This window comes from Streptococcus sanguinis SK355, assembly GCF_000212855.1.
Taxonomy (GTDB): domain Bacteria; phylum Bacillota; class Bacilli; order Lactobacillales; family Streptococcaceae; genus Streptococcus; species Streptococcus sanguinis_A.
On sequence record NZ_GL890993.1, the window covers coordinates 2,317,931 to 2,360,643 of the forward strand.

A 42,713-nucleotide genomic window follows, 5' to 3' on the forward strand; every position below is an offset into this window, starting at 1 on the left:
GTATTAGCTAGAAGAATTTTTTTAATCTCGAGTAAGAATCGGCGTAATCGATACAAAAAACTCAGCAAACAAAGCAATAACTGATGAACGAGGTGACTCTATCACAGTAAAACGGTAAAGCCAATCAAGCCCTTCTTATACGAAACCCAAATCCTGCCCTTGAAAATCCGCACCAGACTTTCTGCCATGGATAGGCCAATTCCATAGCCAGGCTGCTTCTGATTGTGCGATTCGTCTTCGCGATAGAAACGGTCAAAGAAGCGACTGTAATCAACATTTTTGCCGTCCGCGTAACTATTGGCCACCGTCAGACGAGCTCGTTTCCCGCGCTTAGCCTTGGTCAGAGTGACAAAAATTTGCCCATCTTCGTCACAATACTTGCAGGCATTGTCAATCAGGATACTAACCAATTCATAAAGTTCATCTTCAGTTGCCTTGACATGGATATCTTCCTGCAGCTTGATCTCGTACTTCTTGCCCGCCTTCTCGATGACAGACTTGAAGTTCCCAGCCACTTTTTTGACAACTTCTGAGAAATTCACATCTACCAAGGTAACATCTGGCTGCTCTTCCAGACGGGCCAAAACGACCATTTGATTGATTAGATTACTGAGGCGCTTGACCTGATCCTTGGTGCTTTCTGTCCATTCATTTTCGCCAGTCATCAGCTCTTGCAGCTCCGTATTGGCTGAGATGATTGCCAATGGCGTCTTCAATTCATGTCCCGCATTGGTAATGAAACGTTTTTGGTTTTCATAGTTTTTGATATAGGGACGGATGGCAAAGTTGGAAAATCCGGACACGACTAAAACAAAGAAAATAAAGCTATAGAAGCATAACTGGATAGACAGCCAGAAAAAGTCATTGCGGCTTTCGAGATAATTAGTCGAATCTAAGACCACCAGTAAATAGCGCTTGGTCTTGGAATCCTGCGTTATCTGGTAGGAATAAAATTGACTGCCTACCTTAAAAACCCCACTGCTGCGGCTGTCCTTAATCACTTTGTTAGCATAGCTGAGCGCCTGCTCCTTAGATAGATTGGAAAGATGGTCCAAGTTAGAGGAGTAAAGTGTCTTGTCTTCCTTATAGACCACGCTAAAATAGCGGTATTGGTAGATCGTGTCAATGGTGATACGGTCGTTTTGCAAGCTCTCTGCCGTTTCTTCTACGCTGGGAAAATCTCCATTATTGGCAGATAGAATATTGAGAACGGCTTGGATTTCTCCGTTAGTCTGCAGAAAGCGAACGGAGTTTAAGACAGCAATCATGGTCAGCAAAATACAGACAATAGCCGCCGAAGCCAGCAGAATAAACCGAATTTTAAGCTTCCGAAACATGGCCATCTCCTTCCAGCGGCACCAGAGTGAAACTGCCGCCTTCCTCACCCAAGATAGCAAGGTCAGCATGAATAGCCTTCAGCTTCTGACGCAAATAGGAAATATAAATCCAGACGAAGCCTTCGTCCAAATCCTCATCCTCGTCTTTGGACCAAACATGGCGGAAGATTTCCTGAGTGGAAAGACTCTTCTGAGCATTGAGCATGAGAAATTCCATCATTCTAGATTCCTTACCGGCTAGGCGGATGGAGTTGGAGCTAATAAGCTCATGTTCTCCGACATTGAGGCTGGTTTGGCCAATCTGCAGCAAATTGGGGGTGAACGTCGCTACCCGTCTTGACATAGACCGCAGGCGAGCTAGAAGCTCTTTCAGAGAGAAGGGCTTGGTCAGATAATCATCTGCACCGGCATCCAGCCCTGTGACCTTGTCATCCACCTCTGACATAGCTGTCAGCATGATGACATAGGTCGTATTGCCGGTTTGGCGGATTTCTTTCAGCGCTTCAATGCCTGTCTTTACCGGCATCATGATATCCAGAATCATCAAATCATAAGCATTTTCCTTGGCCAAGTCCACAGCTTCTTGCCCATCAAAAGCGGTATCAACCTGATAGCCCTCATGGGTCATCGCCGTTTCCAGGACACGGGACAGCTGCTGCTCATCTTCAGCTAATAAAATCTTCATCATCTCACTCACTTTCTCGAATCAAATTGCGGATGGTCTGCATGGTCACATCACAGGAAGCTAACTCATCTGCACAGCGTTTCAGCTCGCGGACAATCCGCTTGCTGTCTTTTATCTCGTGCTTGTACTTCATCTGATGCTCTAAGCTGGCCCAAGAATCCATAGCAATGGTCCGAAGCTGGATTTCTACAAAATAGCGGCCGGGGTTTTGACCATGACAGTCCTCATAAGGAGTCTCCACCTCTAATATCAAGTGGTAGGAGCGATACCCATTAGGCTTGGCAGCTCGGATATAGTCCTTTTCCAGAACAATCTCACAGCCCTCCAGCTGACGAAGCACCTCAATAGTCTGATAGATGTCCTCAATAAAACCGCAAACAATCCGAATCCCAATCGCATCACGAATTTCTTTCAGGGCAGACTCTGGCACCCTAGGCAGATTCTTGCGTTGACATTTCTCTTCCATACTGGCTGCCTGCTTGATCCGTGCATTAAAATGCTCAAAAAGCTTCTGCCCTGTTTCCTGCTTGACTCGATCATTAGCCTCTTGAATACGCTGACTAAGATCCTCTAAAATCTTGGGCAGGTAGACGCCGTATTTCCCATAAATATCTTGCTCTTGCATACAGTTCTCCTACTTTTCTAGCTTATTCTCATTATAGCATAACCATCTGTCTTTTCTCTATTTTTCCCCTGCTCTTCTTATCTATCCTATACTCTCTGTCTTAAAAGAAACGAAAAAAGAACCAGTCTTCTAGCCAGTTCCTTTTGGTATCGATTAAACGGTTTTTTCAACCTTGAGAATTTTAACGTCGTAGCTGCCAACCGGTGTTTCGACTGTTGCAGTATCACCTGTCTTTTTGCCAATCAAAGCTTGACCAATCGGGCTTTCATTGGATACCTTGCCTGCAAAAGCATCTGCACCAGCAGAACCAACGATAATGTAGACTTCCTCTTCGCTTTCGCCTATTTCTTGAATGGTAACTGTTTTGCCGATAGCTACTTCATCCTTGGCTACAGCGTCACTGTTTACAATCTCAGCGTAGCGGATCTTGGTTTCCAGACTAGAAATCTGACCTTCCACAAAAGCCTGTTCGTCCTTTGCAGCTTCGTATTCACTGTTTTCTGACAAATCGCCGTATGAGCGGGCAATCTTAATACGTTCTACCACTTCTGGACGACGCACCAATTTCAATTCTTCTAATTCTTTTTCTAGTTTTTCCTTTTCCTCTAGGGTCATAGGATAAGTTTTTTCAGCCATTTTTTCTCTTTTCTTTTATTTTCTTTTATTTTAAAACTAAAACAAGAGGCTGAGACAAGTCTGTATCAGTCCCTTTTTTATATAGCAGGACTGAGAAAGCTAGAACTAGCTGCCTAGCTTTCTCTAATCTGCAATAACAGCAATTTAATCAGTGCTGCTGGATTGAGTGAGCTTGCTGTTGACATGCTCCTCAACATTTTTAGCGTGTTCCTCATAAGTATTGGCGAAGTAAACAGCGCCTGTTTCAACATTTGCCACAAAGTAGAGGTAGTCCGTCTTACTTGGATTAATGGTAGCTTCCAGAGCTGACAGGCTCGGACTATCAACTGGCCCAGGCATAAGCCCTTCTTTTTTATAGACATTGAAAGGCGAGTCGATATTGGTATCAATCTCAGCGTCCTCTTTCAGAGTCGTTTTCTTTCCTAGCTTGCCTTGAGCATAAAGGATAGCGATATTACTCTGAAGCGGCATCGCTTGATTGAGACGATTATAAAATACGCTGGCAATATCTTTGCGGTCCTGGTCTGTCGAACCTTCTTTTTCTACCAGAGAAGCAAGTGTCAGAACTTCATTAACCGTTAGGTTCTTCGCTTCGATAGTAGAGTAGTAAGAAGACAGATTGGTATTCATAGCGCCCAACATCTGGTCAATCAAGCTTTCCAGATCCGCATCCTCACCATAGTTATAAGTGGCAGGGAAGAGGTAACCTTCTAAGCGATACTTGACTCCGCTGTCCTTACTTGGCAATGTACCCAGCAACTGTGGATATTTAGCCGCCATCTTGGAAATGAAAGCTTCATCCTGCACCTTAGCTAGGAAATCGTCTTTACTAAAAGGTGTCTTACTAGTCTTCTTAGAAGTTGCAGCTGCATTAACCGTCACGGCCTCTGCAATCTGCTCCAGTGTATATCCTTCAGGAATAGTAACCTTACCAACAACTGGTGGTTGCGGTGTATCTGTTCCACCTTCCTGAAGCTGCCGAGCAATGGTATCTAGGTCCATACTCTTCTGGAGATTGTAATAGCCAGACTGGTAATTGTTAAAGCTTTTAATTTTGGAATAGAGACTAAAAACTTGGGCATTTTTAATCAGCCCCTTTTTCTCGAGGATTTCCCCAATCTGTTTAGAGCTAGAGCCCTCTGGTACTTCAACCGTCACATACTCTGTTGCGTTTGCATCAACAGGTTTAAGAGCTGAAGATACATAAGTATAGCCGACAACTCCTGTGACCACAAGTCCCAGCAGGACAATCAGCAGAACCGTTGTCATAATCCTGCGGGCTAAGGTGTTTTGACGTTTTTTCTTGACCGTGTTGTTGGCCCGATTAGCCCGAGATAGGACCTCATTGGGCTTCTTATCTTCCTCATCCACTCGGCCATAGACCTGAGGGTGAGCCTTTTCATTCTCTGCAACCTTGTAGGAAACATCTACTGAAGCCGGTCTAGCTTCAAAGTCTTTCGCAGCTGCTGTTTCTTTTGCAGAAGCAGAGTCCGCTTCTGATTGGCTAGTTGAAGAGGGAGTTTGTTCTTCCTTTTCTCCAGCTAAGTCTTTCAAAATCTGCTCTTTAAAGCTCAGATTCTTCTCTTTGTCTTGTGATTTTTCAGTCAAAAATTTGACCTCCTTCATCATAATCCCTAACATTATATCTTAAAAGTCAGATAAATGCAATAAGAGTAGGATTTTCTAGCTTATTATTGGTTTTTTTGCAGTTTGAAACTAGGATTTTCCCAGACCATGTCAAACCAAGTAGCACCTGCGTAAGTTGATTGTGACAAACCTTCATTTACAAAGGCATGCTTCTCGTAGTAAGCGGTGAGATAGTCGTGGCAGGTCAGATTGATGCCGTGGCGCTGATCTGCTATAGCAATTTCTTTCATAGCTTCCAATAGCTTGCGACCGACTCCCATCCCCTGAGCATCCTTCGAGATAGAAAGGCTGGTCAGTGAGATAAAGCCACCGTCCAGATGACCATAATCTTCAATCTCCTCTGTAAAGGAAATATCCTTTAAATAACGTTCTGGACGGACAGGTCCCTCCAGATAGCCCAGAATCTTACTATCCTTTTCTGCTACCAAAAAAGTCGAAGATAGGGTTTGGATATGTGCTGCAAGACTTTCGTGGCTAACAGCCTCTTCTGGACTGAAATTTTCCAATTCGATAGCATAAATGGCATCTAAGTCAGCCATTTGAGCTTGACGGATAATCATCACTTCTCCTTAAAATTGGGATTTTCCCACACCATATCAGACCAGACAGCTCCACCATGAGTCGAGTCAGAAATCCCTTCGTGGACGAAACCATTCATCTCATAATATGGTATCAGCTCATCATGACAGGTTAGGCTAATGCCCTTTCGATTTTGCTGAACAGCTATCTCCTTGAGAGCTGCAAGCAACAAGATTCCGACCCCCTGCCTCTGAAAATCAGGATGGACGGACAGACTTTGGACGGCAATGAAGCCACCTTCTGGAGAATTAGCACCCACCTTGCTAAAGAGGTCATCTGTCAAATATCGCGCCTGAACAGCTGGTCCAACAATATAGCCCGCCAGCTGACCATGCAGCTCTGCTAGCAAAAAAGTATCTGGAATCTGCTCAATCCGCTCTTTGAGAACTTCTGAACTGGCTGCTTCTGCTGCTGGAAAATTCAGCTGCTCGATTGCAAGAATTTCTTCCCAGTCGCTCAAGTCAGCCTGTCTGATTCGAATCGGTGCTTCCATCAAGTCTCCTCCTACTGAACATTGCTGGTCAGATTGGACAGGAGGCGTTCAAAGGAATACTCATAGGTCTGGATGTCCCCAGCTCCCATAAAGACATAAACTGCATTAGTGTGGTCAAGAAGCGGAGAAACATTATCTACGTCAATGACCTTGGCCCGCTTCACAATCTTTTCAGCCAGATCTTCGACCTTGACATCGCCATTGTCCACCTCACGCGCTGATCCGTAAATCTGAGCTAAATAGACTGAGTCAGCCTGATTGAGGGCTTCCGCAAATTCGTCCAAGAGAGCAATGGTCCGAGTGAAGGTATGCGGTTGGAAGATTGCCACGATTTCCTTGCTTGGATACTTCTGACGAGCTGCATCCAGAGTCGCGATAATTTCCGTTGGATGGTGAGCAAAGTCATCAATGATGACTGTGTCATTGACAATCTTTTCAGTGAAACGGCGCTTAACTCCACCAAAGGTCTTGAGGTGTTCCCGAACTAGATTCAGATCAAGACCTGCAGTATACAAGAGGCCGATGACTGCTGTCGCATTCATAATGTTGTGGCGGCCAAAGCTTGGAATCTGGAATTCGCCCAGCTCTTGCCCGCGGAAAGAAACTTTGAAGCCTGAACCGCTGGTAGAACGCAAGAGGTCGTGAGCGACAAAGTCATTGCCCTCTTCCTTGAAGCCATAGTAGTAAATCGGAGCCTTGGACGTAATCCGGCGCAGCTGCTCATCTTCTCCATAGATGAAGAGGCCTTTAGTAATCTGCTTGGCATAGTCATTGAAAGCGTTAAAGACATCTTCCAGGCTCGTGAAATAATCCGGATGATCAAAATCGATATTGGTAATGATCGAGTATTCCGGATGATAAGGCATGAAATGACGCTCGTACTCGTCTGACTCAAATACAAAGTACTTGGCATTGGCAGAACCGCGGCCAGTACCATCCCCAATCAGATAGCTAGTATCCGTGATATTGGAGAGAACATGGGAGAGAATTCCCGTTGTAGAGGTCTTCCCGTGGGCACCAGCCACTCCCAAGCTGACAAAGTCACGCATAAAGCCACCTAAAAACTCATGGTAGCGTTTATAGCCAATACCGTTTGCGTCTGCATAGGCAATTTCTACATTGTTATCTGGACGAAAGGCATTGCCGGCAATGATTTCGAAGTCTGGCTGGATATTCTTTTCATCAAAAGGCAGGATGGAAATGCCAGCCTGCTCCAAACCGCGCTGAGTGAAATAATATTTATCAACGTCACTGCCCTGAACCTTATGGCCCATCTGGTGCAGCATCAAAGCCAAAGCGCTCATACCAGAGCCCTTAATCCCGATAAAATGATAGGTTTTCGTCATGATTACTCCTTAAGATACAAGGCCATAAAAGCAAGTCAAAAGAGGAAAATCTCCGCAGACCCTAATCAGCCCGCAGGGATTTTCTTTATGTACAAGCTTTTAGGCACCACCAAAACACCAAAGAAGCCGGACCAATCAGTAGGTCCCAGCTTCTAGCATCAGTCTTCTTCAACCGATGATGGATGTTATATGCAGATAGATTTTACATTTACATAAGCAAACAGCAATTTCCTTTATACATTAGAAAATTGCAGGCAGAAAATACTCGAGCAAGCCAGCTTTATTCACTGTCCAAGCCTGTCAAGTTCAGCTCTTGAGCCTTGGAATGCTTCAACTGCTCCTCCTTAGCTCTATCCTGATTATAGATCTGACTGGTTTTTAAAAAATCATAATTGTTCTTCTTAGGCTTTTCTTCCGGCTCCTGCGGCTGAGGGCTATACTCAGGCTGAATATCCGCCAAAATATAGTTTTCCTGCTGAAGCCTATCGCCAAACTTCGTAAATTCCCCTGATGTATTCTTCTGAAAAGGAGCTGTTGGCTTAGGTCTTTCTGCATTAGAAGCTGTTGGAAGCTTTCTGCTGCGGACCTTAGTCGGAAGGTCGCTAGTCAGATAAGAAGCTGAACGCTTCTTTTTCAAATCTGCCCGAGCTTCCTCGCGTGCCTGCTCAGCATAACGAATGGCCGGATCTTTCTTATCAATCGGCTTTTTAAAATCCTTGAAAGCAGATTGCTTTTGCAGCGGTCTTCTGATAGCCTGACTGGCAGCGATGGGAGCATGCCTGCTGGAGTCCACAATCGGCATCCATTCCAAATAATTACGGTCTGTATAGTCTCCGGTAATGTTGCTAATGAGATCCAGTTCATCATAAAGATTCATATGCGGCATTTCCGTCAGCATGATTTCATCATCTGACACCAGAGGAAATTGTTTATCAGTCATATCTTTTTCCTTTCAACCCTTCATTATTATAAACTATTCAGGCTATTTTTCAAGCTATTCTGCTGAAATTCCCAGAATTTCTCGAATTTCCTCCACAGAGAGACTGGATTTGGCTTCTGCTCCGTCCAGAATAGTCGAAACCAGATTGCGCTTGCTCTCCTGCAACTCCTGTATCTTCTCCTCAATCGTACCCCGTGTAATCATCCGATAGACTTCGACATTGCGCTCCTGACCGATACGGTGGGCACGGCCGATGGCCTGGGCCTCAACTGCTGGATTCCACCAGAGGTCGACCAAGATGACTGTGTCTGCACCAGTCAGATTGAGACCGACACCTCCAGCCTTGAGGGAGATTAGAAAGGCTGAACGCTGGCCCTCATTGAAGGCTGTTGTCATGTCCTGACGCTCCTTGGCCGGAGTAGAGCCAGTAATCTTAAAGGACTCCATGCCCATCTTGTCCAGTTCACTCTTGATAATATCCAGCATACCACGAAATTGTGAAAATATGAGGACACGGCGATTACCATCTTGTATCTGTTCAAGTAATTCCCGCAAACTTTCCAGCTTACCGCTCTCGCCCTCGTAATCTTCCATAAACAGCTTCGGAGTGTCACAGATCTGGCGGAGGCGCATAAGACCTGACAGAATCTCTATCTTGCTGCGGTTGATTTCATCTTCTGTCGCATGGATAATTCTGTCCTGCATCTGCTTGAGCAGAGCCAGATAGATAGTCTTCTGACTATCTGCCAATTCATTGCGATAGGCAACTTCAATCAAATCAGGCAATTCCTGCAGCACATCTTCTTTCTTGCGCCGCATGACAAATGGTTTGATATAACGGGCGACTTTCTCAGCCGGCAGTTTTAAAAATTCCTTTTTACTTGGCAAAAGTCCTGGCATGACAATCTGGAAAATAGACCAAAGTTCTCCCAGATTATTCTCAATCGGCGTCCCAGAAAGGGCATAGGTATGCTCCACTTCAAAATCTCGCAAATACTGGGCAATCTTGGTCTGGTCATTTTTCATCACCTGAGCCTCATCCAAAATCAAATACTGGAAGTGATTGTCCTGGTATTCTTCTACATCCTGTCTAAAGGAAGCATAGCTAGTAATGGTAATCTGATGCTTCTCCGCTATCAGCTCATCACGAACATTTTTCAGACCATACACCACCGCCACATCCAGATGCGGAGCAAATTTAGCAAACTCATCGCTCCAGTTGTAAATCAGGCTGGATGGCGCCAAGATTAAGACTTTCTTAGAGTCATCTATACGCGAACTCAGAAAAGAAATCGTCTGCAGAGTCTTCCCTAGTCCCATATCGTCAGCCAGAATTCCACCAAATCCATACTTATCCAACATAGATAACCACTTGACACCCGTCTCTTGGTAATCCCGAAGGTCAGCCTTGACTTGCAGCTTGGGAAGCGGAAATTCCTCAGGGTGAGTCAGGTCAAAGGCCAGTTGATGCACATCTTTTGAAAACTGTACCCTATCCTTGCCCTTAAAGAACTCTGCCAGTTGATAAGCCGCCAGACTGCTGGTCTGAATAAAGCCATTTTTAGTCCGCTTACTCCGCAGCTGCTGCAAAGTCCGACTCATCTCCTTGGTCTCTTCATCGAAAATCAAGACTTGCCCAGACTTACTGATAAAGAAGTCCTGCTCCTTAAAGAGCGAATCAAGCACTGCGTCTATCTCTGACTGCTCAATGCCAGCAAAATCAAAACCAACATCCAAGAGGCCGCCCTTCATCTTGACAGAGATCCTTGGACTTTCTGTCTGTGCCAGTGCCTCTAACTCTTCTGTCATGCTGACATGGCCCAAAGCCTCAAAGTTGGGAATGACTTCTGAGAAGAAATGATAAATTTCTTCTGGCTTCAGAGGCGGTCGCTGACTGTAAAAGTCTGCCACAAAACCTGCCTGCAGCATTTGCTTAAAGACTTGCTGCTCATGCTCAAAATTACCCGCAAAAGGCAGACGTTCCAAATCTTTGCGAGTCGTCACCTTCCTGTCTTCATAGTCAAAGACAGTGTCCAAAATCAGACGCTTGTCAGGACCGATGTCAAAGTCAAACTTGGCTGTAAAGTCATGAATCATCATACTTTCAGGTGCTTCTACCCGGCCAACCTTTTTAAACTCAGACAAACTGGAAGCCAGCTTCGTCCTCTCCGACAAGTCGAATTGCAGGCGCTTCAACCGATCATGCTCTATAGGCAGCTCCCGTAAAGCCTTCATCAGTCTAATCTGCTGAGGATTTAGCTGGTAGAAAGTATCTCCATAAAAGATAAACTGGCCATCATAAAGCAGCTTATAATTCTTCTCAGCAATGACTAGCTCAAAATGCTCTTCATGCTCTTCCACTTGGAAAGTATAAACTTCTGCCTCTTCATGTAAATCTTGGAAAAAGACTTCACTGTAGTCGTAAAGGCTGTACTCTAAGCGGAAAGAAGACAGATTCATCAGGAAGATAACTCCCTCTTCAAAGATGCTGGCTGGGAAGAAAAGATTGCGCCCAGCATTTGGGAAAACCAAAGAAGAATCTTGCCCCTGATAGTCGAGAACTAGCCCCTGCAGGAAAACGAGCAAATCTTGACTGGCTTCATCAAAATCCTCCAAATGAATAGCCTCATAATAACTCTTACCAATCTGATAATGCCCGCCCTTTTCCAAGGTCCGAAGGAATGAAAGAACGTCTCGGACAACATAAGAGCGCTCGTCCGGCAAGCGACTGATCCGAAGACTCCAGAGAAACTGCCCTGTATAAGAGTCCTCCTGACCAGTAGCCGAGAGCTCATAACGAACCTGTTGATCGGATTTTTCCGGCAAGACCTTATCCAAGAACAAGCTTCCGAAAGAAACCAGCTCTTGGGTCTCCTGACTGGTCAACTCCTCTTCTTCCATACTCTTTAGCACATCTTTTCCCGATGGGGCATTTTTCAGATAATACTCCAAGGCTGCCAGATGGGCACAGTATTTTTTCTTCTGGAAAAAGTCGCAATAACAAAAGATGACATCATCATCCAAGCTATAGCGCAGATTGCACTCATCCACACGAGCATATAAAAGTGAATCACTGACCTCAAGGATTACTACCTTATTGTTTTCAACCAGAGCAATTCCTTCTGTCCGAATCTTACCAGGAATTAATTTTGCCATAATTACCACCTTACATTTATCTCACCATTATACCATACTTTCGACATAAAAAAAGAAAAGCAAGCTCTTATGCTTACTTTCATTTTTACATGTAAACGTATGTTTGTCAAATTGCTGTTTTACAACTCTACTTCCGCTTCCTTGCAATCAAGTGAATCGGGGTTCCTTCAAAGACAAAAGCTTTGCGAATTTGATTTTCCAAGAAACGCAGGTAAGAGAAGTGCATGAGTTCTTCTTCGTTGACAAAAATGACAAAGGTCGGTGGCTTGGTCGCTACCTGAGTCGCATAAAAAATCTTGAGGCGTTTGCCCTTGTCAGTCGGTGTCGGATTAATGGCAATGGCATCCATGATAACATCATTGAGCACCGCTGATGGAATACGGGTATTCTGACTCTGACTGATTTGCTTAATCATATCCGGCAGCTTATGGAGACGCTGCTTGGTTAAGGCAGAAACAAAGATAATCGGGGCATAAGAAAGGTATTGGAACTGGTCTCGGATATCCTCTTCCCAGTCTTTCATGGTATGGTTATCTTTTTCCAACGTATCCCACTTATTGACAACGATGACAATACCTTTTCCTGCTTCATGGGCAAAGCCAGCGATTCGCTTGTCGTACTCACGAATTCCCTCTTCGGCATTAAGAACCATGAGAACGACATCTGAGCGATCGATCGCCCGCATAGCCCGCATGACAGAGTATTTTTCCGTGTTTTCATAGACCTTGCCTGACTTGCGCATACCAGCCGTGTCAATCATGGTAAATTCCTGACCTTCACTATCTGTAAAGACCGTATCAATAGCGTCACGCGTTGTACCAGCCACTGGGCTAGCAATGACTCGGTCTTCCCCCAAGATGGCATTGATCAAGCTAGACTTGCCGACATTAGGACGCCCAATCAAGCTAAACTTAATCATATCAGGATTTTCGACGACTTCTTCATTAGGCAGATTTTCAACGATCGCATCAAGAACATCCCCTGTACCAATCCCGTGAACTGAGGAAACTGGGAATGGATCACCCAAGCCAAGCGCATAGAAATCAAAAATTTCATTGCGCATTTCAGGATTGTCGACCTTATTGACCGCTAAAATAATCGGCTTATGAGTCTTATAGAGCATGCGAGCCACATACTCGTCCGCATCCGTAATACCTTCCTTGCCAGACACGACAAAAACGATAACATCTGCTTCATCCATGGCGATCTCAGCCTGGTGCTTGATTTGCTCCATAAAAGGCGCGTCAACATCATCAATTCCGCCCGTATCAATAATACTAAACTTACGGTTGAGCCAGTTTGCGGTCGCATAGATTCGGTCGCGGGTCACCCCTTCGACATCTTCTACAATGGAAATCCGCTCACCAGCAATCCGATTGAAGAGCGTTGACTTGCCGACATTGGGACGGCCGACAATGGCAATAGTTGGTAAGGCCATGTTTTTCCTCTTTCATTCTTTAGGACAGAGCCAAACTCCGCCCTATTTTTCTAATTTCTTTTCTTTGAACAATTGGTCAATAGCCTGATTAGGCTCCTGACCAAATTGAGCAGCTAGGCGCTGACTCCAGGTTTCCTTAGCTCGCTCACCGGCATATTCAGTCTGTACGCGGTCATAGGCTTGGATAGTGGAACAATCCTGTTCACGATATTCTTCCTCAAAGACCACCGCTTCATAAGGCAGACGTGGCTTGACTGCATGGTTCTGGTTGGGAGTTCCCAGAGCAATCCCAAAGACAGGATAAGTGTAGTCCGGCAACTTGAAAAGCTCCGCTATTTGACTGGCAGCATAACGAACCAATCCAATGATTACCCCACCATAACCCAGACTTTCAGCTGCTAAGAGAATATTTTGACCCGCCAGAGCGGCATCTACTGAGCTAATCAGGAGATTCTCCGGCCCCTCAGGATAAAAGTCTTCCGTATGCATATGAACGCCCTTTTGAGCACGATTGAGATCGCCAACAAAAAGCAGGAAGGCCGAAGACTGCCGAATGGCTTCTTGGGGCACCAGGTCAAAGAGGGCTTCTTTTTTCTCTTTGCTTCGCACCACAATGATAGAATAAGACTGAAAATTCTTCCAGCTGGACGCAGCCCGCCCAGCATCAATGATGGCACGTAATTCCTTATCCGAAATCTGCTCCTCAGTAAAGCGGCGAACAGATGTATGAGCTTTCATCAAGTAAATCGTTTCATTCATCGGCGGTTCTCTCCTTCTAGTCGCACCTCCTGTGCTAGAAACTTAATTCGCTCCATAACTCGCTTGGCCTGCCAAGTTTCATCGCCATTCTTAGAGCTGGCAAAGTGTCGTTCCAAATCCGTAAAACTAAAGTTAGAAGTAAAGAAAGTTGGCAGATTTTCCTGCATGCGGTGCTGTAGAATGACCTGCAAAATCTCATCGCGCATCCAGGGGCTAGACTGCTCTGCACCGATATCGTCCAAAATCAGCACTTGAGCTGTCTTGACCTGGTCAATCTTCTCCTTTACCAAGCCGGAACTGATTGCATTCTTCACATCCAAAACAAAGCTTGGGTAATGAACTAGAGTAGTTGAAGCCCCTCGCGCTACTGATAATTCATGAGCTAAAGCAGCCATCAAATAACTTTTCCCAATACCAAAATCTCCATAGAGATAAACAGCCTTTTGATAATTAGGATAAGCAGCGACAAAATTAGCCAATCGTTCAAAAATTTCATCACGATTCTTTTTTAAGTCAATTTGACCGAAACTCGCATCTTTAAGGCTAGAAGGTAGGTTAATTAGATTGATCCGATCTTTAATATTTTTCAACTTTTCCAGCTCAATCAACTCAGGCGTCTCCTCATAGGCAACATCCGCATAGCCTTCATTTTTCACCAAGATTGGCTTATAGCCCTTGGCAATATAGGTCTCATCCCCCAGCAAGAAACGATTGCGCTCCGTAATATACTGGTTAAACTTGGAGACACTCCGCTGAATCTCAGCTTGGGTCAGCTTTTCCCGCTGGATAAAGGCTGCCACATCTGGGTCCGCCATGATTTGCTTGACCAGCTCCTGATAGTCAAACTGCCGCACCCTATTCATATGAGGCATATTCTGTCCTATTTTCTCCATTTAATCGCCACCCGAACCCTTTCTAATTTTTTCTAAAAGCTTGCGTCTTTTCTCTTCTAATTTTGCTTGTTGTTCAGGAGTAGTATCATCTTTATAGTCAGGATTACTCCAGTCAGGTACGTTGCTCTTGGTAGAGCCTTGTCCAGATTTAGCTGGACGATTATTCGTCTGCTGGCTGCGCTCACGAATTTTCAAGACAGCTTCCTCAGCTGTCGTCACCTTTTGATAAGAAAAATCATTGGCTACCTTGAGAGCATACTTTTCATTGAGATTGGCTGAATCCACCTTATTAAAGGTCAAGAGCAAGATTACGTTAATAACCTCATCCAAAAGGCCCAATTCAGCTAAATCCAGCAAAAGCTTTCTCTCCGTCCGTGTAATAGCAGCCTGACGGGTTTTTTTGATTTCTGCCAGAAAGACCATTGGAGATGTTCGTTTTGCCTCTTGAATGATAGACTGCTCCTGCTTAGAAAATTGGCCTTCTACTGGGTTCTGAGCTAGCTTTTGCTTCATCCGCTTGGTAGAAATGACCTGAGAAACAGCAGTTTCTCTCGCCAAGACATAGGTCTCATACCAAGTCCACTTCTTCTGCTCAGCAATTGCAAACAATTCTAATAAATCTTCTTTTTCATTGGCAAAGCGAAGATTGTCCTGAGCCATCCGTTGCTTGAAATACTCCAAATCAAAATCATTGGCCTTTCGCACTGCCCTTGGCTGCTCAGCTTCCATACCAAACACCTGCATAAAAGGCTTGACCAATTTCTCTCCACTAGGATTTTCTGGCCGCAGGGCATCTGCAGCAGCTTCGCCGATTTTCTTTTCCAAGAGCCGGCTGTACACATTATGGCTGAAAAATTCCTCCGCCTTTAAGGTCGGGTGGAGTTGAACCAGATAATGGTCATCTGTTTGATAAAGGTCCACTAGCTTAATCGCCGCCAAACGCTCAAAACTTTCTTCTAAAATATTAAGTCCAAAATTTAAATGATTGAGAATCTGACTGAAGAGGTGCTGTTTTTGCCCATTATCCACAAAAGACAGCAGATAAAGATAAAGTGTTACCGCTTCTCTCCCCAAAATCGGCAGATAGAGCTTGGTCAAGATAGCAATATCAGGGCTGACTGCATTATTGCGCAAGAAAGAAAACTGATGGTTTGGTTTCATTTATTTGTCCTTTTTCTTCTTGGACCCCTTAGTAATCTGCTTGAGCAGGCTTTCTAGCTCTCCCACATCCTTGAAACTCCGGTAAACACTGGCGAAACGAACGTAGGTGATTTCATCCAGCTCTGCCAGTTCATCCATGACTAAGGATCCAATATATTCACTATTGATTTCATTATCGCTCTGACTGCGGACCTTTTGCTCGATTCGGTTGACAATCTCTTCTATTTCGTCACTAGATACTGGCCGCTTTTGAGCGGAGCGAATAATACCGTTAAAAATCTTATCCCGAGAAAATTGCTCGCGTGTCCCGTCCTTCTTGACAACAACTAGGGTTCTCTCTTCAACACGCTCGTAGGTCGTAAAGCGGTGTTGACATTCCTCACACTCACGACGGCGACGGATCGTATTTCCATCTTCTGCCTGTCTGCTATCAACTACACTTGATTTATTCCCACCACATTTCGGACAACGCATACCATTTCCTCCTAGAATCCTAATACTTCATTATAACACGTTTTCAAGAATAACAAAAGACAGCCGTTTGGAGGGTAATATTTCACCATTTTGCCCTAAAAATATGTTTATCAAAAAGAAAAAGAGAGGCAATCTGTTGTATTCACAGTCTTGCCTCATCTTTTTACCATTATAAAGTCACTTGCACTTCTAAACCAAAGTGGTCACTGACAACAGGGGTTTCTTTCCCGTCAAAGACGACAGCGGAACGCTCAACGTCCATCCCTTGGCTAGTGAAAACATAATCTATCTTCAGAGCGTGCTTATTGTCATCCCAGCCTGCAATAGTCCCTTCTACTGTCGCCTCACCGCTAGCTTCTTTTGCAGCAGTATGACTATCCTGCAGCTTCAGGGGACTGGCTAAGATGGTCTGGTAGCCTTGCTGACCGACCGGATTGTTGAAGTCCCCCATCAGGACCAGAGGACTTTCTGCTTTTAGCAGCTCTGCTTCAAGCTTAGCCCATTCCCCCTGAAAGCCTTTGTCCCACCAAGACAGATGGCAGGAGGCAATTGTCAGCAATTGACCTTCTACCTCAGTCTCGGCTAGCAAGACCTTGCGGGTATGGTAATCCGTAGGATCATTAGCCTCTGATACCAGAACTTCTCCAGGAGCCATAGGATTTCTAGATAGGATTGCCACTCCTTCGTTGTAAATATCAAACCCAATATGATTATAGGCCCAGGACCAATGATAGTCCAGCCCTGCTTCAGCCAACTTTTCTACCAGACATAGAGCAAAATTATCTTGATGAATCGCAACCGCTCCTTCAACCGCCTGATAGAAAGGAGCCTGAACAACCTGTTCAGACTCCGTTAATTGATTGACTTCCTGCAGGCAAATGACATCATATTTTTCTTGAAGAATGCGTTCTACAAGCTGATTAAGCTTGGTTTCTTGCTTTTCTTCCATCCAACTATGAGTATTTAATGTCAGGAATTTTGCCATGATTTCTCTTTTCTATATTACAATTCAACCTTAGCAACAACTGTCTTAGCAGATGCTTGACCAAGTTTTTCTACTGTTACAGACTTGATAGATGCTGCATTGGTGAAGACTACGATTGTTGAAGTTTCACGTCCTGCTTCTTTGATTGCTTCCAAGTCAGCTGTGACTAGAAGATCTCCAGCTGCAACTTTTTGACCTTCAGAAACATGAACTTCGAATGGTTTACCTTCAAGGCTAACAGTTTCCAAACCAATATGTACCAAGACTTCCAGACCGTTATCTGTCACAAGACCGATAGCGTGCTTGCTAGGGAAGACGCTAGTTACTGTACCAGCAACTGGTGAATAAATCTTACCGTTTTCAGGCTCAACTGCAAATCCATCACCCATCATTTTTTGTGAGAAAACTGGATCTTTAACATCTGCTAAGTCAATGACTTGACCGTCCGCAACAGTTTCAACTTCCTCAGTCACACCTTTGTAAGAAACTTCGGCAGCCGCTGATTCTGCTTTTTGGCTAGGAAGTGTCTCAGGAATCACTTCACCAGAATCTAGCAAGTCTTGGATATCAGATTTGAGAACGTCGGCTTTTGGTCCGTAGATAGCTTGAACACCTTGGCCTTTCATAACCAAGCCCATAGCGCCTTCAGCTTTCCACTGTTCTTCTGTTCCAACTTTTTCTGCATCCTTGACAGTCACACGCAGACGAGTCATACATGCATCTACATCAACGATATTAGCACGGCCACCAAGAAGATTGATAACATTTACCGCTTGAGAAGCTGCAGCAACTTTACCGCCAGTTGACCCTGATGCTGAAGCTTCATCTGAACCTTCAGCAGTTTCATAGTTGCCGTTACGCCCTGGAGTTGCATAGTTGAACTTCTTAATCATGAAGTTAGAAATGAAGTACATCACAACACCAAAGAGAATCGTTACCCAAATGAAGTTGATGATATCCATACCCAAGCCAGCATTGATTGCCATAGGAGTACGAGTCAAGAATTCGATAGAACCGAATGAGTGTACACGAAGGTTGACGATATCAGCCATTGCAAAAGCAGCACCCTGAACAACTGAGTAAATCAGGTAAAGAGGAGTTGCTACAAACATGAACATGTACTCGATTGGCTCAGTAACCCCTGTCAAGAAGGTCGCCAAAGCAGTCGCAATCATCATACCTTTGTATTTGTGTTTCTTGTCAGCATCCACATTGTGATAGATAGCTGCTGCTACCCCCATAAGGATACCAAATGAACCAATCATCTGACCAACTTTGAAGCGAGCTGGGTGAACAGTCTCAAGTAAGTGTTGATAAGTAGAAGGATCAGCTGTTTTCGTACCAACCAAGTCAGTTACCCAAGCCAACCAAAGTGGATCTTGACCAGCTACAGTTGTTCCCGCACCAGAACCAGTAATAACGTGGTAAACACCACCTAGTTCTGTGTAGTTCATTGGAATAGTCAACATGTGGTGCAGACCAAATGGAAGCAAGAGACGTTCCAAAGTACCAAAGATGAATGGTGCCAAAACTGGCGCAGTATCTTGTGAGTTAGCAATCCAAACACCAAAGCTGTTGATACCTGATTGAACAACTGGCCATACGAATGACAAAATAATTGCTACGATAGCTGAACGCAAGATAACAACGAAAGGTACAAAACGCTTACCATTGAAGAATGACAAGGCATCTGGCAATTTACGGAAGTTATAGTATTTGTTGTAAGCTGTTGCTCCGACAAAACCTGCGATAATTCCGACAAAGACACCCATATTCAGAGCTGGTGACTCCAGAACACTGATGAAATAATCAGAAACCTTAATAGATGCGCCAAACATTGTTTTAACTACAGCTCCCTTATCCGCAAGCATATCGCTGGTAACACCAAACATGACACCAGTAATACGGTTAATCAGGATAAAGGACAGACCAGCTGCAAAGGCACCGCCAGCGCGTTCTTTTGCCCAGCTTCCACCGATAGCCAAAGCAAAGAGAATATGCAGGTTACCAATAACCCCCCAACCAATCTGCTCTAAAACACCGCCGGTAGTGACTAAAACACCTAGATTTGGATTAATCATCGGGATAGACTTACCGATACTAATCATCAGTCCTGCTGCCGGCATAACAGCAACGACCACCATCAAAGCTTTACCGAATTTTTGCCAAAATTCAAAGCTAAAAATGTTCTTGAATGAATCTTTCATCATTCAGACCTCCTTATATTTTTTGCAAACAAGTTCGTTTTTGTGAAATCGTTTGCATTTCGATACATCTATTATAGCACGATTTTTTATTTTGTAAAGGCTTTTATAAAAATATTTTCTCTTTTTTTGCATCCCAAAGGCTAAAATTTCTCTTTACCAGCCATATTCTTGCTATGTTTTAACGAAAACGATTGCATAGAATTATCAGAAGTCCGCACTATTTCTCCTATCAATACTGTAATAAGCGCAAAAAACTCCGCCTCTCAAGGAGAACAGAGTTTTGAATTTTTTATTCTTGCATGGCATAACCAACACCGCGAACGGTTTTGATATAGCTTGGTTGCCCTTCCACATCAATTTTACTGCGCAGATAACGAATATAAACATCTACAACGTTGGTCTCGGTTGCACTCTCGTACTTCCAGACACGCTCCAGCAGTTGCTCACGGCTCATGACCTTATTGCTGCCCATCAGGGTCACCAGCAGATCATACTCCCGCCGCGTCAGTGCAATGACTTCCTCACCACGGTAGACCGTGTGATTTTTAATATCCACTCGCAGATTGCGATAAGAGGTCGGAATTTTCAAGAGGCTGCAGTGCTGGTCGATAAAGTCGCGCCCGCGGAAAATGATGGAGACACGCTCCACTAAATCACTGATAATGAAGGGCTTGACCACGTAGGAAACGGCAAAATGCTGAATAACTTCCTGCTGCTCCGCAATCTCTTCGCGACTAGCCAGAACGATAATGACGGACGCTGGCTTAATCAAGCTCAGCTGCTTAGCAAAATCGCTGGCAGTCATATCTTGAAGATCGTAGTTGAGCAAGAGCAAGTCATAATCCACATCTTTAGCCAGAGCCAGTCCCTCTTGACCTGTCTCAGCTAAATCTACAAGAAAGCTTTCCTTTTGCAGTTCCAAACTCACAAATCGAGCAAGATTTTTTTCATTTTCTACTAGTAAAATTCGCTTTGCCATAGGCCTATCCTATTTTTCGTCGTACCAAGAATAGTGGTAGGTACCTTCTTTGTCTTTACGGTTGTATGTATGAGCACCAAAATAATCACGCTGAGCCTGAATCAGATTAGCTGGCAGATTTTCCGCACGGTAGCTATCAAAGTAAGCAATGGCACTAGAGAAGGTTGGCACCGGTACTCCTGCTTGCACAGCCAAGCTGACAACATCACGGACTGCCTGCTGATACTTAGCCGTAATATCCATGAAGTATTCATCTAAGAGTAGGTTTGCAAGGTCAGCATCACGGCCATAAGCATCTGTAATTTTCTGAAGGAAGCGGGCACGGATGATACAGCCAGCACGCCAGATAGACGCAATCTCTCCAAACGGCAGATTCCAATTATTTTCCTTAGAAGCTACACGCAATTGAGCAAATCCTTGAGCATAAGACATGATTTTTGAGAAGTAAAGAGCCTGGCGGATCTTTTCAATCAGCTCTGCCTTATCTCCTTCAAAGGTGAAAGCAGCTGGTTTTGGCAATACCTTGCTGGCAGCCACACGCTCATCTTTGTAGGTAGAAATGTAACGCGCAAAGACTGACTCAGTAATCAATGGCAGCGGCACACCTAAATCTAGTGAAGATTGACTGGTCCACTTACCGGTTCCCTTATTGCCAGCCGCATCCAGAATGTAATCAACGATTGGACCAGCTTGACCTTCATCGTCCTTGCGTGTCAAGATATCCGCTGTAATCTCAATCAGATAGCTGTCTAGCTCGCCTTTGTTCCACTCTGTGAAGATGTCAGCCATTTCACTAGCTGAAAGGCCCAGCAAGTGCTGCATCAGGTCATAACTTTCAGCGATCAGCTGCATATCTCCGTACTCAATCCCATTGTGGACCATTTTTACGTAGTGACCAGCGCCATCAGGACCGATATAGGTCACACATGGTGCACCGTCTTCAGGAGCTTTAGCAGAGATTTCTTCCAAGACATCCGCTACCAACTCATAAGCTTCTTTTTGACCACCCGGCATGATAGACGGACCTTCCAATGCGCCTTTTTCACCACCGGAAACACCTGTACCGATGAAGTTGATACCAGAGTTAGCCAACTCTTCATTGCGGCGAATAGTATCTTTGTAGAAAGTATTCCCACCGTCAATCAGGATATCACCCTTATCCAAGTGAGGAAGCAGCGCCTGAATAGTCGCATCTGTACCAGGGCCAGCTTGAACCATGAGCATAATCCGACGTGGTTTTTCGATAGAGTTCACAAAAGACTCCACATCATAGCTTGGCACAAAGTTTTTCTCAGGATGAGAAGCAACCACGTCCTCTGTCTTGTTTGCTGAGCGGTTATAGATGGCAACTGTATAGCCACGAGATTCGATATTTAGAGCAAGGTTACGGCCCATAACAGCCATACCAACAACACCAAAATTTGCTTTAGTCATTATGTTCTCCTATAGTTTGTTTGTCTTATTTTATCATTTTTAAGGCTTAAAAGAAAGTATTAAGTCGGAGAGGGATGAAAGGGGGGATGGATAGAAAAACCAAGTACAGATTAACTGAACTTGGTTGTGGAGGGGGTTACAGTAAAATAGAGACTTTCATAATAATCTATAATCTCCAAATACCCAACTGGAATATCCTCTGGCTGAACAGTGTGAATGTTACGACCATCAAAATAGATATCGGGATGATTTAATTAATATATCTGACGGGCAAACTAATTAACTTACACCAGTCGGAACTCGTTGGTTTATTCGAATCCCAACTCAATTCCCCAAACACCTGAGAAGAATGCTGCAATCTTGTACTTCTCAGAGCGGTTCGAACTTGCAGGATTTGTTATGAAGTTACTTGCTTTCTAAAAAATTGGTAATAATATACCTAACAAAAGTATTTTATGTGGATACAACTAGTTATTGTAAAAATAATAATTTTAAATCTTACTTCTGTTTCCAGAGTTTCTCTAATTCTTCAAAATTAATATCTTTCCACTTCTCTTTCCATAATTGGAAGTATGGAACATCTTTAGATGAAGGTTTATCTTTACAGACATCAATTTTCACAATCGATGGTAAAATAGTTGCTTCTCCGATGAGCAATGCCTCTCCTGTTGCTAAACTAGGTAACTTATCAACAATTCCACCCATAGAATCCGGTAATAACTGTCTTACATATGATTGATCTATAGGATTTGTTAACCGCATTGTTATAAAATTACTACACTGTGAGAATATTGTTTCAGAAATTTCAGAAGGTCTTTGACTAGCTAAAAGCAATGTAACCCCGTATTTTCTGCCTTCTTTTGCAATTCGTTCTATCGACTGCCGAGAAGCTCTGTACTTAGTTAGAGAACTTGTAGGTACATACTTATGAGCCTCTTCATATACTAATAAAATAGGTACGTCAGAAACTAGATTCTTACTATTATTAAATTGCTTGTAGTAGTATCCATACTCAAACATAATTCTTGAAATCAAAGAAACAGTTATACTCAATACATCAAACGGTACTCCACTCAAATCAAGAATAGTAACATTAGTCAGAGAATCTTCACTATATCCAATAAGCTGTTTTAAAACTGATTGTAATGTTTCTTCCTCTATTCTACCACCTAATAAGAACTCCAACCTTTTATCATATATTTTTGATTCTAACCGACTAATATAATTTGATAATTTACCATTCAATGGACCAGCCTTTTTCTGCCCTTCCCTTGCTCCTGCAATTTGTTCTTCATTCTTTTCATGAGCATATTGTAGGACTTCACGAATATCAAAATAAATCGGAGAATCAAAATGTAATTTTTCTTTTTCTTCCTCTGATCCACTAAATTTACTTTTTTTACTTTTAATAACAGATTTTTTAAAAATATTTCTCTGATTATGATCACTTCCCTCAGTATCTAAGAACAATTCTTGTAATTCATCACTATTTAATAGCCAGTATGGTAATATAAGATTATCAACATTGATAAGCCTAGCATTTGGGAAAGCACTTTGATATTCATTATGAATATCAAAGATAAGTATATGTGAATTATTTAGTCCTTCATATCCACCATTCTTAGAATGTATAGCATTTTGAACAACTTTTGCAACCGTGTGAGACTTACCCGAACCAGTTGAACCAACAATAGCAATATGTTTATTAAAAAATTTATTTCCTTCAACAGGAATCTCAATGTCATTATTAGATGATAACGAAGAAAATTTAAATTTGAGTTCATCTTTTATAGAATTTTCAAAAATTAACTTTATTTCTTCAAATTTAGCTGGTTCAACCGATTTTGGAGGAATAGTTATTGTGTCACTTCCCCTCACAAATTTATTTTCTTCATCAATCATCCCTAAAGGTACCGCTTCAATAATATATTTAATATCAACTTTCTCATCAATTTCAATGGGCTCAATACAAAAATTTTCTATTGTAGCTATTAATGCCAAATCATTTTCATCGGCAATTCTAAGATATGAACCAATTTTCAACTTTTCTTCTGCGATCTGAAAATCTGTGATTGACTTCACTTCAATTTTAATCTTATTAGGTTTCACTGAAATAACTTGAGCATTTAAATTATCCATTTCTATCTCCTAAATAATATCCGATATATCTAAAATTTGTCGAATGTTAATTTTTGAATATTCTCTATTACCAAGATTATCATTCTCTAAGTTTAATTGATTATTTTTATTAAATACATATAAATTAATTGGTAATTGGTCAGCCCGTTCTACTTCCGCCAACTTTTGTAAAACACTTGATAAATCTTCAGGATATTCTAATATACGTAATGAAATTTTATTATATCTATCGGGTTTAATTAGCATTTCTTGAAATCTAAATTTTGAATTTTTAAACGGAAATCCATCTTTAAAAAAACACCCATCCTCATATAACTTCCCTTTTAATTCACTTACAAAATCAACATTTAAAGTGTTATATAAATAAACATAAGGACTAAATTGATGTTTCAAACGAGAATATTTACTTGAAATTTCTGAAATTACCTCTTTAACATTATTTACACTCTCCCCTTGACAGTCAAGTAAGAAAAATCTATGTGCCTTTGATAAATTTGGTACTCTTGGAAAATATTTTTTATGTATGATTTTTTTATAATTTTCCCACTCTAGCAATTCACTCATCCATCTTTCAAAATAGTAATTTTTAGTTTTTATTCTATCCCAAAATTCTTTTTTTGAAATTTGACGCTTTTCAATATTATGTTCACATGCTAAGTCTTTAATTATTTTAAGAGCATTAAAATAAATCAATTCAATATCTTCTTCACTATAATCACTTAAATCATTTTGAATTTTAGATTTTATTTTTTCTATTTGATTTTCATAACTATCGGCTTTGATATTTACAAAAAGACGTTTATTAAAATCTTCAATATCATCTTCTTGTAAGGATTCCTCAAATTTAATTTCTCCCTTTTTATTTTTTATTTGATAATTTAAATTTCCTAATTCATCTGTAACTCTATATTTGCTAAAATCTAAAAAATATGTTCTTAGATTTTCCGTTGTTAATTCCCTTAGCTTCTCATGTCCTTTGTTATAAAAGCCATATAATTTATAAGTAAAATTCTTAGATTGAGCCTCCGTCCTGTTTTTTAAATAGTGTCTAAACATTAACTGTATTGGCTCTTTTATAATACTGTTATTAAACTCAGTTTCTTCATAATATTTACATTGAACAAATTGTATTTCATCACTATTTCAATATCAATATCTTCAACTCCCTCAATGGTAACTATATTTGTTTCATTCGATTGTTCCAGGATCTCTAAAATTGATTTGTCAAACTGATAAAAATAACCCTTTATAGTATTCGTTGCAGATCTTGGTCTACTCATTATTTACCTCACTATATGATGACTTTCTTTCTATTGTATCAAAAAAACACAGTTTTTGCACTGTGTTTTTATCATATTCATATAATGAATTTGAAATTTTAAACCAACTTCTTCATCTCATCAATCCGTGCTACTGTCGCATCGTACTTGGCTTGATAGTCGGCTTGTTTGTCACGTTCTTTTTGGACGACTTCTGGTTTAGCATTGGCTACGAAGCGTTCGTTAGAGAGTTTCTTGCCTACCATATCAAGTTCTTTCTGCCATTTCACTAGCTCTTTTTCGAGACGAGCCAGTTCTTCCTCGATATTGAGGAGGTCTGCCAGCGGCAGATAGATTTCTGCTCCTGTAATGATGCTGGACATGACCAGCTCTGGCACGGCAAGGTCTGCTGCGATTTCCAGATGCTCAGGATTGGTGAAGCGCTTGATGTAGTTGACATTATCCTTGAAGAAGGTTTCCAGCGCACTGTCTGTCGTCTTAATCAAGATGGTAATCGGCTTGCTTGGCGCCACATTGACCTCAGCTCTGCTATTACGCACCGAACGGATTAGATCTTTGAGGGCTTCCACACCAGCTGCTGCCTCGGCATTTTCAAATTCTGGACGAACCACTGGATAAGCCGCTGTCACAATGGTGCCTTCTGAGATTTGTCCAAAGATTTCCTCAGTCACGAAAGGCATGATTGGGTGAAGCAGGCGCAGGATTTGGTCCAGCGTGTAAAGGAGGACAGAGCGAGTGATGACTTTCTCGTCGTCATTATCGCTGTAAAGCACTTCCTTGGTCAGCTCCACATACCAGTCGGCAAATTCATCCCAAATGAAGTTGTAGAGGATATGACCAGCCACACCGAACTCAAACTTGTCGAAGTTCTCAGTCACCTTGCCAATGGTTTCATTGAGATTGTGGAGAATCCAGCGGTCAGTAACATTACCAGCTTGACCAGACGCCACCTGAGCGACATTCTCACGCGCCGCATCCAGCGTCAAACCTTCATTGTTCATGAGGATGTAGCGGGAAATGTTCCAGATCTTGTTGATGAAGTTCCATGAAGCATCCATTTTCTCATAAGAGAAACGGACGTCTTGTCCTGGCGCAGAGCCGTTTGAAAGGAACCAACGCAGGGCGTCAGCACCGTATTTATCAATGACATCCATCGGATCAATCCCGTTCCCAAGAGACTTGGACATCTTGCGACCTTCCTCATCCCGAATCAAACCGTGAATCAGAACGTTTTGGAACGGCTGACGGTCAGTGAACTCCAAGGATTGGAAGATCATACGAGATACCCAGAAGAAGATGATGTCGTAACCTGTTACCAAGGTTGAAGTTGGGAAGTAACGCTTAAAGTCTTCTGAGTCGACATCAGGCCAGCCCATGGTTGAGAAGGGCCAAAGGGCAGAACTGAACCAAGTATCGAGTACATCTTCGTCCTGAGTCCAACCATCGCCTTCCGGCGCTTCTTCGCCCACATAGATTTCACCTTCAGCATTGTACCAAGCTGGGATTTGGTGACCCCACCAGAGCTGACGAGAGATAACCCAGTCGTGGACGTTTTCCATCCATTGAAGGAAGGTATCGTTGAAGCGTGGCGGGTAAAATTCTACCTTGTCATCTGTTGCTTGGTTGGCAATGGCATTCTTAGCCAATTGGTCCATCTTGACGAACCACTGAGTAGACAGACGCGGCTCAACCATAACACCAGTCCGTTCTGAGTGGCCAACGCTGTGGACGCGTTTTTCAATTTTAACAAGGGCGCTGATTTCTTCCAGTTTCTTGACAACAGCTTTGCGAGCTTCAAAACGGTCCATACCCGCAAAGTCGAAGGCCAAGTCATTCATGGTTCCGTCATCGTTCATCACGTTGACTTGTGGCAAGTTATGGCGTTGACCAACCAAGAAGTCGTTTGGATCGTGGGCCGGCGTGATTTTCACGACACCAGTCCCAAACTCAGGATCTGCGTGTTCGTCCGCCACGATTGGGATTAGTTTATTAGCGATTGGCAGGATAACGTTTTGGCCAATCAAGTCCTTGTAGCGTGGGTCTTCTGGATTGACCGCAACGGCCACATCTCCAAACATAGTCTCAGGACGAGTGGTCGCCACTTCAAGGGCGCGTGAACCGTCTTCCAGCATGTAGTTCATGTGGTAGAAGGCACCTTCGACATCCTTGTGAATGACCTCGATATCAGAAAGAGCTGTGCGAGCTGCTGGGTCCCAGTTGATGATAAACTCACCACGATAGATCCAGCCTTTCTTGTAAAGCTCGACAAAAACCTTGCGAACGGCTTTTGACAGACCTTCATCAAGAGTGAAACGCTCACGAGAATAGTCCACAGAGAGGCCCATCTTGCCCCATTGTTCCTTGATAGTTGTCGCGTATTCGTCTTTCCATTCCCAGACTTTATCGAGGAATTTCTCACGACCGAGGTCATATCGGGAAATGCCTTGCTCCCGCAAGCGCTCCTCGACCTTAGCCTGCGTGGCAATCCCCGCGTGGTCCATCCCTGGCAGCCAAAGCGTATCAAAGCCTTGCATGCGCTTCTGACGGATGATAATATCCTGCAAGGTCGTATCCCAAGCGTGACCAAGGTGAAGTTTACCAGTCACGTTTGGTGGTGGAATCACAATCGAATAAGGCTTAGCCTTTTGATCTCCTGAAGGCTTGAAAACATCAGCCTCAAGCCATTTTTGGTAACGACCAGCCTCAACCTCGGCTGGATTGTATTTAGGTGAAAGTTGTTTAGACATGTGTATTCTCCTTTAATTTAGCATTCTTAAAACTAGTTTTGAAATCCGTTTTTTATTCTTCAAAAAGCAATAAAATTGTATTGGGTGTTGGAATTTATTGGGTTGATTTTTATTAACTAATTTCTTTTTTAACTTTCTACGTTTCTTTTCTAGTGATTCTAAATTTATTTTTCTGTTATCAAAACTATAAGCTTTGGATTCTAAGCGTATTATATCATTATTAAGCCTAATAGCTTTCCTATTATTTACCGAAGGTTTTTTTAGATATCGTTCTATTGCTCTTATATAATCATCTTCTATTCGATTTGATATCAATAAAAGGTAAAAAAATTCATAAATACAAATTGGTAGAAAAGATATAGAAGCAATTGAAGTATTTTTTAGCAAATCCATATAGATAATACCTATTGACAAATTAACTAAGTATGGAGTGACAAAAAAGATAATAAAGAACCACATCTTTTCTTTATCATTTCTAGATGGATTTATTCTTAGAGCATCAATAACAAAACCTTGTAATATAATAGCTAATATTGACAAAGTTAATAGACCCAGTGCCACCTGAGACCACAAATTATGTGTCAAATCCTTAGCTACTAAATAGGACAAATAGAGAGTAAAGACACCTAAAAATATTTGGACTATTCTCAACAAAACTGTGGAATATTGAAACTTAGGCTCTTGTTTTCTTCTTTCCCAATCATATTTTAATAGTAATTCTAAAAAATAAATAGTGTCCTCATATTTACCATCTGCGATACTATCCCAAATATGACCATCTTTCATAAAATATGGTTTTGTGTTTTTTATTTCTAGATTGTAACCATAGGGATTGATCTGACTCTTTAATCTTGCCAGAACACCCTCATGGCTTGAGGATCCTTGAAGCTCTTCAATAATATTTTCAATCTTATTCCTCCACTCAGATCGTTCTCCAGTAATATAATCGAGCTGATTTCTTTTACTATTATTAAGAAACACTAAAATCGCACTTAATATCGCCCCTAAGCCTGCACCGCTAAGTAGAGTAATAATCTGGCTTGCTTCCAATTTTTCTCACCTCACTTTTGAAAATCAATAAACCAAACTGTTCGAAATTTTCGAATGGTTCAACTACCATTTTTTTCCTCCCACTCACTCCTCAGCAATCCATATATCAAACCGTCACAGCGATTGCCTTGGGCATCTTTGCGGTCTCGGATGCGAGCTTCAAGGGTGAAGCCAAGTTTCTCTGCGACTCTTTGACTTTGAACATTGTAGCCAAAGCAAGTCAGCTCAATCTTATGAAGACCTAGTTCTTTAAAAGCTAGGTCAATCAAGGCACGCGCTGCTTCGGGCACATAACCACGTCCCCAATAGTCTGGGTGTAAGGTATAGCCAATCTCCAGCACATCGTCTTCGTGCCGATGGTTGAAATCGACAGAGCCGATGACCTTATCAGTTCCTTTAGCGACAATCCCATAACCTGCTGGGAGATTTTCCTTTTGATTGCGTTCAGGAAGGATATGCTCCAGATAATAAATCTCATCCTCCAAGGTCTTGACGGGCGGAAAGCCTGCTGGGTAGGAAACTTCTGGCCTACTGGCATAGTCAAAAATATCCACAACATCAGCCACGGTGCGGACTCGTAACACGAGCCGTTCTGTTTCGATTCGTTCTGGCAACTCTGCTCTTGTCATTCCTCCCTCGCTTTCTACAAAAAATCGCCCCTGCCATATCCATGACAGGGACGAATCAATATCCGCGGTACCACCCAATTTCGGGCAGTTGCCCGCAACTTTTCTCTTCTTCTTTCTCTTTTATGACGTCGTTAAGTCGCTTTGGCATACGCTAGTATAGCCTGCAGCTCCTTTCCTAGTCCTAAAAGGAAACAAAAAGACACTTTTATTTCAATTTTTCATCTCATCAGCAACCAGCTTTGAAACATTTGTGGACTTCTCAGCGCCGCCACTTTCTGTAAAATGCTTGACTCAAAACACCTCTGATGAACTTATTCTAACACCTTTCCAGTGAAAAATCAATAATTTCTCTCCCCCAAAAGTCCGTCAGGTAGGTCGTGGAATCCTTTGCCCGCCTGATAGTTAGCGAATTTCCCCAAAAGAAACTGATAGGCATCGATACGGCTTTCATAGCGAATGGCTGCTTCCTTAGCTCGCTCGTCCTGGTCTGCCTCGTAGACTGCCTGACTCTCCTTGAGGGCCATCTCGTTAATCATGACCTGGGTCTTGACCCAAGCTTCAAAGTCCTGTAAAAATTCTTGTTCGTAACTCATTTTTCTCACTTTCTAACTGCAAATACCTAGTCCAAATCTCGGTAAAAATCACTGTCAATATCACGGAAGGGCTGAATGTCCTGTACATACTCCAGCACCCCCTGAAATTCACCGGCCTCATCCCGCACCGCCGCATAAGTCACATGGACAAACTTGCCCCGCGATTCCGACTTGAACCACATCTCAAACTTGTCCCGCTCTCCCTCACGCAAAGCCTTGAAAATCCGCCGCACCTTGTCTAAAAACTTGGGCGGGTGACAGAGCTCGACATTGCGCCCTATCTGGGACGGTGTCCTCTTGAAAATCATCTCGTCTGCCGGCACGCTGTCATTATAATACTGGAAAATATCGTCCTTATTGACAAAGGTAATCTCCATGGGCAGATGGTCCAAAATCAGATTGGCCTCCGCCACTGACAGATAGCCATGACCAAAAGGCTGTTGTGAGTCCCGATTAAAGGTTTGCTCCTTCTTTTCCTTGGGCTTAAAGGAAATGGTGACCTGACCATCCGGCGTATCAATGACCTGCTGAAACCTGCCATCACTAGTCTGTTCTATACTGGCTGGCGCTTCGCTTCCTTCATCAGCAGCATCCCCAGCTTCCTCCTCCGAGAATGAGTGACGCGCAGGAATCCATTTCTCTGTCGGCTTGATGATGGCATAGCCATAAGAATCGCTCTCATCAGCAATCTTGAGCCAGTCATCCTGAGTAAAGGACTCGAGGAGAATCATGAGAAGAATGGACTCTTCCTTGAAAATCATAGCTTCAAACTCAGCAGCAAAAGTCTCAAACTTGTCCTTGACTTCTTGAATCGAAGTATCAGGCAGCTGCTCTGCAGCAATCTTAGCCTCTTGGAAAAGGTCCCGAATCTGATCATCTACCCCCCACATGACCTTGGGCGGCGAATCGTGACCGTAGCTCTCCATGATAGGAAACATAAGCTCTTCCTTGCGCTGATAGTGGATATCAAACTGCCCCACCAAACCCAGCTGGCGCTGGAGTCCCTTGCGGATTTCAGGGAGAAGCTCCTCATCTTCTGTGCTTTCATAGGTGGATAGGAGCCTACGAACTCGCATAAGGGCAGCCCGCAGCGCTAGATTTTCCTGCTTGAAGACCTGAACAGGATGGCCTGGATGGTCGGTATCAGCCACCTCCACATCCTGAATGGCACCTTTAAAGAGATTGGCATGGACATTGCAGAGAGACATGACATCTTCAAAGGTCACTCCCGTATCCGAGTTCATCAGCTCATGCTCCATCAGGCTGATTTCGATAGCGGACACACCCGCAAAATGCTCATTGAAGAGCTCCTGAACAGATTCTGCAGAAGCTCCATTATGTAGGTCCAGCAAGATTGACTTGAGGACTTCAATGCGTTCAGTAGCCATGCCTAAATCCCCACCACTTCATAGCCATTTAATTCTAGGGTTTGCTTGATTTTATTCAGGTCAATTCCATTCATGGCAGCTCCTTTTTTGATAGAAACCACGCGCCCGACTGTATTACGCATGACAGGATTGGCCAGAGGCGTAAAGCCCAACTCGACCAAAACTTCTAAAACTTCAGGCTGCTTCTCAATCACTTCTGCCACTGGGATAGACAAATCAATCACATTATCCATAGCTGCTCCCTCGTCGTCATTTTTCTACAATTATACCATAAAAAAGCTATCAGACCCAAAGCAAAAAAGTGAGAGAGATTACTCCTCTTATGCTTGTTCAAAAGAAATGGAATGGCGAATGAAGATAGACATGATGATAGACTTCTGCCTTCCATTATTGCCTCAGGCAACGATAAGAAAATATGAAGCACATTGCTTCGACTTTTTTCCCTTTTGTGATAAGCTAAGATTAGTGAATTGAGAGGGTTTTCGTATGTATCTTGCAGACTTAATGGAAAAGAGTGAAGCGGGGCAGTTTATTGTCCTGTCTTATTTACAGCAGCATTCTACATCCAGTTTGAAGGCCGTCATGTCAGAAACAGGCTTCTCGAAAGCAACCTTGACCAAGTACATTAGCCTGATTAACGACAAGGCTGTAGGCCATCATGCAACCTTATCCATCCAGCTTCAGGACGAAACGCTCAGTCTGTCCATCGGACCTGATACCAAGGGACGGGACATTCGCAGACTCTTTTTGGACAATGCCGTCAAATACCAGATTTTAAACTACTTGCTCTATCATCAGCAGTTTTTAGCCCATCAATTAGCTCAGGAACTGATGATCAGTGAAGCAACCCTCGGCCGCCATATATCTGGTCTAAATCAGATTTTATCAGAGTTTGATATTTCTATCCAAAATGGTCGCTTGAAAGGGCCTGAGCATCAAATTCGCTATTTTTATTTCTGCCTCTTTCGCAAGGTCTGGTCCAGCCAAGATTGGGAAAAGGAACTTCAAAAATCAGAAAGAAGGAAGGAAGTTGCCGTCTTAGAAGAACTCTGTGGAGCTCAACTCTCTCAAGGTCAGCGATTGGACTTGGCCCTTTGGGCACATATCACCCAACAGCGCCTAAGAGTCAATGCCTGTCAATTCCAAAACATTGAGCAGAAAATGCAGGGCTATTTTGAAAACATCTTCTATCAACGCTTGCATCGCCGAACAAATGATTTCTTTGCTGGACAGCACATCACACTAAGTCAGGAAGACGGAGAAATGATGATTTTCTTTTCATTTCTGCTTTCCCATCGGATTCTGCCTTTGCACACCATGGAGTATATACTGGGCTTTGGCGGTGAAATTGCCAGTCTGATTACGCAACTGATTCAAGAGATGAAGTCTCAAGACTTGCTAGGTGACTACATTGAAGACCAAGTGACCTACGAACTCAGTCAGCTCTGTGCCCGTGTCTTTCTTTTTCGAGGCTATCTCTTGCAAGACAAATACAAGCACAATCTGGAATTGCGCCATCCTTACTTATGGAGCGAATACGATTATCGACCAGTGGCAGACACTATTTTTAGCAAACTGCCTATTTTCCAACAGGGAACATCTCTGGATAAAAAGGTTTTATGGGAATGGCTCCAGCTGATGGAGTACATTGCTGAAAACGACGGTCAAATCATCAAGATAGGAATGGACTTGACAGATAGCTTTATCGTTGTTTCCAGGATGACGGCCATTTTAAGGCGGTATTTAGAGTACAATCGCTTTATTACGATTGAATCCTACGACCTTACCAGAAATTATGACCTCATCATCACAAACAATCCTATTCGTCAGGCCCAGCAGGTTCCTATCTATTATTTAAAAAATGACTTGGATTTGGAAGATTTGGCACAAATCCGTCACATGATATTTCATTAAGAAACTTGGAGAAATCCAGGTTTCTTTGTGATTTTCGCACAATCTCCTCAGATTTTTTTAAAATTTAAAAAAAGTTGATAAAAAAGAAAGCGTTTTATTTTATATACTAGTTACTGTAGAGGAAATCTCCTCAAGATTTTTACTAGGAGGACAGTTCATGTCACAAGAAAAATACATCATGGCCATCGACCAAGGAACTACTAGTTCCCGCGCCATCATCTTTAACAAAAAAGGAGAAAAAGTTAGCTCCAGTCAAAAAGAATTTACTCAGATTTTCCCTCAAGCTGGATGGGTTGAGCACAATGCCAATGAAATTTGGAACTCCGTGCAGTCCGTTATCGCCGGTGCCTTCATCGAAAGTGGAGTCAAACCTAATCAAATCGAAGCTATCGGAATAACCAACCAGCGTGAAACAACTGTCGTCTGGGATAAGAATACTGGTCTTCCTATCTATAATGCTATCGTTTGGCAATCTCGTCAGACTGCTCCTCTGGCTGAACAGCTGAAAAGCCAAGGCTATGTGGAAAAATTCCATGAAAAGACTGGTTTGATTATTGACGCTTACTTCTCTGCTACCAAGGTTCGCTGGATTTTGGACCATGTAGAGGGAGCGCAAGAAAGAGCTGAAAAGGGCGAATTGCTCTTTGGTACTATCGATACCTGGCTGGTTTGGAAATTGACTGACGGCGCGGCTCACGTGACTGACTACTCAAATGCAGCCCGTACCATGCTCTATAACATCAAGGATCTTAAATGGGATGATGAGATTTTGGAAATCCTTAACATTCCAAAGGCTATGCTTCCAGAAGTTCGTTCTAACTCAGAAATCTATGGCAAGACTGCTCCATTCCATTTCTACGGCGGAGAAGTTCCAATTTCTGGTATGGCTGGTGACCAGCAGGCGGCTCTCTTTGGACAGTTAGCTTTTGAGCCTGGTATGGTTAAGAATACTTATGGAACAGGTTCTTTCATCATCATGAATACTGGGGAAGAGATGCAGCTGTCTGAAAATAACCTCTTAACAACTATTGGCTACGGTATCAATGGAAAAGTTTACTATGCTTTAGAAGGTTCTATCTTCATTGCCGGAAGTGCTATTCAGTGGCTACGCGATGGTCTTCGGATGGTTGAAAATTCACCAGAATCTGAAAAATATGCTCTAGATTCTCACAACAATGACGAAGTCTATGTCGTACCTGCCTTTACAGGACTGGGCGCTCCCTACTGGGATCAAAATGCACGTGGATCTGTCTTTGGCTTGACCCGCGGAACCAGCAAGGAAGACTTTATCAAGGCTACTCTGCAATCCATCGCTTACCAAGTACGCGACATCATTGATACCATGCAGGTGGATGCCAAGACTGCTATTCAAGTGCTCAAAGTCGACGGCGGTGCTGCTATGAACAACTTCCTCATGCAGTTCCAGGCTGATATTCTGGGAATCGATATTGCCCGTGCTAAAAACTTAGAAACAACTGCTCTCGGGGCAGCCTTCCTAGCAGGACTGTCAGTAGGCTACTGGAAAGACTTAGACGAACTCCGCACTCTCAATGAAACTGGAGAACTCTTTGAACCATCTATGAATGAATCCCGCAAGGAACAACTCTACAAAGGATGGAAAAAAGCCGTTAAGGCAACTCAAGCCTTTGCAGAAATCGACGACTAATACTGATTCATATTTTGATAATCCAGTCAGTAGAAGCATGAAATGACTAAGTTAGAAAGTGTGTATTATGGAATTTTCAAAGAAAACACGTGAATTATCGATAAAAAAAATGCAGGAACGCACCCTGGACCTCCTGATTATTGGCGGAGGGATTACTGGTGCTGGGGTAGCCTTGCAAGCGGCAGCTAGTGGCCTGGAGACCGGTCTGATTGAAATGCAGGACTTTGCAGAAGGGACTTCTAGCCGTTCTACCAAATTGGTCCATGGTGGCCTTCGTTACCTCAAGCAATTCGACGTAGAGGTGGTCTCAGATACAGTTTCTGAGCGTGCTGTGGTTCAGCAAATTGCCCCTCATATTCCAAAACCAGATCCTATGCTGCTTCCTGTCTACGAAGAAGAGGGTGCTACTTTCAGCCTCTTCCGTCTCAAAGTGGCTATGGACCTCTACGACCTCTTGGCTGGTGTTAACAACACTCCTGCTGCCAACAAGGTCTTGAGCAAGGAAGAAGTCCTAGAACGAGAACCTGAACTCAAGAAGGAAGGCCTGGTCGGCGGCGGTGTCTATCTTGACTTCCGCAACAACGACGCGCGCCTCGTGATTGAAAATATCAAACGCGCCAATCAAGACGGTGCCCTGATTGCCAACCATGTCAAGGCAGAAGGCTTCCTCTTTGATGAATCTGGAAAGATTACAGGCGTTGTTGCGCGTGACCTCTTGACGGATGAAGTCTTTGAAATCAAGGCACGCCTAGTTATCAACACAACTGGACCTTGGAGCGATAAGGTACGCAATCTGTCAAATGATGGTAAGCAATACTCACAAATGCGTCCAACCAAGGGTGTTCACTTGGTGGTTGACTCTAGCAAGATCAAGGTGTCTCAGCCAGTCTACTTTGACACAGGCTTGGGAGACGGCCGGATGGTCTTTGTTCTTCCACGTGAAAATAAAACCTACTTTGGTACTACTGACACCGACTACACTGGCGACCTTGAGCATCCAAAAGTAACACAAGAAGATGTGGATTACCTCTTGGGCATTGTCAATAATCGCTTCCCAGAAGCAAACATCACGATTGACGATATCGAAAGCAGCTGGGCAGGTTTGCGTCCTCTGATCGCAGGAAACAGTGCTTCTGACTACAATGGCGGAAATAACGGTACCATCAGCGACGAAAGCTTTAACGCACTGATTGCGACTGTTGAGAGCTATTTAGCTAAAGAAAAATCTCGTGAGGATGTCGAGGCGGCTGTTACGCAACTCGAAAGCAGCACGTCTGAAAAACACTTGGATCCTTCTGCCGTGTCTCGTGGTTCCAGCTTAGAACGTGATAACAATGGCCTCTTGACCCTTGCTGGCGGTAAGATTACGGACTATCGTAAGATGGCGGAAGGCGCTATGGAGCGCGTGGTTGAAATCTTAAAAGCAGAATTCGACCGCAGCTTCAAGCTCATCAACTCGAAGACCTACCCTGTTTCAGGCGGAGAGCTCAATCCAGCAAATGTAGATTCCGAAATCGAAGCTTTTGCTCAACTCGGTGTCTCACGCGGCTTAGACAGCAAAGAAGCCTTCTATCTTGCAAACCTTTATGGTTCAAATGCTCCTAAAGTCTTTGCCCTCGCACACAGCATCGAACAAGCACCAGGTCTCAGCCTGGCGGATACCTTGTCACTGCATTATGCTATGCGTAATGAATTAGCACTCAGCCCAGTTGACTTCTTGCTTCGCCGGACAAATCACATGCTCTTTATGCGGGATAGTTTAGATGCGATTGTAGAGCCTGTTCTGGACGAAATGGGACGATTCTACGACTGGACAGAAGCAGAAAAAACAGCTTATCGAAACGATGTTCAAGCTGCCCTTGCAAATAACGATTTAGAAGAATTAAAAAAATAGAAAGTACGAGAAGAGGCGGTAGGCAAAACAACTGTCTGCCTCCCCTTCTTTTAAATGGAGTAACATAAATGATGAAAGAAATATTTGGCGAATTTTTAGGAACACTGCTCTTGCTCCTTTTGGGAAATGGCGTAGTTGCAGGTGTAGTTCTTCCCAAAACTAAGAGCCACAATTCAGGCTGGATTGTGATTACCATGGGATGGGGGATTGCCGTTGCCATCGCTGCTTTTGTATCTGGCAACCTTGGCCCAGCCCATCTGAATCCTGCCCTCACTATCGGAATAGCTCTAAAAGGTGATTTACCTTGGGCATCTGTTCTTCCTTACATCCTTGCTCAATTTGCAGGTGCTATGGTCGGACAGTTCCTCGTCTTCCTACAGTTCAAACCTCACTATCTAGCTGAAGAAAATCCGGCTAACGTTCTGGGTACATTCAGCACAGGACCAGCTATCAAAGATACCTTCTCTAACCTGATTAGTGAAATCCTTGGAACTTTTGTTCTTGTACTCACTATCTTCGCTCTTGGACTTTATAAGCTGCAAGCAGGCATTGGTACTTTTGCAGTCGGAACGCTGATTGTCGGTATTGGTCTCTCACTTGGTGGAACAACAGGCTATGCCCTCAACCCTGCTCGTGACTTAGGACCTCGCATCATGCACAGTCTTCTTCCTATTCCCAAAAAAGGAGATGGCGATTGGAGCTATGCTTGGATTCCGGTTGTCGGACCAATCATTGGTGCCGTCCTTGCAGTCCTAGTCTTTGGCTTATTCTAATATAATTGATTACCATTAGAGAACACTTGACGAGTGTTCTCTTTTTGTGACTAATTGATTAGGTGGAGACTAACATTTCGAACTTACTCTTCCAATTTGACAAAAGAAAAGACTTAGTTCTGTATTACAGAAAACTAAGTCCTTTTTTAAAGCAATTTTATCAACTTTTGTGAGTCCTTCCTGAACCCATACGAATACTGTCTTTCTTGGATAATTTCACCACTGCCTCGGTCCGAGCGGTATGCGGAAACATATCAACTGACTGGATGTAGTGGACATCGTAGACCCTACTGAGTTTGACCAAATCCCGAGCCAGAGTTGAGACATTACAAGAAACGTAGACCATCTTCTCAGGTGCATAGCGGACAATCGTCTCCAGCAGCTTATCGTCCAGACCTGTTCGAGGCGGATCGACAATCAAGGCATCCGCCCGATAGCCCTCAGCGTACCAGCGAGGAATAATCTCCTCTGCCGTCCCAGCCTCGTAGAGCGTATTGTCAAAGCCCATGCGTTTCGCATTGCGTTTAGCGTCTTCAATGGCCTCAGGGATGATGTCCATGCCACGCAGAGACTTAACCTTTTTAGCAAAGGCAAAGCCGATGGTCCCCCCTCCGCAATAAGCATCAATCAAATGGTCTTCTTTCGTCACATCAAGCGCCTTAACCGCCTCCCCGTAGAGCACCTCTGTCTGCTCAGGATTGAGCTGATAGAAAGCCCGAGGCGACAGGGAGAACTCATAGTCCAGCACTCCTTCTTGGATAGCCTCTTCCCCCCAGATAATCTCTGTCTTATCCCCATAAATCTCACTGGACTTGCTTGTATGATAATTGACCGCCACTGTCTCCAGCTCTGGAAATTCAGCTACTAGATCTCGAACGACTGGAGAAAAGTCTAGCTTGCGCCCTGTCACAAAAATCATTTGCACCTGACCCGTCTTTCTGGCTCTGCGAATCATGACCGTGCGTACTCCAGCTGTCTTTCTCTCATCATAGATAGGTAGCCTGTACTTGCCTAAAAGCCGAGCCACCTTATTGATGATCTGTTGCGTTACCTTGTCCTGAACCAGACAGTTTTTCAGTGAGACCAGATAGTGGGAATTCTGGGCATAGAGCCCCGCCTTGACCTCATCCTTGAACTTCCGAGTCTGAAACTGTAGCTTGGCCCGATAATAGAGCGGCTCCTGCATACCAATGGTCGGACGAATCTCATAGTTCTCATAGCCTGCTGGCGCAAATTTTTTCAAGGCCTGACGCAGCAAATCTTCCTTAAACTCCAACTGCTTGTCATAGTGGAGGTGCATGATTTGACAGCCCCCACACCTATCATAAATCTCACAAGGAGCTTCCACCCGAAATTTTGACCGCTTGTTGATGGTCAAGAGCTTGGCCTCGATAAAATTACGCTGAACCTTGGTCACCTGACAGTAGACTTCCTCGCCTTTCAAAGCCCCTGGCACAAAGACCAGTGTTTTCTTATAAAATCCAATCCCTTCCCCATTAATCCCCATTTTCTTAATTTTCAAAGGGATTCTTTGCTTCACTTTCACATTCATGCTTCTATTATACCATGCCGCCTCGTATTAGTTGAGAATATGTTACAATAAAAGTATGAATACAGAAAAAATATCCCTCCCACTAGCACATTTCCCTGAGCAAATACGAACTTATCTAGAGGGGGCCAATTTTTACGACAGCTCCTCACATTCTGCAGCCAGTGTTTTCTATGCTGATACGGGCTATTATTTGAAAATCGACCAAAAAGGCCAGTTAGCCCAAGAAGCCACACTTGCCAAATGGTTTGAGAAGCAAGGACTCGGTGTACCTGTCATTCACTACCTGACAGCAGATAAAGACTACCTTCTGACTAAAGAAGCCGAGGGCAAGGACGCCCTAGCCTTTCTCCAACAGCCAGAAGAACTTTGCCAAACGATGGCTGTCACACTCAAAAAACTTCACAGCCTCCAACCCCAGCATTTCCCAATCCAGCATAGCCTCCAACGCTATAAAGGACAAGCAGAGGAAAATTATCGGAAAGGCTGCTTTTATCAAAAAGCCTTGCTGCCTCAATTTCACATCTCAAGCCGTGAGGAAGCATACCAGCTTATCCAAGAGCAGGGAGACCTACTGACGTCAGACTCCTTGATTCACGGAGATGCCTGCTTACCTAATTTCATTCTGAAAGACACAGACACCTTCTCCTGCTTTATTGATGTTGGCCTCGCCGGCCTTAGCGATCACCACATTGATCTTTACTGGGCAATCTGGTCTCTTACTTATAATTTATCTGAACCTAAATATGCAGAGCTATTTCTTGACTACTATGGCCGGAAGGATGTTGATACAGACAAACTGCGCTTGATAGCTGCCTTTGAAGCATTTGGCTAAAAGAAAGGACTTTACCAAAATCCCCTATGAAAATCACAAAAATCGAAAAGAAAAAAGACTCTACCTCTTGGAGTTGGACGACAGTGAAAAGCTTTATATCACAGAAGACACCATCGTTCGCTTCATGCTATCTAAAGGAATGGAAATCACAGAGCAGGAGCTATCAGAAATTCAAGACTATGCCCAATTTTCCTATGGAAAAAATCTAGCCCTCTATCATCTTTCCTTCAAGCAAAGAACTGCCAAGGAAGTTAAAGACTACTTAACACAGCACGACATCCAACCAGAAATCATCAGCCAAGTCTTGGACAATCTAAAAAAGGATAATTGGATTAATGATAGAAAATATGCTAACTCTTTTATCCAATCCAACCTTCTCACTGGTGACAAAGGCGCTTTTGTTCTCAAGCAAAAACTCAGTCAAAAAGGGATTTCTAGCACTATCATAGAGGAAGAGTTGAGCCAGTTTGATTTTACTGAATTAACAGACAAGGTTGCCGAAAAGCTGCTCAAAAAACACCAAGGAAAACTGCCCAGCAAAGCCTTACAAGATAAAATTCTTCAATCAATGATAAACAAAGGTTTTTCATACAGCCAGGCCAAAACCGCCTATCAACATTTGGAAATCGAAGAGGACCAAGAAAATCAGCAAGAGCTACTCTATAAAGAGTTAGACAAGCAGTACCGCAAGTACTCAAAAAAGTATGACGGTTATGACTTAAAACAGCGTCTGACCCACGCTCTAGCACGCAAAGGCTATGATTTCTCCGACATCGCTAGCGCCCTGAGAGAATATCTTTAAGATTTCCAATGAAAACTTATGCATTTCTATGAAAATATGTTACAATATAGAAGATGAACTTATAAATTGTAGAAAGTTGGTAAGTTATGAAACTTCCAAAAGAAGGCGACTTTATTACAATTCAAAGTTATAAGCATGATGGGAATCTTCACCGCACCTGGCGAGATACCATGGTACTAAAGACAACAGAAAACGCCATTATTGGCGTTAATGACCACACACTGGTAACAGAAAGTGATGGCCGACGTTGGGTAACACGTGAACCTGCCATTGTCTATTTTCATAAAAAATACTGGTTTAATATCATTGCCATGATTCGCGACAATGGAACTTCATACTACTGCAACCTAGCCAGTCCATACTATCTGGATAATGAAGCTCTAAAATACATTGACTATGATTTAGACGTCAAAGTCTTTGCTGATGGTGAAAAACGCCTGTTGGATGTAGAAGAATATGAACGCCACAAAAAGCAGATGCACTATTCTGATGATTTGGATTTCATTCTCAAAGAAAATGTCAAAATCCTAGTTGATTGGATTAACAACGGAAGAGGTCCATTTTCAGATGCTTATGTCAATATTTGGTACAAACGTTATGTTGAACTAAAGAATCGATAAAGTTGTCAAAGAGCGCAAGCTCTTTTTCTTTTGTCTAATTCAGACCTGACAGAAGTCAAATTCTTGCAATCTCAAGCATTTTCGGGTATCATATAAGAAAATCCAGACTGTAAGAAAGGAGTCTCTATGGCATTTACAAATACTCTTGGCCGATATGCCAGCTTTGGCATCATGACGAGCCTCCCTGAAGAAATTGTCGACTCATTCTGGTATATCATTGATAACAATCTTAAAGGGGTATTTGAACTTCGCCCAGTCCTCAAGTTCGAAATCATCAATCGACAAGGAAGAGTATCTCTACGATTCTCACAAAAAAACTTCAACACCATTATTTCATTTGATTTAAACTATCAATTTGACCCTTTCTTTCCTAGAAAAGTCTACATCGTTGATAACAAGGGCAAAGAAACCATTATGCTATCTGATGAATACTCTTTGATGTAGTAAATCAAACTCAGCACATATAAAAACCTCTGAAGGCAACAAACACTGCTATCAGAGATTTTTTATCTTTAATATTATTCATCCCAAATGGAAAGTATATTATAGCAGTAAGATACATACAAAACTCCCGGAACACTAGTCTTTAAAAAAATCTAAACCCGATTAAATAATCAAAACCCTTACTTTCAAATAGGATTATATAAAGAAACAAGACCAGTAGTTCTAAAAGATTGTATTGCTTATTAAATCCGACTATAACTAAGGAGTCTTAAAAACAACATAAGTTAGCTAAGTCATAGATACTGAATACACAGTTTTCTTGAAAAACAAAAAAAGATAGATCAGTATATCTATCTTCTATGTTATCTAGTCGGGAAGACAGGATTCGAACCTGCGACACCTTGGTCCCAAACCAAGTACTCTACCAAGCTGAGCTACTTCCCGATATTTAAACAATCTAAAAACGGAGCCCTAAGACTTCGCTTCCAAATGCACCCTAGAGGAGTCGAACCTCTAACCGCCTGATTCGTAGTCAGGTACTCTATCCAGTTGAGCTAAGGGTGCTCACTATTCATATTAAATTAATTATAGCAAAACTTAAGAAAAAATCAAACAA

At 43.0% G+C, this 42,713-nt stretch carries 35 protein-coding genes, 2 tRNA genes and 2 pseudogenes; 8 read left to right on the forward strand and 31 right to left on the reverse strand.

Annotation, left to right across the window (positions count from 1 at the left end):
- Window positions 1-101: 101 nt before the first annotated feature.
- The 28 genes and pseudogenes from HMPREF9389_RS00270 to HMPREF9389_RS00130 form a co-directional block, all read right to left on the reverse strand.
- Window positions 102-1,337, reverse strand: coding sequence for a sensor histidine kinase (locus HMPREF9389_RS00270; RefSeq protein ID WP_032906665.1), 1,236 nt, complete (start codon window positions 1,335-1,337; stop codon window positions 102-104).
- A complete protein-coding gene (locus HMPREF9389_RS00265; protein WP_032906749.1) occupies window positions 1,321-2,022 on the reverse strand; it encodes a response regulator transcription factor in 702 nt (233 codons plus the stop codon). Before HMPREF9389_RS00265 ends, HMPREF9389_RS00270 begins: the two co-directional genes overlap by 17 nt.
- A 4-nt stretch (window positions 2,023-2,026) precedes the next feature.
- Complete coding sequence (locus HMPREF9389_RS00260; RefSeq protein ID WP_002931409.1) at window positions 2,027-2,647, reverse strand: GTP pyrophosphokinase; 621 nt, start codon at window positions 2,645-2,647, stop codon at window positions 2,027-2,029.
- 153 nt (window positions 2,648-2,800) lie between these two features.
- Complete coding sequence (gene greA, locus HMPREF9389_RS00255) at window positions 2,801-3,283, reverse strand: transcription elongation factor GreA (protein ID WP_002931411.1); 483 nt, start codon at window positions 3,281-3,283, stop codon at window positions 2,801-2,803.
- 144 nt (window positions 3,284-3,427) lie between these two features.
- The gene (mltG, locus tag HMPREF9389_RS00250) at window positions 3,428-4,924 is read right to left on the reverse strand and encodes an endolytic transglycosylase MltG (protein WP_002931413.1); all 1,497 of its coding nucleotides are present in this window, start codon (window positions 4,922-4,924) and stop codon (window positions 3,428-3,430) included.
- A 50-nt stretch (window positions 4,925-4,974) separates the two neighbouring features.
- Complete coding sequence (locus tag HMPREF9389_RS00245) at window positions 4,975-5,490, reverse strand: GNAT family N-acetyltransferase (protein ID WP_002931415.1); 516 nt, start codon at window positions 5,488-5,490, stop codon at window positions 4,975-4,977.
- Complete coding sequence (locus HMPREF9389_RS00240; RefSeq protein ID WP_002931416.1) at window positions 5,490-6,002, reverse strand: GNAT family N-acetyltransferase; 513 nt, start codon at window positions 6,000-6,002, stop codon at window positions 5,490-5,492. Before HMPREF9389_RS00240 ends, HMPREF9389_RS00245 begins: the two co-directional genes overlap by 1 nt.
- Before the next feature lie 11 nt (window positions 6,003-6,013).
- Window positions 6,014-7,348 carry a UDP-N-acetylmuramate--L-alanine ligase gene (murC, locus tag HMPREF9389_RS00235; RefSeq protein ID WP_002931418.1) on the reverse strand — a complete coding sequence of 445 codons (1,335 nt, stop codon included), beginning with the start codon at window positions 7,346-7,348 and terminating at the stop codon, window positions 6,014-6,016.
- Window positions 7,349-7,628: 280 nt separating this feature from the next.
- Window positions 7,629-8,288 (reverse strand): hypothetical protein, encoded by a 660-nt coding sequence (locus HMPREF9389_RS00230; RefSeq protein ID WP_002905155.1) that lies wholly within the window; start codon window positions 8,286-8,288, stop codon window positions 7,629-7,631.
- Between the two features lie 54 nt (window positions 8,289-8,342).
- Window positions 8,343-11,444, reverse strand: a complete 3,102-nt coding sequence (locus HMPREF9389_RS00225) for a DEAD/DEAH box helicase (protein WP_002931426.1) — start codon at window positions 11,442-11,444, stop codon at window positions 8,343-8,345.
- A gap of 127 nt (window positions 11,445-11,571) precedes the next feature.
- The gene (gene der, locus HMPREF9389_RS00220; protein ID WP_002931428.1) at window positions 11,572-12,882 is read right to left on the reverse strand and encodes a ribosome biogenesis GTPase Der; all 1,311 of its coding nucleotides are present in this window, start codon (window positions 12,880-12,882) and stop codon (window positions 11,572-11,574) included.
- 42 nt (window positions 12,883-12,924) lie between these two features.
- A complete protein-coding gene (locus tag HMPREF9389_RS00215) occupies window positions 12,925-13,641 on the reverse strand; it encodes an NADPH-dependent oxidoreductase (protein WP_002931433.1) in 717 nt (238 codons plus the stop codon).
- Entirely contained in the window at window positions 13,638-14,534 is an 897-nt protein-coding gene (gene dnaI / locus HMPREF9389_RS00210; RefSeq protein WP_002931434.1) for a primosomal protein DnaI, read from the reverse strand. The genes HMPREF9389_RS00215 and dnaI overlap by 4 nt, the downstream gene beginning before the upstream one ends.
- A complete protein-coding gene (locus tag HMPREF9389_RS00205; protein WP_002931435.1) occupies window positions 14,535-15,695 on the reverse strand; it encodes a DnaD domain protein in 1,161 nt (386 codons plus the stop codon).
- A complete protein-coding gene (gene nrdR / locus HMPREF9389_RS00200) occupies window positions 15,696-16,169 on the reverse strand; it encodes a transcriptional regulator NrdR (protein WP_002894570.1) in 474 nt (157 codons plus the stop codon).
- A 169-nt stretch (window positions 16,170-16,338) separates the two neighbouring features.
- Complete coding sequence (locus tag HMPREF9389_RS00195; protein ID WP_002931436.1) at window positions 16,339-17,154, reverse strand: endonuclease/exonuclease/phosphatase family protein; 816 nt, start codon at window positions 17,152-17,154, stop codon at window positions 16,339-16,341.
- A gap of 17 nt (window positions 17,155-17,171) precedes the next feature.
- Window positions 17,172-19,364 carry a PTS transporter subunit IIBC gene (locus HMPREF9389_RS00190; RefSeq protein ID WP_002931437.1) on the reverse strand — a complete coding sequence of 731 codons (2,193 nt, stop codon included), beginning with the start codon at window positions 19,362-19,364 and terminating at the stop codon, window positions 17,172-17,174.
- 286 nt (window positions 19,365-19,650) lie between these two features.
- A complete protein-coding gene (locus HMPREF9389_RS00185) occupies window positions 19,651-20,340 on the reverse strand; it encodes a response regulator transcription factor (protein WP_002931439.1) in 690 nt (229 codons plus the stop codon).
- Between the two features lie 9 nt (window positions 20,341-20,349).
- On the reverse strand, window positions 20,350-21,774 hold the full coding sequence (gene gndA, locus HMPREF9389_RS00180; RefSeq protein ID WP_002905853.1) for an NADP-dependent phosphogluconate dehydrogenase: 1,425 nt from the start codon (window positions 21,772-21,774) through the stop codon (window positions 20,350-20,352).
- A gap of 167 nt (window positions 21,775-21,941) precedes the next feature.
- Window positions 21,942-22,175: pseudogene (locus HMPREF9389_RS12290) on the reverse strand (DNA (cytosine-5-)-methyltransferase); the annotation flags it as partial.
- 97 nt (window positions 22,176-22,272) lie between these two features.
- Window positions 22,273-23,913: an ATP-binding protein gene (locus HMPREF9389_RS00170; RefSeq protein ID WP_002931446.1), complete on the reverse strand. Its 1,641-nt coding sequence runs from the start codon at window positions 23,911-23,913 to the stop codon at window positions 22,273-22,275.
- A gap of 9 nt (window positions 23,914-23,922) precedes the next feature.
- Window positions 23,923-24,969, reverse strand: a complete 1,047-nt coding sequence (locus tag HMPREF9389_RS00165) for a hypothetical protein (RefSeq protein ID WP_002931449.1) — start codon at window positions 24,967-24,969, stop codon at window positions 23,923-23,925.
- Window positions 24,970-25,291: 322 nt separating this feature from the next.
- A complete protein-coding gene (locus tag HMPREF9389_RS00155) occupies window positions 25,292-27,940 on the reverse strand; it encodes a valine--tRNA ligase (RefSeq protein WP_002931460.1) in 2,649 nt (882 codons plus the stop codon).
- A gap of 12 nt (window positions 27,941-27,952) precedes the next feature.
- Window positions 27,953-28,990 carry a hypothetical protein gene (locus tag HMPREF9389_RS00150; RefSeq protein ID WP_002931461.1) on the reverse strand — a complete coding sequence of 346 codons (1,038 nt, stop codon included), beginning with the start codon at window positions 28,988-28,990 and terminating at the stop codon, window positions 27,953-27,955.
- Between the two features lie 59 nt (window positions 28,991-29,049).
- A complete protein-coding gene (locus tag HMPREF9389_RS00145) occupies window positions 29,050-29,619 on the reverse strand; it encodes a GNAT family N-acetyltransferase (protein ID WP_032906669.1) in 570 nt (189 codons plus the stop codon).
- Between the two features lie 338 nt (window positions 29,620-29,957).
- Window positions 29,958-30,212: a DUF1912 family protein gene (locus tag HMPREF9389_RS00140; RefSeq protein ID WP_002931465.1), complete on the reverse strand. Its 255-nt coding sequence runs from the start codon at window positions 30,210-30,212 to the stop codon at window positions 29,958-29,960.
- A 26-nt stretch (window positions 30,213-30,238) separates the two neighbouring features.
- Window positions 30,239-31,600 carry a DUF438 domain-containing protein gene (locus tag HMPREF9389_RS00135; RefSeq protein WP_002931466.1) on the reverse strand — a complete coding sequence of 454 codons (1,362 nt, stop codon included), beginning with the start codon at window positions 31,598-31,600 and terminating at the stop codon, window positions 30,239-30,241.
- Window positions 31,601-31,602: 2 nt separating this feature from the next.
- On the reverse strand, window positions 31,603-31,833 hold the full coding sequence (locus HMPREF9389_RS00130) for a DUF1858 domain-containing protein (RefSeq protein WP_002931467.1): 231 nt from the start codon (window positions 31,831-31,833) through the stop codon (window positions 31,603-31,605).
- 253 nt (window positions 31,834-32,086) lie between these two features.
- On the opposite strand from HMPREF9389_RS00130, the gene HMPREF9389_RS00125 reads away from it, so the two are divergent.
- The 4 genes from HMPREF9389_RS00125 to HMPREF9389_RS00110 all read left to right on the forward strand — a co-directional run bounded on the left by HMPREF9389_RS00125 (window position 32,087) and on the right by HMPREF9389_RS00110 (window position 37,847).
- Window positions 32,087-33,514: a helix-turn-helix domain-containing protein gene (locus tag HMPREF9389_RS00125; RefSeq protein ID WP_002931468.1), complete on the forward strand. Its 1,428-nt coding sequence runs from the start codon at window positions 32,087-32,089 to the stop codon at window positions 33,512-33,514.
- Window positions 33,515-33,671: 157 nt separating this feature from the next.
- Window positions 33,672-35,180 (forward strand): glycerol kinase GlpK, encoded by a 1,509-nt coding sequence (gene glpK, locus HMPREF9389_RS00120; RefSeq protein ID WP_002931471.1) that lies wholly within the window; start codon window positions 33,672-33,674, stop codon window positions 35,178-35,180.
- A 67-nt stretch (window positions 35,181-35,247) separates the two neighbouring features.
- Window positions 35,248-37,074 (forward strand): type 1 glycerol-3-phosphate oxidase, encoded by a 1,827-nt coding sequence (gene glpO / locus HMPREF9389_RS00115; RefSeq protein WP_002931472.1) that lies wholly within the window; start codon window positions 35,248-35,250, stop codon window positions 37,072-37,074.
- Between the two features lie 68 nt (window positions 37,075-37,142).
- On the forward strand, window positions 37,143-37,847 hold the full coding sequence (locus tag HMPREF9389_RS00110) for an MIP/aquaporin family protein (protein ID WP_002931473.1): 705 nt from the start codon (window positions 37,143-37,145) through the stop codon (window positions 37,845-37,847).
- 160 nt (window positions 37,848-38,007) lie between these two features.
- Here the strand turns inward: HMPREF9389_RS00110 and rlmD are convergent, their stop codons facing one another.
- Window positions 38,008-39,399 carry a 23S rRNA (uracil(1939)-C(5))-methyltransferase RlmD gene (gene rlmD, locus HMPREF9389_RS00105; protein WP_002931474.1) on the reverse strand — a complete coding sequence of 464 codons (1,392 nt, stop codon included), beginning with the start codon at window positions 39,397-39,399 and terminating at the stop codon, window positions 38,008-38,010.
- Window positions 39,400-39,454: 55 nt separating this feature from the next.
- Here rlmD and HMPREF9389_RS00100 point away from each other — a divergent pair, with 55 nt between their 5' ends.
- The 4 genes and pseudogenes from HMPREF9389_RS00100 (at window position 39,455) to HMPREF9389_RS00085 (ending at window position 42,097) form a co-directional block, all read left to right on the forward strand.
- A complete protein-coding gene (locus HMPREF9389_RS00100) occupies window positions 39,455-40,231 on the forward strand; it encodes an aminoglycoside 3'-phosphotransferase (RefSeq protein ID WP_002931475.1) in 777 nt (258 codons plus the stop codon).
- A gap of 26 nt (window positions 40,232-40,257) precedes the next feature.
- Window positions 40,258-41,033: pseudogene (recX, locus tag HMPREF9389_RS00095) on the forward strand (recombination regulator RecX).
- A gap of 86 nt (window positions 41,034-41,119) precedes the next feature.
- Window positions 41,120-41,653 carry a DUF402 domain-containing protein gene (locus HMPREF9389_RS00090; protein ID WP_002896978.1) on the forward strand — a complete coding sequence of 178 codons (534 nt, stop codon included), beginning with the start codon at window positions 41,120-41,122 and terminating at the stop codon, window positions 41,651-41,653.
- A 126-nt stretch (window positions 41,654-41,779) separates the two neighbouring features.
- Window positions 41,780-42,097 carry a DUF960 domain-containing protein gene (locus tag HMPREF9389_RS00085; protein ID WP_002899683.1) on the forward strand — a complete coding sequence of 106 codons (318 nt, stop codon included), beginning with the start codon at window positions 41,780-41,782 and terminating at the stop codon, window positions 42,095-42,097.
- Between the two features lie 370 nt (window positions 42,098-42,467).
- On the opposite strand, the gene HMPREF9389_RS00080 is transcribed toward HMPREF9389_RS00085, so the two are convergent.
- A tRNA-Pro gene (locus tag HMPREF9389_RS00080) sits at window positions 42,468-42,541 on the reverse strand.
- Between the two features lie 46 nt (window positions 42,542-42,587).
- Window positions 42,588-42,661, reverse strand: a tRNA-Arg gene (locus HMPREF9389_RS00075).
- Window positions 42,662-42,713: the final 52 nt, after the last annotated feature.

Coding starts and splice junctions, on each gene's coding strand:
- HMPREF9389_RS00270 (WP_032906665.1), bottom strand. CDS start 1,337: ATGTTTCGGAAGCTTAAAATTCGGTTTATTCTGCTGGCTTCGGCGGCT.
- HMPREF9389_RS00265 (WP_032906749.1), bottom strand. CDS start 2,022: ATGAAGATTTTATTAGCTGAAGATGAGCAGCAGCTGTCCCGTGTCCTG.
- HMPREF9389_RS00260 (WP_002931409.1), bottom strand. CDS start 2,647: ATGCAAGAGCAAGATATTTATGGGAAATACGGCGTCTACCTGCCCAAG.
- greA (WP_002931411.1), bottom strand. CDS start 3,283: ATGGCTGAAAAAACTTATCCTATGACCCTAGAGGAAAAGGAAAAACTA.
- mltG (WP_002931413.1), bottom strand. CDS start 4,924: ATGTTAGGGATTATGATGAAGGAGGTCAAATTTTTGACTGAAAAATCA.
- HMPREF9389_RS00245 (WP_002931415.1), bottom strand. CDS start 5,490: ATGATTATCCGTCAAGCTCAAATGGCTGACTTAGATGCCATTTATGCT.
- HMPREF9389_RS00240 (WP_002931416.1), bottom strand. CDS start 6,002: ATGGAAGCACCGATTCGAATCAGACAGGCTGACTTGAGCGACTGGGAA.
- murC (WP_002931418.1), bottom strand. CDS start 7,348: ATGACGAAAACCTATCATTTTATCGGGATTAAGGGCTCTGGTATGAGC.
- HMPREF9389_RS00230 (WP_002905155.1), bottom strand. CDS start 8,288: ATGACTGATAAACAATTTCCTCTGGTGTCAGATGATGAAATCATGCTG.
- HMPREF9389_RS00225 (WP_002931426.1), bottom strand. CDS start 11,444: ATGGCAAAATTAATTCCTGGTAAGATTCGGACAGAAGGAATTGCTCTG.
- der (WP_002931428.1), bottom strand. CDS start 12,882: ATGGCCTTACCAACTATTGCCATTGTCGGCCGTCCCAATGTCGGCAAG.
- HMPREF9389_RS00215 (WP_002931433.1), bottom strand. CDS start 13,641: ATGAATGAAACGATTTACTTGATGAAAGCTCATACATCTGTTCGCCGC.
- dnaI (WP_002931434.1), bottom strand. CDS start 14,534: ATGGAGAAAATAGGACAGAATATGCCTCATATGAATAGGGTGCGGCAG.
- HMPREF9389_RS00205 (WP_002931435.1), bottom strand. CDS start 15,695: ATGAAACCAAACCATCAGTTTTCTTTCTTGCGCAATAATGCAGTCAGC.
- nrdR (WP_002894570.1), bottom strand. CDS start 16,169: ATGCGTTGTCCGAAATGTGGTGGGAATAAATCAAGTGTAGTTGATAGC.
- HMPREF9389_RS00195 (WP_002931436.1), bottom strand. CDS start 17,154: ATGGCAAAATTCCTGACATTAAATACTCATAGTTGGATGGAAGAAAAG.
- HMPREF9389_RS00190 (WP_002931437.1), bottom strand. CDS start 19,364: ATGATGAAAGATTCATTCAAGAACATTTTTAGCTTTGAATTTTGGCAA.
- HMPREF9389_RS00185 (WP_002931439.1), bottom strand. CDS start 20,340: ATGGCAAAGCGAATTTTACTAGTAGAAAATGAAAAAAATCTTGCTCGA.
- gndA (WP_002905853.1), bottom strand. CDS start 21,774: ATGACTAAAGCAAATTTTGGTGTTGTTGGTATGGCTGTTATGGGCCGT.
- HMPREF9389_RS00170 (WP_002931446.1), bottom strand. CDS start 23,913: ATGGATAATTTAAATGCTCAAGTTATTTCAGTGAAACCTAATAAGATT.
- HMPREF9389_RS00165 (WP_002931449.1), bottom strand. CDS start 24,969: ATGTTTAGACACTATTTAAAAAACAGGACGGAGGCTCAATCTAAGAAT.
- HMPREF9389_RS00155 (WP_002931460.1), bottom strand. CDS start 27,940: ATGTCTAAACAACTTTCACCTAAATACAATCCAGCCGAGGTTGAGGCT.
- HMPREF9389_RS00145 (WP_032906669.1), bottom strand. CDS start 29,619: ATGACAAGAGCAGAGTTGCCAGAACGAATCGAAACAGAACGGCTCGTG.
- HMPREF9389_RS00140 (WP_002931465.1), bottom strand. CDS start 30,212: ATGAGTTACGAACAAGAATTTTTACAGGACTTTGAAGCTTGGGTCAAG.
- HMPREF9389_RS00135 (WP_002931466.1), bottom strand. CDS start 31,600: ATGGCTACTGAACGCATTGAAGTCCTCAAGTCAATCTTGCTGGACCTA.
- HMPREF9389_RS00130 (WP_002931467.1), bottom strand. CDS start 31,833: ATGGATAATGTGATTGATTTGTCTATCCCAGTGGCAGAAGTGATTGAG.
- HMPREF9389_RS00125 (WP_002931468.1), top strand. CDS start 32,087: ATGTATCTTGCAGACTTAATGGAAAAGAGTGAAGCGGGGCAGTTTATT.
- glpK (WP_002931471.1), top strand. CDS start 33,672: ATGTCACAAGAAAAATACATCATGGCCATCGACCAAGGAACTACTAGT.
- glpO (WP_002931472.1), top strand. CDS start 35,248: ATGGAATTTTCAAAGAAAACACGTGAATTATCGATAAAAAAAATGCAG.
- HMPREF9389_RS00110 (WP_002931473.1), top strand. CDS start 37,143: ATGATGAAAGAAATATTTGGCGAATTTTTAGGAACACTGCTCTTGCTC.
- rlmD (WP_002931474.1), bottom strand. CDS start 39,399: ATGAATGTGAAAGTGAAGCAAAGAATCCCTTTGAAAATTAAGAAAATG.
- HMPREF9389_RS00100 (WP_002931475.1), top strand. CDS start 39,455: ATGAATACAGAAAAAATATCCCTCCCACTAGCACATTTCCCTGAGCAA.
- HMPREF9389_RS00090 (WP_002896978.1), top strand. CDS start 41,120: ATGAAACTTCCAAAAGAAGGCGACTTTATTACAATTCAAAGTTATAAG.
- HMPREF9389_RS00085 (WP_002899683.1), top strand. CDS start 41,780: ATGGCATTTACAAATACTCTTGGCCGATATGCCAGCTTTGGCATCATG.